Annotated in this window: 41 protein-coding genes and 1 tRNA gene; 26 read left to right on the forward strand and 16 right to left on the reverse strand. The window is 30.0% G+C overall.

Annotated elements, in window-relative coordinates; translation table 11 throughout:
- Positions 1 to 337 precede the first annotated feature (337 nt).
- The 5 genes from QM495_RS00005 to QM495_RS00025 all read left to right on the forward strand — a co-directional run bounded on the left by QM495_RS00005 (position 338) and on the right by QM495_RS00025 (position 7,775).
- On the forward strand, positions 338 to 892 hold the full coding sequence (locus tag QM495_RS00005; RefSeq protein WP_408670089.1) for a DUF3575 domain-containing protein: 555 nt from the start codon (positions 338 to 340) through the stop codon (positions 890 to 892).
- A 222-nt stretch (positions 893 to 1,114) separates the two neighbouring features.
- A complete protein-coding gene (locus QM495_RS00010) occupies positions 1,115 to 2,239 on the forward strand; it encodes a DegT/DnrJ/EryC1/StrS family aminotransferase (RefSeq protein ID WP_408670049.1) in 1,125 nt (374 codons plus the stop codon).
- 278 nt (positions 2,240 to 2,517) lie between these two features.
- Positions 2,518 to 4,491, forward strand: a complete 1,974-nt coding sequence (locus QM495_RS00015; protein WP_408670050.1) for a polysaccharide biosynthesis protein — start codon at positions 2,518 to 2,520, stop codon at positions 4,489 to 4,491.
- A gap of 226 nt (positions 4,492 to 4,717) precedes the next feature.
- Positions 4,718 to 5,395 (forward strand): polysaccharide biosynthesis/export family protein, encoded by a 678-nt coding sequence (locus tag QM495_RS00020; protein ID WP_408670051.1) that lies wholly within the window; start codon positions 4,718 to 4,720, stop codon positions 5,393 to 5,395.
- Between the two features lie 10 nt (positions 5,396 to 5,405).
- Positions 5,406 to 7,775, forward strand: coding sequence for a GumC family protein (locus QM495_RS00025; protein WP_408670052.1), 2,370 nt, complete (start codon positions 5,406 to 5,408; stop codon positions 7,773 to 7,775).
- A 71-nt stretch (positions 7,776 to 7,846) separates the two neighbouring features.
- Here the strand turns inward: QM495_RS00025 and QM495_RS00030 are convergent, their stop codons facing one another.
- Complete coding sequence (locus QM495_RS00030) at positions 7,847 to 8,599, reverse strand: tyrosine-protein phosphatase (protein ID WP_408670053.1); 753 nt, start codon at positions 8,597 to 8,599, stop codon at positions 7,847 to 7,849.
- Positions 8,600 to 9,091: 492 nt separating this feature from the next.
- Between QM495_RS00030 and QM495_RS00035 the strand changes: the two genes are divergently transcribed.
- From QM495_RS00035 to QM495_RS00050, 4 genes are read left to right on the forward strand one after another with little or no spacing between them, the layout of a single operon-like run.
- A complete protein-coding gene (locus QM495_RS00035) occupies positions 9,092 to 9,910 on the forward strand; it encodes a prephenate dehydratase (protein ID WP_408670054.1) in 819 nt (272 codons plus the stop codon).
- Complete coding sequence (locus QM495_RS00040; RefSeq protein WP_408670055.1) at positions 9,910 to 11,067, forward strand: pyridoxal phosphate-dependent aminotransferase; 1,158 nt, start codon at positions 9,910 to 9,912, stop codon at positions 11,065 to 11,067. The genes QM495_RS00035 and QM495_RS00040 overlap by 1 nt, the downstream gene beginning before the upstream one ends.
- Before the next feature lie 3 nt (positions 11,068 to 11,070).
- On the forward strand, positions 11,071 to 11,919 hold the full coding sequence (locus QM495_RS00045) for a prephenate dehydrogenase (RefSeq protein ID WP_408670056.1): 849 nt from the start codon (positions 11,071 to 11,073) through the stop codon (positions 11,917 to 11,919).
- Positions 11,920 to 11,941: 22 nt separating this feature from the next.
- Positions 11,942 to 13,018 (forward strand): bifunctional 3-deoxy-7-phosphoheptulonate synthase/chorismate mutase type II, encoded by a 1,077-nt coding sequence (locus QM495_RS00050; RefSeq protein WP_408670057.1) that lies wholly within the window; start codon positions 11,942 to 11,944, stop codon positions 13,016 to 13,018.
- Positions 13,019 to 13,151: 133 nt separating this feature from the next.
- Here QM495_RS00050 and QM495_RS00055 read toward each other — a convergent pair whose 3' ends face one another.
- The gene (locus tag QM495_RS00055; protein WP_408670058.1) at positions 13,152 to 13,607 is read right to left on the reverse strand and encodes a hypothetical protein; all 456 of its coding nucleotides are present in this window, start codon (positions 13,605 to 13,607) and stop codon (positions 13,152 to 13,154) included.
- 111 nt (positions 13,608 to 13,718) lie between these two features.
- Between QM495_RS00055 and rsgA the strand changes: the two genes are divergently transcribed.
- The 5 genes from rsgA (at position 13,719) to QM495_RS00080 (ending at position 19,852) form a co-directional block, all read left to right on the forward strand.
- Positions 13,719 to 14,657 (forward strand): ribosome small subunit-dependent GTPase A, encoded by a 939-nt coding sequence (gene rsgA, locus QM495_RS00060; RefSeq protein WP_408670059.1) that lies wholly within the window; start codon positions 13,719 to 13,721, stop codon positions 14,655 to 14,657.
- Positions 14,658 to 14,765: 108 nt separating this feature from the next.
- Entirely contained in the window at positions 14,766 to 15,218 is a 453-nt protein-coding gene (gene dtd, locus QM495_RS00065; protein ID WP_408670060.1) for a D-aminoacyl-tRNA deacylase, read from the forward strand.
- Positions 15,219 to 15,258: 40 nt separating this feature from the next.
- Positions 15,259 to 17,163: a DUF3857 domain-containing protein gene (locus tag QM495_RS00070; protein WP_408670061.1), complete on the forward strand. Its 1,905-nt coding sequence runs from the start codon at positions 15,259 to 15,261 to the stop codon at positions 17,161 to 17,163.
- A 3-nt stretch (positions 17,164 to 17,166) separates the two neighbouring features.
- Complete coding sequence (locus tag QM495_RS00075; RefSeq protein ID WP_408670062.1) at positions 17,167 to 19,176, forward strand: DUF3857 domain-containing protein; 2,010 nt, start codon at positions 17,167 to 17,169, stop codon at positions 19,174 to 19,176.
- A 94-nt stretch (positions 19,177 to 19,270) separates the two neighbouring features.
- Positions 19,271 to 19,852 carry a YceI family protein gene (locus QM495_RS00080; RefSeq protein ID WP_408670063.1) on the forward strand — a complete coding sequence of 194 codons (582 nt, stop codon included), beginning with the start codon at positions 19,271 to 19,273 and terminating at the stop codon, positions 19,850 to 19,852.
- Positions 19,853 to 19,865: 13 nt separating this feature from the next.
- On the opposite strand, the gene QM495_RS00085 is transcribed toward QM495_RS00080, so the two are convergent.
- Complete coding sequence (locus tag QM495_RS00085; RefSeq protein WP_408670064.1) at positions 19,866 to 20,330, reverse strand: Lrp/AsnC family transcriptional regulator; 465 nt, start codon at positions 20,328 to 20,330, stop codon at positions 19,866 to 19,868.
- A 156-nt stretch (positions 20,331 to 20,486) separates the two neighbouring features.
- Here QM495_RS00085 and QM495_RS00090 point away from each other — a divergent pair, with 156 nt between their 5' ends.
- Both QM495_RS00090 and QM495_RS00095 read left to right on the forward strand, forming a co-directional pair.
- Positions 20,487 to 21,686, forward strand: coding sequence for an aminotransferase class I/II-fold pyridoxal phosphate-dependent enzyme (locus QM495_RS00090; protein ID WP_408670065.1), 1,200 nt, complete (start codon positions 20,487 to 20,489; stop codon positions 21,684 to 21,686).
- Positions 21,687 to 21,794: 108 nt separating this feature from the next.
- Positions 21,795 to 23,522 carry a Na+/H+ antiporter NhaC family protein gene (locus QM495_RS00095; protein ID WP_408670066.1) on the forward strand — a complete coding sequence of 576 codons (1,728 nt, stop codon included), beginning with the start codon at positions 21,795 to 21,797 and terminating at the stop codon, positions 23,520 to 23,522.
- 11 nt (positions 23,523 to 23,533) lie between these two features.
- Here the strand turns inward: QM495_RS00095 and QM495_RS00100 are convergent, their stop codons facing one another.
- Entirely contained in the window at positions 23,534 to 25,924 is a 2,391-nt protein-coding gene (locus QM495_RS00100; protein ID WP_408670067.1) for a putative porin, read from the reverse strand.
- Between the two features lie 175 nt (positions 25,925 to 26,099).
- On the opposite strand from QM495_RS00100, the gene QM495_RS00105 reads away from it, so the two are divergent.
- Together QM495_RS00105 and QM495_RS00110 are read left to right on the forward strand one after the other, a co-directional pair.
- The gene (locus QM495_RS00105; protein WP_408670068.1) at positions 26,100 to 26,702 is read left to right on the forward strand and encodes a ribonuclease HII; all 603 of its coding nucleotides are present in this window, start codon (positions 26,100 to 26,102) and stop codon (positions 26,700 to 26,702) included.
- A gap of 55 nt (positions 26,703 to 26,757) precedes the next feature.
- Positions 26,758 to 27,810: a nucleoid-associated protein gene (locus QM495_RS00110; RefSeq protein ID WP_408670069.1), complete on the forward strand. Its 1,053-nt coding sequence runs from the start codon at positions 26,758 to 26,760 to the stop codon at positions 27,808 to 27,810.
- Between the two features lie 121 nt (positions 27,811 to 27,931).
- Here the strand turns inward: QM495_RS00110 and lipB are convergent, their stop codons facing one another.
- A complete protein-coding gene (gene lipB, locus QM495_RS00115) occupies positions 27,932 to 28,639 on the reverse strand; it encodes a lipoyl(octanoyl) transferase LipB (RefSeq protein WP_408670070.1) in 708 nt (235 codons plus the stop codon).
- Positions 28,639 to 28,797, reverse strand: coding sequence for a YqaE/Pmp3 family membrane protein (locus QM495_RS00120; RefSeq protein WP_408670071.1), 159 nt, complete (start codon positions 28,795 to 28,797; stop codon positions 28,639 to 28,641). The genes lipB and QM495_RS00120 overlap by 1 nt, the downstream gene beginning before the upstream one ends.
- A 90-nt stretch (positions 28,798 to 28,887) precedes the next feature.
- Here QM495_RS00120 and gldA point away from each other — a divergent pair, with 90 nt between their 5' ends.
- Positions 28,888 to 29,781: a gliding motility-associated ABC transporter ATP-binding subunit GldA gene (gldA, locus tag QM495_RS00125; protein ID WP_408670072.1), complete on the forward strand. Its 894-nt coding sequence runs from the start codon at positions 28,888 to 28,890 to the stop codon at positions 29,779 to 29,781.
- Positions 29,782 to 29,979: 198 nt separating this feature from the next.
- On the opposite strand, the gene dnaE is transcribed toward gldA, so the two are convergent.
- Positions 29,980 to 34,449 carry a DNA polymerase III subunit alpha gene (gene dnaE, locus QM495_RS00130; RefSeq protein WP_408670073.1) on the reverse strand — a complete coding sequence of 1,490 codons (4,470 nt, stop codon included), beginning with the start codon at positions 34,447 to 34,449 and terminating at the stop codon, positions 29,980 to 29,982.
- A gap of 277 nt (positions 34,450 to 34,726) precedes the next feature.
- On the opposite strand from dnaE, the gene QM495_RS00135 reads away from it, so the two are divergent.
- The 4 genes from QM495_RS00135 (at position 34,727) to QM495_RS00150 (ending at position 36,548) form a co-directional block, all read left to right on the forward strand.
- Positions 34,727 to 35,311: a 30S ribosomal protein S16 gene (locus tag QM495_RS00135; RefSeq protein ID WP_408670074.1), complete on the forward strand. Its 585-nt coding sequence runs from the start codon at positions 34,727 to 34,729 to the stop codon at positions 35,309 to 35,311.
- Between the two features lie 15 nt (positions 35,312 to 35,326).
- Entirely contained in the window at positions 35,327 to 35,857 is a 531-nt protein-coding gene (rimM, locus tag QM495_RS00140) for a ribosome maturation factor RimM (RefSeq protein ID WP_408670075.1), read from the forward strand.
- Positions 35,858 to 35,867: 10 nt separating this feature from the next.
- Positions 35,868 to 35,952, forward strand: a tRNA-Ser gene (locus tag QM495_RS00145).
- A 122-nt stretch (positions 35,953 to 36,074) separates the two neighbouring features.
- Positions 36,075 to 36,548 carry a hypothetical protein gene (locus tag QM495_RS00150; protein ID WP_408670076.1) on the forward strand — a complete coding sequence of 158 codons (474 nt, stop codon included), beginning with the start codon at positions 36,075 to 36,077 and terminating at the stop codon, positions 36,546 to 36,548.
- Here the strand turns inward: QM495_RS00150 and obgE are convergent, their stop codons facing one another.
- The 3 genes from obgE to secDF all read right to left on the reverse strand — a co-directional run bounded on the left by obgE (position 36,549) and on the right by secDF (position 41,789).
- Positions 36,549 to 37,541: a GTPase ObgE gene (gene obgE, locus QM495_RS00155; protein WP_408670077.1), complete on the reverse strand. Its 993-nt coding sequence runs from the start codon at positions 37,539 to 37,541 to the stop codon at positions 36,549 to 36,551.
- Between the two features lie 3 nt (positions 37,542 to 37,544).
- A complete protein-coding gene (locus tag QM495_RS00160; protein ID WP_408670078.1) occupies positions 37,545 to 38,660 on the reverse strand; it encodes an adenylate kinase in 1,116 nt (371 codons plus the stop codon).
- Positions 38,661 to 38,792: 132 nt separating this feature from the next.
- Positions 38,793 to 41,789: a protein translocase subunit SecDF gene (secDF, locus tag QM495_RS00165; protein ID WP_408670079.1), complete on the reverse strand. Its 2,997-nt coding sequence runs from the start codon at positions 41,787 to 41,789 to the stop codon at positions 38,793 to 38,795.
- Positions 41,790 to 41,958: 169 nt separating this feature from the next.
- Here secDF and QM495_RS00170 point away from each other — a divergent pair, with 169 nt between their 5' ends.
- Complete coding sequence (locus QM495_RS00170; protein WP_408670080.1) at positions 41,959 to 43,635, forward strand: formate--tetrahydrofolate ligase; 1,677 nt, start codon at positions 41,959 to 41,961, stop codon at positions 43,633 to 43,635.
- A gap of 71 nt (positions 43,636 to 43,706) precedes the next feature.
- Here QM495_RS00170 and QM495_RS00175 read toward each other — a convergent pair whose 3' ends face one another.
- From QM495_RS00175 to gyrB, 4 genes are all read right to left on the reverse strand, one after another.
- Entirely contained in the window at positions 43,707 to 44,726 is a 1,020-nt protein-coding gene (locus QM495_RS00175) for an alkane 1-monooxygenase (protein WP_408670081.1), read from the reverse strand.
- Positions 44,727 to 44,923: 197 nt separating this feature from the next.
- A complete protein-coding gene (locus tag QM495_RS00180) occupies positions 44,924 to 45,847 on the reverse strand; it encodes a malate dehydrogenase (protein WP_408670082.1) in 924 nt (307 codons plus the stop codon).
- A gap of 133 nt (positions 45,848 to 45,980) precedes the next feature.
- Positions 45,981 to 46,997, reverse strand: a complete 1,017-nt coding sequence (locus tag QM495_RS00185) for a DUF6588 family protein (RefSeq protein WP_408670083.1) — start codon at positions 46,995 to 46,997, stop codon at positions 45,981 to 45,983.
- Positions 46,998 to 47,216: 219 nt separating this feature from the next.
- A complete protein-coding gene (gene gyrB, locus QM495_RS00190; RefSeq protein WP_408670084.1) occupies positions 47,217 to 49,157 on the reverse strand; it encodes a DNA topoisomerase (ATP-hydrolyzing) subunit B in 1,941 nt (646 codons plus the stop codon).
- Positions 49,158 to 49,546: 389 nt separating this feature from the next.
- Between gyrB and guaA the strand changes: the two genes are divergently transcribed.
- Both guaA and QM495_RS00200 read left to right on the forward strand, forming a co-directional pair.
- A complete protein-coding gene (guaA, locus tag QM495_RS00195; protein ID WP_408670085.1) occupies positions 49,547 to 51,079 on the forward strand; it encodes a glutamine-hydrolyzing GMP synthase in 1,533 nt (510 codons plus the stop codon).
- A gap of 29 nt (positions 51,080 to 51,108) precedes the next feature.
- Complete coding sequence (locus QM495_RS00200; protein WP_408670086.1) at positions 51,109 to 52,803, forward strand: LysM peptidoglycan-binding domain-containing protein; 1,695 nt, start codon at positions 51,109 to 51,111, stop codon at positions 52,801 to 52,803.
- A gap of 62 nt (positions 52,804 to 52,865) precedes the next feature.
- Here QM495_RS00200 and QM495_RS00205 read toward each other — a convergent pair whose 3' ends face one another.
- Both QM495_RS00205 and QM495_RS00210 read right to left on the reverse strand, forming a co-directional pair.
- Positions 52,866 to 53,381: a DUF2892 domain-containing protein gene (locus tag QM495_RS00205; RefSeq protein ID WP_408670087.1), complete on the reverse strand. Its 516-nt coding sequence runs from the start codon at positions 53,379 to 53,381 to the stop codon at positions 52,866 to 52,868.
- A 54-nt stretch (positions 53,382 to 53,435) separates the two neighbouring features.
- Positions 53,436 to 54,101, reverse strand: a 666-nt coding sequence (locus QM495_RS00210) for a cytochrome c biogenesis protein (RefSeq protein ID WP_408670088.1), incomplete at its 5' end; no start/stop codon positions are given.

The following is a 54,101-nucleotide window of genomic DNA, read 5'->3' on the forward strand; positions in this document are numbered from 1 at the left end:
ATGACGTTTCTTTTGATGAGATTGCCACAGTCGTACCTCCTTCGCAATGACGTTTCTTTTGATGAGATTGCCACAGTCGTACCTCCTTCGCAATGACGTGGTAATCTCATGAATTAAAGCCGTATTTTTCTAAAAATCTTAGTGCAAAACGAGTTACAGATTGCTTCATTCCACTGCGTTACATTCGCAATGACGTCATTACGAGGAGCGATAGTGACGTGGTAATCTGTAACTTTGGTAGTTCCAATTATGAGATTGCTTCGTTATACTCGCAATGACGAAAAAAAGAAATACTATCTTTATAAACCTTTTAGATAAAAAAATGATTAAAAGAACTATGAAACAATGCTGTTTCCTATTCTTACTACTATTATTTTCAGTAAATATGAATAGTCAAACCTATGTAAAGGTAAATGCATTAACAACCTTGCTCACTATTCCAAATATTGGCATAGAAACAAGTATTGGGGAAAAAGCAACGTTTCAGTTTGATATTACAGCTTCTTTTTGGCAATCATTTGGTGGAAAACCTATGGAGTTTTATATATTTATTCCGGAATACCGATATCATTTTAAAGAGAAATTTAATAGCTTTTATGTTGGAGCACATATTGGATTTACGCTTTTTAATTTTCAAAAATGGAATTACTTAAATACCAATTTGTATGAGAAAGGATTGGGATATGTGATGGGTGTAACTTTAGGATATCAAAAAAAAATAGCAAATCGTATATTGCTTGATATCTTTTTAGGGGGTGGTCATAGTCAGGGATTTTATAAAGGCTATTATATTGGAACAAATAAGCGCTATGATAATGCCAAAAATTATAACAAAAGTGGAGAGTGGTTACCCTATAGGGGCGGAGTGATGGTTTCTTTTCAATTAAATTAATAGGAATGGAGTTTTCTGTATAGATTTTATAATGTCTAAAGAACTCTAGCACTTCATCGTATTCACATTGTCATGCTGAGCTGAGCCTGTCCTGAGCTTTTGCCGAAGGGTCGAAGCACTTCATCCAATTCCACATTGATTTTTATTTTTTTCGTCTTCATCTTCAATTTCTTAAAAAACAAAAAAAACACTAAATTTGGACAATACTAAAAACACCTCTCAATGAAAAAGAAAATTTGGTTGTCTTCACCACATCTGGGAGGAACTGAGCAAAAATATGTACAAGAGGCTTTTGATACGAATTGGATTGCACCTATAGGACCTAATGTGAATGAATTTGAAAATTCATTACAAACCTATGTAGGTGAGCAAAAACACATTGCAGCTTTAAGTTCTGGTACAGCGGCTTTGCACTTGGCATTATTATTAGCAGGAGTAGGCAAAGGAGATGAAGTGTTATGCCAAAGTTTTACGTTCTCAGCTTCAGCAAACCCCATTGTATATCAAGGTGCTACACCTATTTTTATTGATAGTGAACAGGAAACATGGAATATGTGTCCTACGTTGTTAGAAAAAGCTATTAAAGACAGGATTGCGAAAGGAAAAAAACCAAAAGCCATCCTTGCAGTACATTTATATGGAATGCCGTACAATGTTAAAAAAATTCATGAAATAAGTGAAACGTATGGGATTCCTGTAATTGAAGATAGTGCAGAAGCGTTAGGAAGTAACGTACAAGGACAAAAATGTGGCACATTTGGAAGCTTTGGAATACTTTCATTTAATGGAAATAAAATAATTACCACCTCAGGAGGTGGAGCATTGATATGTACTACAACAGATGAAAAAGCGCACGCTATTTTTTTGGCAACACAGGCTTGTGATAATGCGCCCCATTATCAGCATTCGCAAATAGGGTACAATTATAGAATGAGCAATGTACTGGCGGGTATTGGACGCGGGCAACTGGAAGTATTAGAAGAAAGAGTACTTGCAAGAAAGGCGAATTTTGAATTCTATAAAAAAGAACTTGCTGAACTTTCGGAGCTTCAATTTTTAGATGCACCTATGGGCTATAATTCTAATAGATGGTTGACATGCATCATTACCAAATCGTATGAAATTCGTGAAAAAATAAGGAGACATTTAGCACATGAATTTATTGAAACACGCCCATTGTGGAAACCCATGCACCAACAACCAATATTTAAACAGTACCCAGCCTATGTGAATGGAGTATCAGATGATTTATTTGAGCGTGGCTTGTGTTTACCTAGCGGTTCTAATTTAACACCATTAGAATTACTACGTGTTGTTACCGCTATAAAAACAGCAATACTACATTGATAGTTTAAAAGTGGACTATTGATTTTTTTATTTTTGTGTTAGCGGTAGATTCAGAGGAAAAGTGAAACGATAAGAAATTTTATTTAAATATAAATAAATGCCGTACATTTGCTAAAAAATAACCATTGTCCTATTTAAACCCCAATAATTAATGGTTGCCAAAGCTATGAAAATAATTATCAATGAGGATTACTTATAAAAGGAAGCTTCTTTTTGTATGATAGCTCTAACATTGCTGAGAATTATATAGAATTATAGGGGTTCTAAAAGTTTACGGGATGTTACACAAAATATTAAAACTTGTTCGACTATATAATGCACCTAGATGGGTTATATTTGCTATTGATATCTATATCATAACAAATACATTTATTCTTGCCTACCTTATTCGTTTTAATTTTCAGTTAAATTTTAATATAACTCAGTTAAAGGTACAATTACCTATTGTAATTTTAGTTGCGTGTTTAAGTTTTATATTGGTTGGCTCTTATAAAGGAATTATTAGACATACGGGCCTTAAAGATGCTGTTAATATTACCTTGGCAAATGCAATTATAGCAGCACTTCTTGTAAGTGTAGTACTCTTGAACCGTAGTATTAATATAACTTCAAGTTTTACAATTCCAATATCAATTATAGTCATTCATTTTTTATTAAATATAGTTACTTTAATTGTAAGTAGATACTTGTTCAAAGCACTCTATAACTTTTTAATTTTAGAGCGTAAGGAAACGAAAAGGGTATTGATTTACGGAGCTGGAAAATCAGGCTTAATAACCTATGCGGTGTTAAGAGATGATAGCGCTTTTAATATTCAAATAATAGGATTTATAGATGATAACAAGTCAAAAATAGGTAAAACAATAAATGGGCTAAAGGTATATGGATTTAAGGAACTTAATAAAAAATTTATAGCGATTAAAAAAGTAGATGAGGTTATAATTTCTATTCAAAAACTAAGCCAAAAACGTTTAATTGAGGTTACAACGTATTTAAGTAAGCTATCTATAACTGTAAAAATTGTACCGCCTCTAAAATATTGGATTGATAAAGAGCTAAAGCCATATCAAATTAAGCCAATGAATGTAGAGGATTTATTAAGGAGAGCACCCATTCAACTGCATAATTTAGCCTTAAAAGAAGATCTTGAAGGTTGTGTTGTTTTAATAACTGGGGCTGCAGGATCTATAGGGAGTGAAATTGCACGACAAACTGCAAATTATAAGTGCAAGCAACTAATTTTAATTGATCAGGCAGAATCTGAATTGTACAATTTACAACAGTTTTTTAAGAATAATAAGTATAGTAATATTATTTTTATTGTAGCAGATGTTAGGAATTACAAGCGAATGGATTTAATTTTTAAGCAATACCAACCAACAATAGTGTATCATGCGGCAGCCTATAAACATGTGCCTTTTATGGAAGAAAATCCATACGAGTCGGTAAGTGTGAATATATCGGGAACTAAAAATATAGCCGATTTAGCATTGAAACATCAAGCGAGGAAATTTGTAATGATTTCAACGGATAAAGCAGTAAACCCTACAAATGTAATGGGGGCAACTAAGCGAATAGCTGAAATGTATATGAGCTGTTTAAATAAAAAAGGTCATACAAAATTTATTACTACACGTTTTGGAAATGTATTAGGTTCTAATGGTTCTGTAATTCCACTATTTAAAGAGCAGATTAAAAAAGGAGGACCACTTACAGTTACCCATAAAGAAATTACAAGATATTTTATGACCATTCCTGAAGCTTGCCAATTAGTATTAGAAGCGGGGACGATGGGTAAAGGAGGTGAAATTTTTATATTTGACATGGGCGAGTCTATCAAAATTTACGATTTGGCATTGAATATGATTCACTTATCAGGGTTAAAATATCCCGATGATATTGGGATTCAAATAACGGGGTTACGCCCTGGAGAAAAAATTTATGAAGAGTTGTTAGGAGATCGTGAAAAAACCTTACCAACGCATCATCAAAAAATTATGATTTCTAAAATTGGCAAAAGAGAAGGAGAAAAAGAAGTATGCGATAAAATTAAAGAATTATGCACGTTAAATGAAGAGTTAGATTTTGAAAATACGGTGTTAAAAATAAAAGAAATTGTACCTGAATTTATTTCTAACAATTCAAAATTTGAAGTGTTAGATAAGTTCTTACAAAAAAGAAATACTTATATAAAAAAGAACGAACGCATAAGTGCTGAAATGAAGGGGGTTATAAGAACAGTATTGGATTAAGAATTACTAATTTTTATAGCTTGAAATTTTAAAAGAAATGGCATGAAAATTAAATGGATTAAAGTAGTAAATGCACAAAATTTTGTAAATTAGACATCAAATTTGAGTAAAGTAATAAAGAAAAACACCCCAAAAATTAAAAGAACTGATGAAAAATAATAGATTTAACTATTTGGTTGTAGTTAGTTTAGCAATACTACTGGTATCGTGCGTTTCTAAACAAAAAATGGTTTATTTTCAAACTATTGAAGGGCAAGAGCTTCAAGAAAGCATTGTAAATTATGAGCCAAAATTCCAGATAGGAGATTTGTTAACAATTAATGTGTCTGCTATAGATGCTGAAGCAGTAATTCCTTTTAATTTATTTGAAAGTACAAGTGTTGGTACTCCAAAACCCATAGCATACTTGGTTGATGCAGATGGAGATATTAACTTTCCAGTAATTGGTAAAATTAAAATTGAAGGCTTAACTTCAAAAGAACTTACTAAAAAACTAAGCACATTAATTGCTGTTTATGTAAAACAACCAATTATAAATAGTAGACTAATAAATTTTAAAGTAACTGTTTTAGGAGAGGTAAAAGTACCAGGGAGCTACGCAGTTCCAAATGAAAGAATATCAATTATTGAGGCCATTGGATTAGCAGGTGATTTAACCATACAAGGAGAAAGAAGCACGGTATTATTGGTGCGTGAACAAGAAGGGAAAAGGACGTTTATCGACTTAGATTTAACCAATAAAAAATTGTTTAATTCGCCCTATTTTTATTTAGCGCAAAATGATGTTATTTATATAGCGCCTAACAAAACAAAAATTAATTCATCAGGAGTAGGAACAAACACAAGTATTTTAATTTCATCCATTTCAGCATTAATTTCGTTGATAGCAATACTTACACGATAAATAACGTTTTATGCAAGAAGAAAATTCTTTAAAATCAATACATTTTGATAACGAAACAATCAATATACGTGAAGAGATTGAAAAATATATATACCATTGGAAATGGTTTGTACTAGGGGTTGTTATCGCATTAACTACTGCTTTTTTATATTTGCGCTATGCACCAAACCAATATGAAGTTGCGACAACCATTTTAATTGATGATAAAGATAATGGAGGTTTGGCATCAGAGTTATCGGCATTTGAAGATTTAGGGCTGCTTGGGAATACAAAAACATCATTAGACAACGAAATTGAATTGTTAAAATCTCGTAGCTTAATAGAACGGGTTGTAAAAGATTTAAGAATAAACGTAACCTATTTTAAACAAGGTAGAGTAATACAGTCTGAAATGTTTAAAAATGGGGTTCCAGTAAAAATTAACTTCCTTGCAAGTGACTCTATTTTTTACACGATTGATACTACATTTAAAATTAAAATAATAACTCTTACAAAGTTTGTAATGTTAGATGTGGATGACCATGAAAAAGGAACTCATGTTTTTGGAGAAAATATCAGATCAGATTTTGGGAATTTAATAGTGACACCTTCATCAATAAACACCAAAAATATAGGTGAAGAAATTATTGTAAAAGTAACACCCTTAAAAAAGGTTGTTGAAAGATATAGAAGTAACATACAAATTCAGCCTGTAAATAAAAATTCGAGTGTTATTAAATTAAGTTTAAAAGATCAGGTTAAAACAAAGGCGCAAACCATATTAAATAATTTAGTAAAACAGTACAATGAAGATGCCGTTGAAGATAAAAGTATAATAGCTAAAAACACCAATAAATTTATCAATCAGCGATTGACTATTATTACAAAAGATTTATCGGATGTTGATAGAGGCGTAGAGGAGTTTAAAGCAAAAAATAAATTAACTGATATTGCAGCAGAAGCAAGTTTAATTCTACAAACCAATACCGAATTAAATAAAAAAATTATTGATTTAACCACCCAATTAAAGTTGGTTGATTATGTGAATGATTATATTTTATTGAATAAAGAAAAGTTAATTCCTGCAAATTTGGGGGTGGCAGATGTTTCTGTAAATGAAAGTACCCTAAAATATAATGAGCTTATTTTAGAACGCAATCGTATTTTAAAAAGTTCTAGTAAGCTAAATCCAGTAATTATAAATTTAGAAGAGCAATTAGTAGGTTTAAGAAACAGCGTTGTACAAAGTATTGTAAATTTAAAATCAACCTTAACTATTTCTTTAAATGAGAGTAAGCAGCAAGAACGACGCTTGTCTTCAAAAATAGCATTGGTTCCAGGGCAAGAGAGAGAGTTTACAGACATTCAGCGCCAACGAACAATAGTGGAATCTATTTATTTGTATTTATTACAAAAAAGAGAAGAAAACGCCATCACTTTAGCCGTAACACTGCCCAATGCAAAAATAATTGACAAAGCTTATGGAAGTGATATACCAGTTGCTCCAAAGCGAAAAATAGTGTATTTAGCAGCCCTTTTATTAGGTGGAATTGTACCGTTTAGTATTATTTATTTAGTGCTTTTATTTGATAACAAGGTACATACACGAAAAGACATAGAACAGGTTGTAAAAGCACCAATACTTGGTGATATTCCTACTGCAAAATCAGAAAAGAAAGTAGTGGTTTCTGATTCAGATAGAAGTGGTACAGCAGAATCATTTAGGTTGTTAAGAACCAATGTGAATTTTATGCTTACTGGAGCAAAAGGAAAAGCAAAAACTATTTTTGTTACTTCAACGTTGGCTAGTGAAGGGAAAACATTTATTGCTATTAATTTAGCAGCTGTTTTGGCTTTAACAACTAAAAAAGTATTGTTAATAGGAGCTGATATTAGAAAACCAAAAATTGCCGCTTATTTAGATATTCAACAGCCTAAGAAAGGGTTGTCACATTTTTTAATGGATACTAATTTGAAAGTTACAGATGTAATAGAACATGTTTCATCTACTAATTTTGACATATTAGAATCTGGAATTATAGCGCCAAACCCTTCAGAATTATTAATGAATGGTCGTTTTGATGAGGTTTTAGCCTATGGGAAGGAAAATTACGACTATGTGATTGTTGATACTGCACCTGTAAATATAGTTACGGACACCTTATTATTAGGGCACCATGCCGATTTATTTATTTATGTAGTAAGAGCAAATTATTTAGATAAACGTATGTTAGACATTCCTCGATTATTGTATGCTGAAAAACGTTTGCCAAATATGGCAATATTAGTAAATGACACCGATTTTGAAAAAGGGTATGGCTACGGTTATGGTTACGGATATGGATATGGTTATGCGGAGTCAGAAACTAAAAAACCTTGGTGGAAAAAAGTACTTTCGTAAAGTACTGCGTAGAAAATAGACTGAAGTTTTTTAGTTTAAGTGCGCTGTTCTTTTTAGAGGACTATTATTTCTTATATTTTTGATGATATAAATTGAGTGTTATTTTCTAAAATAGGAAGTAACAACTTAAGAATTTTAGGTTCGTTAATCGTCTCTAAATAATCGAGATGTTTATTGTGATGAACATCTGTACCTACAAAATCAATAAAGTTGTTTTTTAAAAGGTAGTGCGCTGTTTTTTGCACCGCTTTTCCATAATAATTAGAAAGGGATAAGAGATTTAATTGAAATAGACAACCAGCATCTTTTAATTTTTGAAATTCTGTATAATTTTGATGTAAATAGGCATACCTCTCAGGATGTGCTAATATAGGTTTATAACCTTTAACTTGAATTTTAAATAAGATTTCATAGATATGAATAGGAGCATTAAAATAGGACATTTCAACTAAAATTTTAGTATCTTTTAGAGTCAATAGATCTTTAGTGTCTAGTAGCTTTTCAAAATTATTGTCGAGCAAGTATTCTGCAGCAGCAGTTATAGTAATATCATGAATTCCAATAGAATTCATAGAGTTATTTAATTCATGAAGTTTTTGTTTTATAATTTTTGGAGTGTTTTCCCAAACACCTTCCATAATGTGAGGTGTACAAATAAAATTTTTAATACCATACTCATGCATTCTTTTAATCAAAGTAATAGATTCATCTAAACTTTTAGCACCGTCATCAATACCAGGTAGCAAATGAGAATGAATGTCAATAAAATTTAGAGGAAACTGTTTTGTAAGTGCTATTTTTTTATTTTTAAATAGGTTGAGCATAGTTTTCTATAACAAAAGTGCAGAATTTAAGCAAAGTTAGTTAAAATTTAAATAGTTGTCACTTCGAATAATTTTATAGTGCAAAGCGAATTAAAATGGTATCGAGAAGTAGTAAGCAATGAGTTCTCGATACCGTTTTTGTTTCATTGCATTTCATAAAAAATAATTAATGCATTTCTAATTCTAAGGAAATTTAATTTAAGTATTATTAATTATATTTAAATAGCGGTATTGATAAATTATAAAAAGGTACTATTTTTTAAAATTTTGATAATGACTATTTATTTTATACAATAAATCTTGTTTTTTTAAAATTAATGTATAGATTTGTCATCTAATTATAGATTATGAACACGAACACAACTTGGAATAGCTTTTATTTTTACTTTTATTTTAGCAATAAAAGACGAGGCTAGTAGGTGTTTTTGAATAAAAAATAAATTATAAAGTCTCGAAATATTTCGAGATTTTTTTTTGGAATAAAAGTAAATAATGAAAGTAGCAATACAAGGAATAAAAGGATCATTTCATCATATAGTAGCAGAGCATTATTTTGGTAAAAATATTGAGCTAGTAGAGTGCTTGTCGTTTACAGAAATGCCAAAATTATTGCATACAAAACAGGCAGAGGTTGTAATTATGGCTATAGAAAATTCTATTGCAGGTGCAATTTTACCAAATTATGCCTTAATTGATGAGCAAGAATTAACAATATGTGGTGAATATCATTTGCCAATACACCATAATTTAATGGGGTTAAAAGGACAAAATATGGCAGATATTACTGAAGTATATTCACATCCAATGGCATTATTGCAATGTCATAAATTTTTTAAAACGTATCCGCATATTAAATTAATTGAAGATAAAGATACTGCCGTTGTTGCTAAAAGAATAAGAGATCAGAAGCTAAAAGGTGTTGGAGCAATTGCTAGTGAATTAGCAGCAAAATCTTATAATTTAGAAATTTTAGCACCAGAAATTCAGACGATAAAAGAAAATGCAACACGTTTTTTTATTTTGACAAATTCAGCAATTAAAAGCAGTGTTTCATCAAATAAAGCATCTATTAAATTTATTACAAGTCATGAATCTGGAAGTTTAGCTAAAATTCTAACCACATTGGCAAAACATCACTTAAATCTTTCTAAAATACAATCAATGCCAGTGATAGAAACTCCATGGAAATATGCATTTTTTGCTGATTTCACTTTTGATAGCTATGCCGATTATTACAATGCTATAAATGAAATTAAAGGGAAAGTAGAAACATTAAAAATATTGGGAGAATACAATAAAGGAAAAAGATAATGATACAAAAAGCGGATAGATTGAATGATGTACAAGAATACTATTTCTCAAAAAAACTAAGAGAAGTAGCAGGATTGATTCATGATGGGAAACCTGTGATAAATATGGCTATTGGAAGTCCTGATTTACAGCCGCCACCAACAGTTGTTGAAGCGTTAAAGGAAACGATGCAATTAGAGAATGCGCATAAGTATCAAAGTTATCAAGGAATTCCAGCCCTAAGAGATGGAATTTGTAATTTTTATAAAGAGAACTACAACGTAGTTATAAATTCAGCTACTGAAATTTTACCTTTAATGGGGTCTAAGGAGGGAATTATGCATATTTCATTGGCATTTTTAAACAAAGGTGATCAAGTATTAATTCCGAATCCAGGATATCCAACGTATGCTTCAGTAACAAAATTAATTGAAGCACAACCTGTACTTTATAATTTAACGGAAGAGAGTAATTGGTTACCTAATTTTTTAGAAATTGAAAAACAAGACCTATCGAAAGTAAAAATTATGTGGGTAAATTATCCACATATGCCAACGGGAGCAGTTGCTTCAAAGGAAGATTTTCAACAGCTAGTTTCATTTGCTAAAAAGCATCAAATTTTAATTGTAAATGACAATCCGTATAGCTTTGTGTTAAATAATAATCCACAAAGTATTTTGGCTATTGAAGGAGCAAAAGAAGTAGCAATTGAATTAAATTCGCTAAGTAAAAGCTTTAATATGGCAGGTTGGAGAGTAGGAATGGTAGTGGGTGCTGCTGAAACTATTAAAATAATATTACAAGTAAAAAGCAATATGGATTCTGGAATGTTTTTAGGAATTCAAAAGGGAGCTGTAGCAGCGTTAAAATTATCCTCTTCTTGGTTTGAAAAACAAGATGCTATTTATAAAAAAAGAAGAGCAATAGTTTGGCGTATTTTTGAGGCTTTGAATTGTACGTATGATACCTCTATTAGTGGATTATTTGTGTGGGCAAAATTACCAAAAGGTGAAACTTCAGAAAAATTTACAGACGAATTATTATATAAAAAAGACGTATTTATTTCACCAGGAACAGTTTTTGGTTCGAATGGAGAAGGTTATATTAGAGCATCGTTATGTGTTTCTGAAGTGGCTTTAAACAAAGTATTAAGCAGATTAACAACCAGTAAAAAGTAAGATATGGAAAAATTAGTGGTCATTGGTTTAGGTTTAATAGGTGGTTCTTTAGCATTGGATTTAAAAAAACGTACGGGTTATAAAGTGTATGGAATTGATAAAAATAAAGAACATATTAAAAAGGCATTAACACTTGGTATAATTGATGAAGAGTCCGATTTTTCTCAAATATGTGATGCTTCAGTAGTAATTATTGCAGTTCCTGTTCATATAATTCCTGAAGTGACAAAAAGAGTATTAGATACTATTTCAAGTGAAACTTTAGTTTTTGATGTTGGTTCAGTAAAAAATGAAATTTGTAAAGCTGTTGCTTCACATCCTAATAGAAAAAATTATGTGGCAGCTCATCCATTAGCAGGTACTGAATTTTCAGGACCAGATGCAGCCATCTTAAATTTATTTGATGAAAAAGTAAATATATTGTGTGAAGTAGATAAAACAGATTGGAAAATTTTAGACAAAGCATTAAGTGTTTTTAAAAATCTAAATATGCGTATTAAAATGATGAGTCCGGAAGAGCATGACCGACATATTGCGTACGTTTCGCATTTATCCCACGTAAGTTCATTTATGTTGGGGAAAACGGTATTAGGAATTGAAAAAAATGAACAACATATTTTTGATATGGCAAGTACAGGATTTGCTTCAACAGTACGTTTAGCAAAAAGTTCTGCAACTACTTGGGCACCTATTTTTCTTCAAAATAAGAAGAATATTTTAAGGTCGTTGGATGAATATATTAAAAATTTGAATGAATTTAAGCAAATGATGGAAGATGATAATGATGAGGCTTTACAAGAAACAATGAATAATACAAATTATATAAAAATAGTTTTAAAAGGAATAAAATAGGATAACTAAAAAATAGTATACAATGGAAATTAAGAAAGAAAACAGACAGTGGTTAGATGCTATGAATTTAGCGCATCCAATAGTAATTGCAGGACCGTGTAGCGCGGAAACTGAAGAACAAGTATTAAAAACAGCTCATGAACTTAAAAATACAGATACCAATGTGTTTAGAGCTGGTATTTGGAAACCAAGAACGCGTCCGGGTGGTTTTGAAGGTGTTGGGGCTATAGGATTACCTTGGTTACAAAAAGTAAAAGAGGAAACCGGAATGTTGGTAACTACTGAAGTTGGTAATGCAAACCACGTAGAATTAGCGTTAAAACATGGTATAGATATCTTATGGATTGGCGCAAGAACTACCGTAAATCCTTTTGTAGTACAAGAAATTGCAGATGCTTTAAAAGGGGTAGATATTCCTGTGTTAGTTAAAAACCCAGTGAATCCAGATTTACCTTTGTGGTTGGGAGCTGTAGAACGCTTTCAAACAGCAGGAATTTCTCAATTAGGAGTGATTCATAGAGGGTTTTCTACGTATAACTCAATGTTTTATCGTAACAAACCAAAATGGCATTTGGCAATTGAATTGAAAAAAGAATTTCCAGACTTGCCATTAATTTTAGATCCTTCACACATTTGTGGGCGTAGAGATATAATTTTAGATGTTTCACAAACAGCTTTAGATTTAAATTATGATGGATTTATGATTGAAACTCATATTGATCCTGATAAAGCTTGGAGTGATGCAAAACAGCAAGTAACACCAGCAGATCTTCAGAAAATTACGGAAAATTTAAAAATTCGTCAAAAAAGTAGTAGTAAAGAGGAATTCCAATTAAAATTAGCGATGCACAGAAAAGAATTGGATTTAATTGATAGTACTATTATTGATGTTTTAGGAGATAGAATGGGAATTGCCAAAGAAATAGGAAAGTTAAAACATAAAGAAAATGTAGCTATTTTACAAAGTGGAAGATGGTCTGATATTATTGCAAAAATGGTGGAGGATGGAAAAGAAAAAGGGCTGAGTAAGGATTTTGTAGAAGAAATATTTAGAGCAATTCATGTGGAATCAATTCATGTTCAGCATCAAAATAAATAATTTTAATAGGTTGTTTAATAAGTTTTAAATTCGTCATCCCGAACTTGATTTGGAATTTCAAAATAAAGAAACTAAATCAAGTTCAGTTTGATGTAAATAGACTTTTTAAACAACCTCTTTTTTACAAGATGTGTTATTGCCTTAAACGTTTAAAAATATAGCGAGTTATATAAATTCCTTTTCCATCACCTTTTCCAGAATCACTTTCAACGCCACTGGTAACAAAAGCTAAATCCCAGCCTTCAGTAACCATGGCATTTATTTTTGAACTCATAAGAGCATCGTTCGAAGCAATATTTTTAAAATTAATACCAGCAATACTATAAAAATTAACCAATTTAGTTTCTTCAAACTGATTAATTTTAGCAGCAGATCTCTTTGTTTTGTTTTGCTTTTTGTTTTGAGCAGTTCTTAATGTTGTAAATTCTTTGTAATCTCTTTCTTCATCAGAAGAAATAATTCTAGATCTACCCAATCCCATAGGTACAATAGATTCAACGGTTGTGATAATTTTGTATTCATAACTTTGAGCATTGACTTCAATAATTGATGCGATACAAATAACAGCTGTAAGTAAAAATTTTTTCATATTTTTTTAATTTAATTGAGAGTAATAGCTACCCAAATATAGTCTATTTTTTTAACCTATATTTGTTGGATTATTTAGATAAAAGCATACCGAAGTAATTAATTTAATGGCGTGAAGGGAATTGTAACAAAATCTACTGGAAGTTGGTATACTGTTTATAAAGAAAATGGTACTAGAGTTGATTGTAGATTGAAAGGGAAGTTTAGAATTCAAGGTATAAAAAGTACCAATCCAGTTGCTGTTGGTGACCATGTGATATTTGAATATGAGAAAGGTAAAGAGACGGGAGTAATTCATAAAATTGAGGATCGGAAAAATTATATCATCCGTAAGTCGGTAAATCTTTCAAAGCAAACACACATTATTGCGGCAAATATAGATGTTGCTTTTTTAGTAGTTACTATTGATAATCCACCCACATTTCCAGGGTTTATAGATCGTTTTTTGGCCACTGCTGAAGCTTATAATATAAAATCGATACTTCTTTTTAATAAATTAGATTCCTATACAGATAGTCAGTTAGATAAACTTGCGGAATTAGATGCCGTTTATACCGATATTGGTTATAAATGCATTCCGATTTCTGCTACAAAAAACATTAATATTGATAAGGTAAAAGCCTTGATGAAAGATAAAACCACTATGTTTTCTGGTCATTCAGGAGTTGGAAAATCTACGTTGATAAATGCTATAGAACCTTCATTAAATTTAAAAACTTCCGAGATTTCAAAACAACATAAACAAGGATTACACACTACAACATTTGCTGAAATGTTTAAATTGAGTTTTGGCGGATTTATTATAGATACACCTGGAATTAAAGGATTTGGTGTTGTTGATTTTAAACCTGAACAAATAACCGATTATTTTCCGGAGTTTTTTAAATTAAAATCGAAGTGTAAATTTAACAACTGTATGCATATTAATGAGCCAAAATGTGCAATTAAACAAGCTGTTGAGGAAGGAGAAATTGCTTATTCAAGGTACAATAGTTATTTGCAAATGGTTGAAGGAGATGAAGAACATTATAGAACAGATATTTATAGTTAAGTGATGAGGAGAAGGATTTGATACGTCATCCTGAACTTATTTCAGGATCTCATATTTTGTAAATTCAACTTCCTAAATGAAAATTTAAAATAAATAATAATTTTTAAAATGAAAGCTGTAATACAAAGAGTTTCAGAAGCATCAGTAACTATTGAAAATGTAGTTGTTAGTAAAATTAATAACGGGTTGTTAATTTTAGTTGGAATTGAAGCAGAAGATAACCAGCAAGACATTGAATGGTTAACCAAAAAGATTGTAAACCTCCGTATTTTTGATGATGAAAATGGAGTGATGAATACTTCTTTATTACATGAAAATGGTGATGCCATTATTGTAAGTCAGTTTACGCTACAAGCAAGTACCAAAAAAGGAAATCGCCCATCTTATATAAAAGCTGCTAAACCTGAAATTGCGATTCCATTATATGAGGATTTTATTTCAGATTTTGAAAAGCATTTACAAAAAAAAGTTGGAACAGGTGAGTTTGGTGCAGATATGAAAGTATCACTTGTAAATGATGGGCCTGTTACCATACTAATTGATACAAAAAATAGAGTTTAACTTAATTTATTTTTTTACTTTTATAGAAATTTAAATTTCTATGAAAAAAATAAACCTTCTAGGTATATTCATCCTATTTTTCATCTCCATTACTTACTCACAAAAATATAACTTCAATAGTTCTAAAATTCCTGAAAATCTTAGGGAAAATGCTAATTCTGTAATTAGATTTGAGAATACCTTTATTGAAATTAAGTCTCAGCGTGAGATGTTGATAAATAGAGAGGGTGCAATAACTATTTACAATAAATTAGCAGATGATATTGCAGATATTACCATTTATTACGATAAGAGAAGAACAATACAAAAAGTTAACGGGTATATTTATGATGCATTTGGTAATGAAGTTAAAAAAATAAAGAAAAAAGAGTTTAAAGATTATAGCGCAACAGGAAGTGATTTGTATGGAGATAGTAGAGTGTTATATTATGATTATACTCCAATTTCTTATCCCTACACCATTTATTATAAATATCAAGTTAAAACATCAAATACAGCTTTTATACCTGGTTGGATACTTAATGGTAGTTATTATCAAAGTGTGCAAAAAGCTAAATTTACATTTAAATACCCATTAGATTTTAAGTTATTTAAATCAGAAAATAACTTTAAAGGATATGCTATTAAAACTACTGAAAATCCAGGAATACTGTCTTATGAAACTGAAGATATTGAAGCAATTAAAGAGGAGCCTTTTACACCATCTTTAACTAATTTTTTGCCATACACAAAGTTAGGAATTAATAAATTTAACTTAGAAGGTGTTGATGGAGAAGCTACAAACTGGAAAGAATTCGGGAAATGGTTTTATGATAATTTAATTGTTGGTACGCTTAGTTTGAAAGAAAGTACAAAGCAAAACATACAACGATTAACAGCTAAAACCTCAAATCCAATTGAAAAAGCTAAAATAGTATATGAGTTTGTCCAAAATAAAGTGAGATATATAAGTATCCAAATTGGTATTGGCGGCTATAAACCAATGCAAGCAAATGATGTTGATAATTTAGGATATGGAGATTGCAAGGCATTAACTAATTATACTTCGGCACTTCTTAGTGCAGTTGGAATAAAATCGTATCACACACTTATTTATGCAAATGAAAAAAGAAATTTAGATCCAAACGTAGCATCTCCACAAGGCAATCATATGATTTTATATGTTCCAATAGAAAATCAAGATTTTTGGTTAGAATGTACAAGCCAAGAACATCCATTTGCTGAAATTGGAAGTTTTACAGATGATAGAAATGCCCTTGTTTTGACTCCTGAAGGAGGTGAAATTAAACACACTAAAATTTATAATTCGATTGATAATAAACAAAAAACATTTGGTGGTTATTCTATTGATAGTTTAGGTTCCATTAACGCAAATGTAAGTATTGAAACAACAGGTTCGAGATATGATGTTCATTTAGGAAAATATCATGGGAAAAACAAAAAAGAGTTAGATTTGGAGTTTAAAAATTACTTCTTCAATATTAATAATATTAATTTTTCTAAAATTAGTACAACTAATAACAAAGGAGAAGCTAAGTATGAGGAAAATTTAGAATTTACGGCTTCCAATTACTCAACATTTAGTGGTGAACAGATGTTACTTACTATAAATGCTTTTAATAAAAATTCTTATGTTCCAAAACGCGTAAGAAATAGAAAGTTACCGTTTGAAATTTCAAGAGGATTTTTGGATATTGATGAGGTTGAGATACAATTACCCAACTCATTTGATGTTGAGTATATACCTGAAAGTATAGCGTTAAAAACACAATTTGGAACGTACGCTATGGAAATTACTAAAAAAGATGAATACACCTATTTTTATAAAAGAACGTTACAAATAGATGGGGGTAAGTTTGAGAAAGAATCCTATGAAGCGTATCGAAAATTCAGAAAGCAAATACGGAAATATGACAATTCAAAAATAATTTTAAACAAAAAATAATCTATGAAAAAGATAGTATTCACATTAGTTATACTTATGGTAAATCAATTATTTTCTCAAAACTATAAATTTGGAAAAGTTTCAAAAGAAGAGTTAAAAGAGGAATATTACCCATTAGATTCTTCTGCAAATGCTGCAGTTTTGTATAAAAAGAGGAAAACCTTCTTTAATTATGTACAAGGAGAAGGGTTTATGATAGTAACTGAAATTCATGAACGTATTAAAATTTATAATAGTGAAGGGTATGAATGGGCTACCAAACAAATAAAATATTATACTCCAAAAGGATCTAAACCTGAAAAAGTAAATAAAATAGAGGCAAAAACATACGTTTTTGAAAATGGTAAAATTGAATCGTATAAACTAAAAAAGAATGATATTTATAAGGAGATATTAAGTAAATATTGGTCTGAAAAAAAGTTTTCAATGCCGAATATAGATGAGGGATGTATTGTTGAATGGAAATATACAGTTACATCACCTTATAAAGGTATAGACAAAGTTAAAATGCAATATAACATACCTATTAAAAAATTTCAATGTAAAGTAGAAATACCTGAGTATTATAAATACAATGTTAAACAAACGGGTTATTTATCTATGAATTTGAGTTCAACGGTTGAAAATAAAAAAATTGTACTAAGAGATAAAACTAGAAGTGATGGTTTTAGGGCTCCTGCAGCAACGAGTTTTAGGTCACAAGATATTAATTTCACTACTAATGTTACAACTATTGAAAAGGATAATATGCCGGCTTTATTTGAGGAATCCTATGTTAATAATATAAATAATTACAGTGCCGGAGTTCAATATGAGCTTTCATCAATAAAAATGCCTAATGATATTATAAAATATTATTCTCAATCATGGGAAGATGTTGCCAAAACAATCTATAAGGCAGAAGAGTTTGGGAGGGAGTTAAATAAATCTAATTACTTTAAAGATGATTTAGAGCTCATTCTTAAAAAATATAGTGGACAAGAGCAAGTAGTATTAGCAATTTTTAATTTTGTAAAGCAAAAGGTAAAGTGGAATAACTATAAAGGAATATTTACAGATAAGGGAGTTAAAAAAGCCTATAAATCGGGATCTGGAAATACGGCAGATATTAATTTGATGTTAATTTCGATGCTTAGAGAAGCTAAAATCAATGCGCACCCAATTATTTTAAGTACCCGTGACCAAGGTATTCCAATTTTTCCAACAATAGATGGTTTTAATTATGTGATAGCTGCTGTTGAAATGGAAAAAGGCATTGTATTATTAGATGCAACTGAACAAAGCAGTACTCCAAATGTATTGCCATTAAGGGATTTGAATTGGAGAGGAAGAATCATAAAAGATGACAATACTTCAGATTGGGTAAATTTAATACCTGCTAAACCTTCTTTAGAAAACACAACTATCAATATTACTATTGATGAAGAAGGTTATATTGAAGGAATGCAACGTACAAGTTATACTGATTTGTTTGCTCTTAATTATAGAAATAAGTATTCAAAATTAAATAAAGAAACTAGCATTGAAAGAGTTGAAGAGAAAAATGAAGCTATTGAAATTATAGATTTTAGATTAACGAATAAGGATAAAATTGAGAAACCAGCTATTGAAATTTTTAAGTTCTCTTCGGAAGATTTGATTGATGTTATTGATAATAAAATGTATTTTAAACCTTTGTTGTTTAAGTCAATAATTGAAAATCCTTTTAAACTTGAAAAAAGAGAGTACCCCATTGATTTTGGAACACCTTTTAAAGAAAATACATCAATTAATTATACAATACCTGAAGGATATACTATTGAATCAATTCCAGAAAGTATAGCTATTGGATTAAGTGATAATTTAGGGGTTTTTAGATTTATGATTAAAGTTGCTAACAATAAAATTAATGTTCGATCTATATTAGAAATAAATACTGCGATTTTCCCAGCATTAAATTATCAAGAAATAAAAGAGTTTTATAAAGTAATGGTTAATAAAAATCTTGAAAAAATAGTTCTTAAAAAATTATAACGTTTAAGTTAAAAAAATATTAAAAATGAGAAGCTTATTATAAATAGTTACAATTTTGTACTACTATTGCAATTACTACTAACAAAATAAAAAAATGAAAACAACTAAAATTTTTACAATTGCTTTAGTTTTAATTACAATTTCTTTAACAACATTAAGTGCACAAGAAAAAAATAGTTTTAAGGTTGATATTACGAACTCAACAATTAATTGGAAAGGGTATAAACCAATGGGTTCTCATCATGGTACCATTGAACTTAAATGGGGAAACTTAACTATTGAAGGTGAGTATATAACAGGTTCTTTTGTGGCTGATATGTCAACAATTAAAGACGCCGATGGAAGTAAAAAACTAGAAGGTCATTTAAAATCAAAAGACTTTTTCGAAATAGAAGTATTTGCAACCTCTAAGTTTGAAATTTTAAAAACTGAAATGAAAGATGGAAAGTTACACGTTACAGGGAATTTAACAATTAAAGATGTGACTAAAGAAATTACGTTTCCTGTAATAATTACCAAAGGAGATGAAATGGTTACTTTAACCAGTGAAACTTTTCAAATTAACAGAGCGGATTACAAGATTCAATATAAGTCAAAAAGCTTTTTCAATAACTTAAAAGAAAAATTTATTAATGATAAATTTGACTTGCAAGTAAGCATTGTTGCAAAGAAATAAACACATAGTTTTTTTATGTCAAAGGTAAAATACTAGTATTTTTAGTAGATGACATTACAAACGTACTTTGTACATTTCTAACAGAAGCTAAAACAGATAATTTATTTTTCAAGAAATTTTGATAATTTTTCATGTCTTTTACAATAATTTTTAATAGGTAATCGTAGTTTCCTGCAACATGAAAACATTCTATAACCTCCTCCATTTTATTAATAGCAGCTTCAAACTTGTTAATTAACTCTTTGGAATGTACCAATAAAGTGACTTGACAAAAAACTTCAACATTGTATCCTATTTTTTCCTTATTTAAAACAGCAGTATAATTTTGTATAATGCCACTTTTTTCTAATCTTTTTATACGTTCATAAATAGGTGTTTGTGTTAGTTGTGTTTTTAAGGCCAATTCCTTGATGTTAATTTTTGAATTTTCTTGTAGAAGTGTTAGAATTTTTTTATCGATTTTATCTAAAGAGGTCATAATCAGTAATTTTTGCTAAAAATAGATATAAATTACTAAATTAAAAGAAAATAAAACTATTATTTAATGATGTATTAGTTTTTTTATCTAAAATATTAAATTTATTCAGTTTATTAACTTGTGTATTTGTAATTTTATAAGATAAATAAATTAATTATGAGCAATAAACCAGCAAACAACATTCAAGATTTACAATATTTTGGAGAGTTTGGAGGTGTAAATCCTTCAATTTCAGATTCAGCAACCTATACATTTATACATGCAAAAACAATGCTTGACACTTTTGAAGGTCACGCAGAAGGATGTTATTTATACTCACGTCATACAAGTCCAAGTAACTTATATTTAAGTGAAGCTTTGGCCGCGATGGAATTTACAGAAACAGCAAATGTAGCAGCTTCAGGAATGGGAGCAATTACTTCTGTTTTGTTACAAGTTTGTGGTGCAGGTGACCATATTGTATCTAGTAGAACAATTTATGGAGGTTCGTATGCATTTTTAAAGAACTTTGCACCAAAACTAAATATTTCTACATCATTTGTTGATATTACTTCTTTAGAAAAAATTGAAGCGGCAATAAATGACAATACAAAAATGATTTATTGTGAGTTAATTAGTAATCCGTTATTGGAAATTGCAAATATTGTTGAGCTATCTAAAATTGCTAAAAAGCATAATGTATTGTTAGTGGTTGATAACACATTCTCCCCATTAATTTTTTCTCCTCAAAAATTAGGAGCTGATATTACAATTCATAGTTTAACAAAATTTATTAATGGAACTAATGATACTGTAGGAGGTGTTGTTTGTGGTTCACAAGCATTTATTGATAGTTTAAGAAGTGTGAATGATGGAGCAGCGATGTTATTAGGCCCTGTTATGGATAGTTTTCGTTCGGCAAGTATTTTAAAAAACGTAAGAACACTTCATATTAGAATGAAAAAACATAGTGAAAATGCACAATTTTTAGCAGAACATTTTGAGAATGATGGTTTAAAAGTAGTGTATCCAGGATTAAAAAGTCATAAAGACCATGAACTTTTTAAAACAATGTATAATGAAGAATATGGCTTTGGTGGTATTATGACAATTGATGCAGGGACTATAGATAAAGCAAATGAATTAATGGAATTAATGCAGCATAATAACTTAGGTTATTTAGCCGTAAGTTTAGGTTTTTATAAAACATTATTTAGTGCACCAGGTACAAGTACGTCGTCTGAAATTCCAGAAGAGGAACAAGTAAAAATGGGGCTTTCAGAAGGGATTGTTCGTTTTTCAATAGGTTTAGATAATGATATTGAAAGAACCTATAGAGCAATGCATCAATGTATGACTCAAGTTGGAATTTTATAGTTTAATTTTCTTTTTTCAAAACAAAAAAACCTTCTCAATTTTTGAGAAGGTTTTTTTGTTGCAAAAAGCATCAAATTTGTGTATTATTACATTCCTAAACAACATAGAATGTCAGAAAATAAAAACATTTCAGAATTTAAAGCAGGTGATATTACAATTATTGAAAACACAGAGCTACATATTTGGAAAGCTGTTTTACCTATTGTTGTTTTAGTTGGATTACTGGCTTTTAATGTTTTTGTGTATGGAGATAATGCTTTGAGTGGAAGCAATCAGTTTATTTTGTTAATGGGAGCTGCTGTTGCTGCTATTGTTGGGTTTACAAATAAAGTTTCTTATAAAATAATGATTGATGAAGTTGCTGAAAATGTTAAATCTACTACAAGTGCTATTTTAATTTTATTAATGGTAGGTGCTTTAGCAGGTACTTGGTTAATTAGTGGAATTATTCCTTCTATGATTTATTTTGGCTTGCAAATTTTAAATCCTACGATATTTCTAGCTGCCTCTTTAATAATTTGTGTAATCGTATCAACAGCAACTGGAAGTAGTTGGACAACCTCTGCAACTATGGGGATTGCTTTAATGGGTATTGGTAGTGCCTTGGGCGTACCTAGTGGTATGACTGCTGGAGCTGTTTTATCAGGAGCTTATTTTGGTGATAAAATGTCACCACTTTCCGATACCACTAATTTAGCTCCTGCTATGGCGGGAGGAGAATTGTTTGACCACATAAAATACATGACTTTAACTACGGTTCCTACTATTTTAATTACGTTATTAGTTTTCATTATTCTAGGATTTAATATTCATCCTGAAGGTGTTGCAAATACATCAGAAATGATGATGGGAATAAAATCTTCTTTTCATGTAACGCCTTGGCTTTTTCTAGTGCCATTGGTTGTAATTGTTTTAATCATAAAAAAAACATCTCCATTAATAGCTTTAATTATTGGTACATTATTAGGTGGCCTATTTGCTATTATTTTTCAAACTGCAATTATTTGGAATCAAGGTTTGAGATATCATATATCAAAAGTTCCTGAAAATTTAACTCATTTAGTTTCTTGGGAAGGTATGTCGGCAAATAATTATCAAGATCCAGGAACTTATAAATTGGTTGCAAATTCAGAGAATATTTCAATTCAGAATCCTATAATTTTAAATTTACCTCAATCTAATAAAAAGGTAACTGCTATTTTTAAACAACAATCTAATATTTTAAAAAATGGACAAGTAATTGGGACTATTGAAGTGAATGCAACACCAACTTCGTTTTTTAAAACTGCTTATTTTGCGGTGATGAATGCCATGACGATTGAAACGTCTATTCATACGGATAGCGAAAAATTAAACGATTTATTTTCTGCAAATGGAATGGGAGGAATGCTTGGAACTATTTGGTTAATATTATGTGCAATGACGTTTGGAGGTGTTATGGATGCCATAGGTGCTTTGGCTAAAATTAGTAATGCAATTTTAAATTTGTTCAATTCTATTTTTGGATTATTTGCAAGTACTGTTTTTAGTTGTATTACTTTAAATGCTACTGCCTCAGATCAATATTTAGCAATTGTAGTACCGGGTAAAATGTATGCAAAAGCCTTTAAAGATAGAGGACTAGCTCCTGAAAATTTAAGTAGAACTTTGGAAGATGCTGGGACGGTAACGTCAGCATTAGTTCCTTGGAATACTGGAGGAGCATACCAATCAGGAGTTTTAGGAGTGGGCGTTCAGGAGTATTTTGTATATGCCATCTTTAACTGGTTAAGTCCAATTATGACGTTGATATTTGCTGCATTTCGAATTAAAATAAAAAAATTAGTTACTAAATAGTTTCGTTTATCTTAAATAAACCAATTCCAAACTATTCCAAAACGAACGGTTAAATCTCTGTAAGGATAATTAGGTGCAGAATAGTAAGTTCTACCCGTAAAACTTGCATTTAAGTTTTCTACTTTTAAAAATATACGAGTTCTTCTTATTTGTGCATTTGCAAAGAAATCAATAACTGGAAAATTCCCTATTTCAGTGTTGTTTTGAATTGTAAATTCACTTAATAACGGATTGTATGCATTTGCTTTAAATGAAGTAAAATATTTAAAAGTTACACCCGTTTGTAAATACATTGGTTTCCCTTTAAAAACATAACTAGAATAATAGAAAGTATTTCTTGTAACTACTTCAGGAACTCTAAAAAATGCTTCACCTTTAGAAACATTTTGATACATTACTGTATTGTCTAATGTAAATTTTTTATAAGTAAAAGCTTTGCTAGCTTTTACTTTTATATAGTTTAAAGTTTCAGTTGCTTGTGTAGGTTTAGAATTTTCATTGAAATAAGTATAATTGTCAATTAAATGATAACTAGCCTTTAAATTCCCCCATTTAGTGGCTGTAAATTCTACACCAATAGTCGAAATTTCTTCATTGGTAAAATTTGTTTGCCAATTGTAATTTAAATAATCACTTTGGTATAACAATTTATTAAAATCGGGAGTTTTAGACGTAAATTCGGCAAATCCTTTAAAACTATAGACGCTATCTTTTTTAATCATTGCAGAAGCTTTTAAGGAGCTTCCTGTAATATCACCAATAATTATTGAAGAGGCATCAGCATTTAAAGATACGTTACCAAACTGTGTTTTCCATTCTCCACCAACAGCAATGGCATTTCCTTTTATTTTATCAGCAATGGTTTGAGAATCATAAAATAAAATACTGTTGTAATGGTAATTATAGTTGTAATAATTAACTGTAGCTTTCAAACTGCCAGTATATGGAGAGTTTAATTGTACATAAAACTGGTTATCTAATTTTTGATAAGAGGTATGATCAACAATACTCGATTCAAAAGCATCTCCAAAAATATCGTTCGCACTTGCTTGTTTAAATCTATAATGTTTGGTCTCATACATGAAATGATGTCCAAATTTTGCATTGAAATAAGAACTTTTATGAAGAGTAATTAATTGAGAAGAATCGGTTTTAATTTTAGTAGCAATAACTTCTAAAGAATCTATTTTTTTTAATCTTTCAATTGCGGCAGAATCAAGTTTAACAATAGAATCATTATTTTTCAAAATCTTTTTTAGAGTTAAAGAATCAGTTTCTTGTGTATTTTTTTGAGAAATTGAATCGTTTTTAACAATAACGTTCTTAATGCTTGAAATTGTTTTCATTGTTAATGAATCAACTTCAATAAGTTGATTAACTGAAACTTTGTTCGTTTTATTAATATTATTTATTTCTTTAATGGGTGATTTTTTTGTTAAATGAGCACCTTTAATTAAAGATTTTCCTTTTTGATTTCTGGAATTAGAACTACCCCTGTTTTTTAAGGCATCAATTTGTTTTTGTACAGCGTTATATTTTTTCAGCTTAGTTGAGATAGTTAAGTTATGCTCCTCAATTTTATTTTTTTTGGAAAATAAAGTTATTTCCTGTTCAAAATAATAACGCTTTCCTTCTAATAAATTTTCTGCATCCGTAAAATTCACATCCAACCTTGCTCTATCGGTATAATTGGGGTCATTAATTTCAAAATATGCAATAGATTCGGGAGTTAAACCACCATTTTCATTATTTAGTAAATCAAATGATGAAAAATGACCTCTGGCAAAGTATTTTTTATTTTTTGAATGATAATTAAAAGTAGCTCTAAAATTTCCGTGACTTGCCAACGAATATCTATATTTTCCAAGAGATCGTAATCCTTTATAAGCAATAGAAAAATTGAATTGTCGTGAAGTATTCATAGTTAAAAAAGCATCTAAAACCTGTCCTTGTTCTAAACCCGTTTTATACATAATTTCAGAAGTTGGTGTTGGAACTTCATAATATGAGATGTCTTCAGTTTTGAAATAATTAAACTGTTTTGCGTTTGCACCTATGGTTGGTAACAATGAATTATGTTCAAAATCATAACCTAATTTATTATAAGTCTGCCCTTGATTATGAAATGGTAATAACTCAAAATTATCTTTTCTTAAATAATTAAATTTAAAGTCCTTTTGTAAAGTTAAAGTAGTATCAACTACTGTAGTATCGTTATGGATTGATATTATTTTATAGTCCGTATATTTTGTGAGTCCATCAAGCTTAATTTCAACTTGTTCGTTAAATGAAGTGGTATCATTTTGAAAAAGTTGTTTTTTTGATCTCACTAATTGCTCTCTTTGTGCAGATGCATCAAAAATAAAAATTGTTAAGAATACTACAAATAATAGTTGTTTCATAAAAAATATTAAGTTGCAAAGGTAAAATATTTGAACGAATTGAAATAGACTTTATTTTATGCTCGAATAAAAAATTTACGAAAGAATAAATTATATCAAAAAGAGTACAGTAAAAAAGAGAAGCGGGAATTTTAAAATTAATAATATTTAATAATTTACATTAAATTTGTGCATTATGGGACTTAAAAAACAATTTTTAAAAAACAGTATTGAAGCGGGTACAGATGAAGCGGGGAGAGGCTGTTTGTCTGGTCCTGTAGTTGCTGCAGCTGTTATTTTACCTGCTAATTTTAAGCACCCTTTATTAAACGATTCAAAACAGTTATCTGAAAAACAACGTGAAGAATTACGACCATTTATTGAGAAATATGCGTTGGCATTTGGTGTTTCGTATATTTTTGAAGCTAAAATTGATAAAATAAATATATTGCAGGCATCTATTTTAGCCATGCATAAAGCTATTGAAAAACTTAAAATTACACCTGAGCATATTATTGTTGATGGTAATAAATTTAATCCATACCCAAATATTCCACACACAACTATTGTTAAAGGCGATGCTAAATTTATGAGTATTGCAGCCGCTTCAGTATTGGCAAAAACACATAGAGATGATTTTATGTTGAAATTAGATGCAGAGTTTCCTCAGTATTTTTGGAAAAAAAATAAAGGATATCCAACCAAACAACACAGAGATGCAATTAGAGCTTTTGGTGCAACTAAATACCATAGGAAATCTTTTAGATTATTGCCAGAGCAGTTAAAATTAGCGTTGTAATTTTTGAAAAAATCATCGTAAAAATGATACATTTGCGTTCGTAAAAATGTAACTGATGATAAAAAGAAACCGAGCAACCATTTCAAAGTTTATAATTCATAAAGTAGGAAACAAGTTTAACAGTGCTACTAATATTTTTTCTGAAAACACCATTACTTTTGATGAAGAAAGTTACGAATTGATGAAACCTTTTTTACTAAAACCTTTTGGAAATGTAAGTGAAAGTTTTCGTTTTAATCATCATGCAAATATTGAGTTAAACGAACTTAATAATTATTCTTCTGAAATTTTTAAAGATGAATCTACTTTTGTAGAAATTTCTAAACACATTGTAAATCATTTATTTGAACAATCAAATTCGGCGCAAATTAAAATTGGAGATGTTATAATTGCCTTGTTTGAAGATATTGAATATAAAGAAGTTATGACCCAAGCTATTGGGATTTTTAAAATTGAAAATAAAATTAATTTCTTTCAAACATTTATGGAAAAAGACAGTTTAGATGTGTTTGTTCAAAAGGGGATTAGTACCAAAAAATTGGATAAAGGTTGTTTAATTATTAATTCAACAGATGCTGAAGGTAAAGTAGTTTTAAGTGTAGATACTAATAATTATGATGCGCAATATTGGTTAAATAATTTTTTAAATGTAAAATATGCCGATGATAACAATCAGCATACTCAAAATTACATTGAAATGTGCAAAGACTTTTCCGAAGAAGTAATTAAAGAAGACTTTGGAATTCACGAAAAAAGCAAATTTTTAGCTAAAACAGTTGACTTCTTTAAAGAAAATGAATCAATTAACATCAACGATTTTAAGGAAGATATTTTTGAAGATAATGAAGAGCGTAAAACCTTATTTGACGATTATAAAAAAAAATTTGAAGCGGTAAACGATGTATTGGTTAGAAACCAATTTGCAGTATCTGATATTGTGTTGAAAAAGCAAAAGCAAAAAATAAAAACAGAAATAAAACTAGATACCAATATTCAAATTAAATTAGATATTGATGCTCCAGATGCTGCGAGCGAATACTTAGAAAAAGGGTATGATGAAGAGAAAAAAATGAAATTTTATAAAGTCTATTTTAACGAAGAAAATTAGTTTACACTAAAGTTAAAGTTGTTGTTAATTTTGTTTTGTCATTCATGCAAAAGAAGAATTGAACACTTTCATAGATTTTCACCTTCACTGGAATAATATTCTAAGTATAAAACAATAGACATTAACCAATTTTTTCATCAACAAATACAACTTCAAAAAGTATTGAGAAATTTTTTAAAATTTTATCTTTTACATCATCTAAAGGAACTTTCCTTCCCAATTCAACTTCTAAGGAAGTAACGGCTTTACCTTTAATTCCACATGGAATAATATGATCAAAATAGCCTAAATTGGTATTTACATTTAATGCAAACCCGTGCATGGTTACCCATCTACTAGCTCTAACACCCAACGCACAAATTTTACGAGCAAAAGGAGTTCCTACATCTAGCCAAACTCCTGTTTCACCTTCACTACGTTCAGATTTGATGCCATAATCACCCAATGTTTTAATAATAACTTCTTCTAAAAATCGTAAGTATTTGTGAATATCTGTAAAAAAATTACCTAAATCTAAAATTGGGTAACCCACAATTTGACCAGGACCGTGATATGTAATATCACCACCTCTATTAATTTTATAAAATGTAGCTCCTTTGGCTTTTAATTGAGCTTCATTAAGTAATAAATTACTTAAATCACCATTTTTCCCTAAAGTATATACGTGTGGATGTTCTACAAATAGAAAATAATTTGGAGTAGGAGTCGTTAAATTATTTTTTCGATTGTTAATTTTTATATCAACTACACTTTTAAAAAGTTTTTCTTGATATTCCCAAGTTTCGTTATAATCTTTTAAGCCTAACTCTTCTAGTTTAACTTTTTGCATTAGTTTTTAGGGTTGTTATTAATAATTAAAGCTGCAATTACACCAGGAATCCAGCCTAGGCAAGTTAAAATAAATACAATTACTATAGATCCACAGCCTTTGTCAATAACAGCTAAAGGAGGGAAAATAACACATAAAATAACTCTAAAACAACCCATTTAAAAATTTCATCAAAGGTCTAAAAAATATATTTAGGATACAACGTTATTTATGAAAGGTAAATTGTAATTAAAATGTATTTTTGTTAAATGTCTATTGAAGTTAAAAATATTTCCAAAGTGTTTGGAGAACAAAAAGTATTAAATGCTATTAGTTTTTCTATAAAAAAAGGTGAAATTGTTGGATTTTTAGGCCCTAATGGTGCTGGAAAATCTACCCTAATGAAAATACTTACAGGGTACATAAAACCTACTGTAGGTATTGCTTTGATTAATAATTTTGATATAAGTACTCATACAATTGAAGCGCAAAAAGGTATTGGTTATTTGCCAGAAAACAATCCGTTGTATTTAGAGATGTATGTAAAGGAATATTTATTGTTTAATGCAGCTATTCATAAAATCTCTAAAACAAAAGTTGCTGAAATTATAACTAAAGTAGGTTTAACTCCTGAAGCACATAAAAAAATTAACCAACTCTCAAAAGGGTATAAACAGCGTGTGGGTTTGGCTTCGGCTTTATTGCACAATCCTGAAGTATTAATTTTAGATGAGCCAACTACGGGTTTAGATCCAAATCAATTGGTTGAAATTAGAAATTTAATAAAAGAAGTAGGGAAAGATAAAACGGTGCTATTCTCCACTCATATTATGCAAGAGGTAGAGGCAATTTGTGATCGTGTAATTTTAATAAATAAAGGAGAATTAATTGCTGATAAAAAATTGAATGAACTTAAAACGGGTCAAGAACAACTAATTGAAGTAGAGTTTGATCTTCAAGTTGAAAAACAATTTATTTCTGCGATTGAACATTTAAAATTTGCTGATAATATCCATGACACTACGTGGGATTTAACTTTTAATACTAAAAAAGATATGCGCTCTGTAGTTTTTGATTTTGCTCAAGAAAACGGACTCAAAATTTTAAGTTTAACTACGAAAAACAAAAATTTAGAAAGTTTATTTAGAGAGCTTACGAGTTAAAATTAGTTTATTTAACCCGTTGTGCATTATTATAAATTTCGTCAATTCGAGTGAATTTTAGCCCTGATAGGGGTTGAAATTAGTATCGAGAATAGAAATTTTATGATAAAGAGTACTTCTCGATACAATTTTTTATCAAAAATCACTCAATCTGACGTTGAGTTCAAAATAATAATTTATAATGCACAACGGGTTTATTTAATTCAGCTTAAATTTAATTTCTTGGTTTTCTAATATTTTTAGAAAATCATTATTAATTTTTACTTTTACCGATCTGCTATGCATGTTTAATTTCATTTTTTCGGTTAAATCATACACCAAAAGATTTAATGGTACATTCCCTTCATTTTCTTTTAAAAGTTTGTCTAAATTTTCAATACTAGCTTTATTTATTTTTTTAATATCTAATTGAAGTGTAATTTTTTTAGATTGCTTTTCAAGTACATCTTGTAAAATTTGAATATCCGTAAAATTAATACGAGGTTCTCCTATTTTTCCATCTTTATTTCTCCACCCAGCAGAAATATTTACTTTAAATTGACGAAATTCATTGTCAATTAAAAAAGGTTTAAATTTTAAATAAGTGTCTTTAAAAATTCGAAATTCGTGACTATCATTATAATCTACAATAAAAAATGAAGCCCATTTATTTCCGTTTTGCGATGTTCTGTGTTGTACATCAGATAAAATTCCTGCAAAAGAAAAGTTTGTACCGGTGTACTTATTTAAATCTTCTTTAAATACAGAAACATTCGTATTGCTAAAATATTTTATTTCATTTTTAAAATCATCTAAAGGGTGACCGGAAATATAAATTCCAACTAACTCTTTTTCTTTCGATAATTCTTCCATCATTCCCCACTTTTCAGCAGATGGTATTTCAGGTTCAGGAAATTGAATTTCAGAAGTTTCTCCAAACATAGAAATTTGTGCAGAGTTCTTATTTTCTTGAAATTTATTTCCGTAACGAATTGCTTTTTCAATAAATGTAGCACCTTTCTCATCTAATTGATAATATTGTGCTCGGTGTACATTTTTAAAAGAATCTAATCCTCCAGCCATTACTAAGCCATCAAAAGCTCTTTTATTGCATGCGCGTAAATCTACCCGTTTAGTAATGTCGAAAATTGAAGTATAGTTTCCATTTTCTTTTCGTTCTTTTACAATTGCATCTACTGCTGCACCACCAACACCTTTAATTGCTCCCATTCCAAAACGAATAGCACCTTCTTTATTTACAGCAAACTTCAAATAAGATTCATTAATGTCAGGCCCTAATACAGGAATTTCTGCACGTTTACATTCTTCCATAAAGAAAGAAACTTGCTTAATGTCGTTCATATTATTAGACAAAACAGATGCCATATATTCTGCTGGATAATGCGCTTTTAAATAGGCAGTTTGATAGGCAATATAAGCGTAGCAAGTAGAGTGAGATTTGTTAAATGCATAAGCGGCAAAAGCTTCCCAATCTTTCCAAATTTTCTCTAAAATTTCTTCGGGATGATTATTTGCTTTTCCACCTTCAATAAACTTTGGTTTTAGCTCCACCAACATCGAGAAAATTTTCTTTCCCATGGCTTTACGTAGTTTATCGGCTTCACCTTTTGTAAAACCTGCTATTTTTTGAGAAAGTAACATTACCTGCTCTTGATAAACTGTAACGCCGTAGGTTTCTTTTAAATACTCTTCCATTTCTGGTAAATCGTATTCAATTTCTTCTTCCCCATGTTTACGCATAATAAACAAAGGAATATATTCCATTGGACCTGGACGATACAAGGCGTTCATAGCAATTAAATCGGCAAACTCAGTTGGTTTTAAAGCTTTCATATGCTTTTGCATACCAGGAGATTCATATTGAAAGACTCCCACTGTTTCTCCCTTTTGAAAAAGTTCGTAAGTTTTTGGGTCGTCTAAAGGAAAATCATCAGGAATTAATTCAATGCCATACTTTGCTTTAATAATTTTTACGGCATCTTTAATTAGGGTTAACGTTTTTAATCCTAAAAAATCCATTTTTAGTAACCCAGCACTTTCAACAACATTATTGTCGAATTGCGTAACATACATGTCGCTATCTTTTGCAGTAGCAACAGGAACTAAATTGGTGATTTTTTCAGGAGTAATTATCACTCCACAAGCGTGAGTTCCTGTATTCCTTACAGAGCCTTCTAAAGCAAGTGCCTGTTTAATTGTGATTGCTTCTAAATCGTCCCCTTCAGCAATAGTTCTTAATTCACTAATATTATCAAATTCTTCAGCTCTTAAGGCTTTTACTTTACTTTTGCTCTTATCATCATCACCAAAAATATGTTGTAGCTTAATTAGGGGGATAAGTTTGGCTATTCTATCGGCATCAGGTAAAGGTAAATCTAATGCGCGTGCAGTATCTCTAATAGAAGATTTTGCGGCCATTGTACCGTACGTAATAATTTGAGCAACCTGACTTGCACCGTATTTTTCAATTACAAAATTGATTACTTTTTGGCGCCCTTCATCATCAAAATCAATATCAATATCGGGTAAGGAAACACGGTCTGGATTTAAGAAACGTTCAAAAAGTAAGTCGTATTTAATAGGATCAATATTGGTAATCCATAAACAATAAGCAACTGCTGATCCTGCTGCTGAACCACGTCCTGGCCCAACGGAAACTCCCATTTTTCGAGCTTCTAAGATAAAATCCCAAACAATTAAAAAATAACCTGGATAACCAGTCATTTTAATAATAGATAATTCAAAATCTAATCGTTCTTTAGTGTCCTTATCCAATACATCACCATACCTTTTTTTTGCTCCTTCAAAAGTTAAATATTTTAGGTAGTCATTTTCACCTCTTACACCTCCATCTATTTCATCTTGTGGATTAATAAATTGTTGAGGAATATCAAATTTGGGTAATAATACATCTCTTTTTAAGGTGTAAATTTCTACTTTATCAACTATTTCCTGAATATTTGAAATGGCATTTGGTAAATTAGCGAACAAACTTTTCATTTGTTCTTGCGACTTAAAATAATACTCGTTATTTGGTAAGCCGTATCTAAAACCTCTTCCTCTTCCTTTGGGTGTTGCTATTTTTTCACCGTCTTTTACACATAATAAAATATCATGTGCTTCTGCTTCATCTTTGGAAGTGTAAAAAGTATTATTGGTGGCAACAAGTTTTACATGATGTTTTTTAGAAAATTGAATAAGAACATCATTTACATGATTTTCATTTTCTTGCTGATGACGCATAACCTCCAAATAAAAATCTTCTCCAAATTGCTCTTTCCACCATAGCAAAGCTTCTTCGGCTTGTTTTTCTCCAATATTTAGTATTTTACTAGGTATTTCTCCGTATAAATTTCCAGATAAGACAATTAAATCTTCTTTGTATTGTTCAATAACACTTCTATCAATTCTTGGAACGTAATAAAATCCGTCAGTATGTGATAGTGATGACATTTTGGCCAAATTATGATAGCCATTTTTATTTTTAGCTAGAATAACTATTTGGTAACCATTGTCTTTATGTGTGCGGTCGGTATGATCTTCACAAACATTAAATTCGCTCCCTAAAATTGGTTTAAAATAGATTCTTGTTTGTCTATTTGTTAAAAATTGAGTTAAATCAAGCTCTTGTGAGTTGTCTTTATCAATAACACCTTCTTCAATTTTTTGTATTCTAATTTTTTCAATTTCTGGTTTTTCAATCTCATCATATTTTTTATCGATAGAATCGTTGTATGAGATGGCTTCCTGTACAAAATAATAAGCACCCATCATATTTCCAGTATCAGTTAATGCAACGGCAGGCATTTTATTTTTGATAGCTGAATTGATAAGATTCTTGATGCTTGAAGTAGATTGTAATACCGAAAATTGGGAATGACAATGTAAGTGTGAAAATTGAACTTCTTGGAGTTCTTCAATTATTTCTGAAGAGGAAGTTGGTATTTCAACTTTTGTAGCTAGTATTTCTTTTAATTTTTCACTTTCTTTTTTAAGATTTAAATGTTTTAAACCAATAACATGAATAGTTGTTGGATTTTTAGCATCGAAATTTTGAAAATAATCAGTTGGAGCATCGAGTTGCTCTATTGTATAATTTCTACGGCGAATTAATTCTAAAAAACAACGTGTAGTAGCTTCAACATCGGCGGTAGCATTGTGAGCTTCACCAAAAGGAGTATTAAATAAATATTGATGTAATTCTGTTAAAGTTGGTAATTTAAATTTTCCATATCTACCACCAGAAATTTGACATAAACTCGCAGTGTTTTCAGTACACGTATCTAAAACTGGTAATTGATTTAAAGTAGAATTAACACTTTTTCGGTAAAATTCACAACCCATAATATTAAGGTCGAAATTCACATTTTGCCCAACTACAAATTTAGATTTTGAAAGAACTTCATTAAAAAGCACTAATACTTCTCCTAGTTTTTTTCCTTTTTCTTCAGCTAATTGTGTAGAAATTCCATGTATTTGTTCAGCATCATAAGGAATGTTAAATCCGTCAGGTTTAATTAAATAATCTTGTTGCTCAATTAATTCGCCATACATATCGTGTAGCTGCCAAGCAATTTGAACACATCTAGGCCAATTATCAGTATCTGTAATTGGAGCAGTCCATTTTTTTGGTAAACCAGTGGTTTCAGTGTCAAATATTAAAAACATGTATTAGAATATTTTGTGAAAGTATGAGAATTTAAAAGTATGAATTTAATAGATTTTACAATTCCTAAGCTGTACTTTTTTATTAACAAATTATACAAAGTTTTAAAGAACTTTATATTTGATGTGAATTATTTGATTATCAGGACATGACAATTACTTTCTTTATATTTCATCTTCAATAAAATATACTAAAATACTATATGTTATATGGAAATAACTCACTATATTTGCGCACTTAATTAATAACCAAGGTTTCGTACCTTAAAATTTAAAACAAATGTCAGTAAAAATTAGACTACAAAGACACGGTAAAAAAGGAAAACCATTCTATTGGATAGTAGCTGCAGATGCTCGCTCTAAGAGAGATGGTAAGTATTTAGAAAAAATTGGGACTTATAATCCTAATACTAATCCAGCTTCTATTGATTTAGATGTTGATGGTGCCGTAAAATGGTTGCAAAATGGAGCACAACCAACAGACACTGCAAAAGCAATTTTATCTTATAAAGGAGCTATGCTAAAAAATCATTTAGTAGGAGGTGTTGCTAAAGGTGCTTTAACTGAAGAGCAAGCTGAAGAAAAATTTCAAGCTTGGGTAGCAGAAAAAGACGCAAAAATAGCAGCCCAAAAAGATGGTTTAACAAAATCTAAGGAGGATGCTAAAGCGGAGGTATTAGCTGCTGAAGTTAAAATTAATGAAGAGCGTTTAGCTGCTGTTCAAGAAGCAGAGAATGAAGCAATAAAAGTTGCTGCAGATGCAAAGGCTGCTGCTGAAGCTGCAGAAAATGTAGTTGAAGAAGTTGCTCCTGAATCTATTGATGATGCACAAGCTGCTGCAACAGAAGAAGGAAAAACAGAGTAATTTATTGTTACGAAAATGCGTAAAGAAGATTGTTTTTATTTAGGCAAAATCGTAAGAAAACATAGTTTTAGAGGTGAGGTAGTAATCAAATTAGATACTGACGAACCTGAATTATATCAAAATTTGGAATCAGTATTTGTTGCTTTAGGTAACAATCTGGTTCCTTTTTTTATTGAAACTATTTCACTTCAAAAAGGAAATCAACTTCGTATTCGTTTTGAAGATGTTGAAAATGAAGCTGATGCTGATGCAATTTTAGGTATTGAGGTTTATTTACCATTGAAATTTCTTCCGAAGTTAACAGGGAATAAATTTTACTTTCACGAAATAATAGACTTTGATATTGAAGATGTTAATTATGGTTATCTGGGTGTAATTACTGGCGTTAATGATTCATCAGCTCAACCGCTATTTGAAGTAAATTCAAATGGTACAGAAATTTTTATTCCAATGATTGACCATTTCATTAAAAAAGTTGATAGAGAAAATACTAAGATTATTGTTGAAACCCCAGAAGGTTTAATAGATTTATATTTAAATCAATAAATAATAATTTAGAGAGGTGGCCGAGTGGTCGAAGGCGCACGCCTGGAAAGTGTGTATACGGCAACGTATCGAGGGTTCGAATCCCTTCCTCTCTGCGATAACACAACCAAAAAAAAACAAAAGCCTATAAATACTATGTTTATAGGCTTTTAATTTTTTAACCAAAATTTCAACCTGATTATAAAATGTTGTATTTTCACTTGTGGAATTAAAATTTATGTTTAAAAAATTATTTATAGTGTTATTTTATTCGTTACTAGTTGTATCGTGTACTTATTTCGAAAATAAATGGGAAAGAGAATCAATACAAGTAATTGATACAGTTGTTGATTTTAATACAGTTGATGCATTTCCATTATTTCCAAATTGTAAAGACATTCCATCAAGAGAAAAACAGAAAATTTGCTTCCAAATTGAGATTGCACAACATATTTACGCATCTTTAAAAGAATATCAATTAAATGCTACAGAAATAGTAAATGATACTATTTTAGTGAAGTTAAAAGTTAATGTTTTGGGTAGAACAAGTTTATCTGAAATTTTAATTTCAGATAAAACAAAAGAGCAACTACCTGAATTTGATAGTATTTTAAAAGTAAGTTTACAAAATTTACCAACATTGAAACCCGCTATAAAGAGGGACATGCCTGTAACAACAGAGTTTACATTACCAATAATTTTAAAAAATTAATTAGTCATTAAGCATTTGCCATAAAGTATCTTTTAATTTTACTAACCCTTGTTGGGCAACCGACGAAATAAAAAGTATTTTTATATTTTTAGGTAGTTCTTTTTTAATTTCTTCTTTTAACTCATCATCTAACATATCCGATTTAGAAATAGCTAAGAGTCTATTTTTATCTAATAATTCTGGATTATGCTGTTTTAATTCGTTTAATAAGATATCATATTCTTTTTCAATATTATCTGAATCTGCAGGAATTAAAAATAATAACGTTGAATTTCGTTCTATATGTCTTAAAAATCTATGGCCAAGACCTTTACCCTCTGCTGCTCCTTCAATAATACCAGGGATATCAGCCATTACAAAAGTTTGAAAATCTCTGTATTGTACAATTCCTAAATTTGGTTTAAGAGTTGTAAAAGCATAGTCTGCAATTTTTGGTTTAGCAGCTGTAAGCACGGATAATAATGTAGATTTTCCAGCATTTGGAAAACCAACTAGACCAACGTCAGCTAATAATTTAAGTTCTAATTGAAACCAAGATTCTTTTCCATCTATACCAGGTTGTGCATACCGTGGCGTTTGATTTGTAGATGACCTAAAGTTCCAATTTCCAAGACCACCCATTCCACCTTCTAACAAAATTTGTTCAGTATTTTCTGTAGTTATTTCGAAAAGTATTTCCTGAGTCTCTATATCTCTAACAATTGTACCAAGTGGCACACTTATATAAACATCTTCACCATCTTTTCCGGAACTTCTTGATTTACTTCCATGACCACCGTGTTCTGCTCTAAAGTGTTTATTGAATTTTAAATGAAAAAGCGTCCATAAATTTGGATCAGCTTTTAAGATTATATGACCTCCACGACCACCATCACCACCATCTGGACCTCCTTTGGTAATGTATTTTTCCCTGTGCAAATGCACAGATCCACCGCCACCTTTTCCAGAACTAGCATATACTTTAGTATAATCTACAAAATTTCCTTCAGTCATTATTTATAGTTTGTTAAAAACGTCACTTAAACGCTTCGTAATTTCACTAATTTCGCCAACACCATCTATACCAAAATATTTATTTTGGGTTTGGTAATATTCTTTTAAAATTTCGGTTTTTGTATAGTATTCGTTGAATCTATTTAAAATTTTATTTTCATCTTGATCATCAGATCTACCACTTGTTTTACCGCGTTCTAATAACCGAGCAATCAATAAACTTGTTGGCACTTCAATTGTAAGCATTCCTCCAATAGTTTCTCCTTTTTCTTCTAATAGTTCGTCTAGGGCTATGGCTTGTGCTTTAGTTCTTGGAAATCCATCAAAAATAATTCCGTTAGAAGCTGGTAATTTATTTACAACAGTTTTTAGCATTTTTATGGTAACATCGTCTGGCACTAAGTTGCCTTTATCTATATATGATTTAGCTAATATTCCAAGTTTAGTTTCTCGTTTCATATGAGATCTAAAAACATCCCCTGTAGAAACATGTGTTAGGTTGTATTTTGCCTTCAGTAAATCTGCCTGAGTTCCTTTTCCAACACCTGGAGGACCAAATAAAAGTATATTTTTGATTGTTGGTTTTGGAGTTATTTGATAGATACTTGAAAGATTTCTCCCTAAGCCATCATAATCAAGTCCATAACCTACAATAAATTTATCAGGAATAGCTATACCAATATAATCTATAGGTAATTCTTTTTTAAATACATCTGGTTTAAAAAATAAAGTTGCAATTTTTAATTGTTTTACTTTTTTATCTTTGAATATTTCATAAATTTCTTGAAGCGTATTCCCAGTATCAATAATATCTTCTAAAATAACTACGGTTCTACCTTCTAAATTTTCATTAATACCAACAAGTTGTTTTATTTTTCCTGAGGAGTTTGTTCCTTGGTAAGAAGCTAATTTAACAAATGAAACTTCACAATTGTAGTTGTATTCACGAATAAAATCGGCTACAAACATAAACGATCCATTTAAAATACCTATAAAAAGTGGAGTTTCGTCTTTACAATCTCCAGAAACTTGTTTTACTAATTGTTTTATTGCTTTTGCAATTTTTTTTTCGGAAATGTATGTTTTAAAATACTTGTCGTGTAGTTTTATAATACTCATTGTTTGCTTTTCTACAAATTTAATAATCAAAATACAAATTTAGTTTTTATTTTGACTTTATTTTTTATTTTGAAATACAAAAACCGTTTTGACAACTCAAAACGGTTTTTGGTGTATTAAGTTTAACTTAAATTATTTTTTCTTCTTTTCTAATTTCTTAACGGTATCATACATTAAAGGTGATGCAATAAATAGCGATGAGTAGGTACCTACAACAACTCCAATAATTAATGCAAACATAAAGCCTTTAATAGAATCTCCACCAAATAAGAAGATTGCAAATAATACGACTAAAGTAGTTAAAGAAGTATTAATAGTTCTTCCTAAAGTAGAACTTAAAGCTTTATCAACTACATTATTAAATTTCCAAGAAGTATGAATACCAGTAAATTCTCTAATTCTATCAAAAATCACTACGGTATCATTCAATGAATACCCAACTACCGTTAGAATTGCTGCAATAAATGACTGTCCAATTTCCATGTCAAATGGTAAAATTTTATATAATAATGAGAATAAAGCTAATACAATTAACACATCATGAAATACTGCAACAACAGCTCCTAAACTGTATTGCCATTTTCTAAATCTTAATAAAATGTATAAGAATACAACTAGTAGAGACCCTAATATTGCCCAACCTGCTGCTGTTTTAATATCATCGGCAATAGTTGGCTCAACTTTAATAGAACTCATTACACCTACTTTATTTTCACCTTCATATCCAGGTTTAAACTCATCTAAAGTTAAAGTTTCTGGTAGATATTTTTTTAATAAACCGTTGTACAATAATTCTTGAACTTCATCATCAACATGATTTCCTTCTTCTTCAATTTTATATTTTGTAGTTATTTTTAACTGACTTGCATTACCATACGTTTTTACTTCTGGAGCACTTCCAAAAACATCTTTTAAAGTACTAGCAACATCAGAGGCATTTGTAGGCTGTTCAAATTTTACGATATAAGATCTTCCTCCAACAAAGTCAACACCATAATTTAAATTATTTGTAAATAAAGAACCTAATCCAATAAGTATAATAGTAGCTGAAATTACATACGCAATTTTTCTATTTTTCAAGAATTCAATACCTTCATTTTTGAACCAATTTTTAGTAATATTAGTATTGAAAGTAAATACTTTTCCTTTTGCTGCGTACCAATCTATTAATAAACGAGTAATAAATACAGCAGTAAATAGAGACGTTACAATACCTACCATTAAAGTGTAAGCAAATCCTTTTACGGGTCCTGTACCAAAAACATATAATATTACTCCAGTTAGCATTGTTGTAATATTGGCATCAATAATTGCAGATAAAGCTCCTTTAAAACTAAAACCGTGGTTAATAGAAGCTTTTAGCCCTTTTCCTTTGTCTAATTCTTCTTTAATTCTTTCAAAAATAATTACGTTCGCATCAACAGACATACCTATTGTTAAAATAATACCTGCAATACCTGGCAAAGTTAATACGGCACCAAAGGCAGTTAAAATTCCAAAAATAAATAATAGGTTAACTGCTAGTGCAACATCAGCAAATATACCAGCTTTTCCATAATAGAAAATCATCCATAATAAAACTAGCAGTAATGCCAATGCAAAAGAACTTAAACTGCTATCAATAGCTTTTTGTCCTAAGGATGGTCCAACAACTTCAGATTGTATGATATGTGCCGCAGCAGGTAATTTACCGGCTTTTAATACGTTTGCAATATCCTGTGCTTCTTCAACGGTCATACTTCCACCTGAAATAGAAGTTCTACCTGTTGTAATTGCAGTATTTACTGAAGGAGCGGTATACACATAATCATCTAATACAACTGCTACAAATTTCCCTACATTTTCAGTAGTCATTTTACCCCATTGTCTAGATCCTGTAGCATTCATTGTCATACTCACTTCAGGTTTCCCTGTTTGTCCATATTCCTGACTAGCATCATCAATTACATCACCTTCAATTGGAGCAACATCTTCACGGTTAGATTTTATTCCGTATAAATAAATTAATTGAACGTTTTCTCCAGTTGCAGCTACTTTTGAACTAAAAGGTTTTGCATCCCAAAGAAATTTAGCATATTTCATATCGTTAGATAATACAGCTCGAACATCTTTTCTTGCTAAATATGAATTTACTTTAGAAGTATCAGCAACTTTCGCAGTTGCAATAATAGAAGATACTTGATTTTCAGATTGAGGGACACTTGGAGTTAATACTGTAAATAAATTAGCAACTTTTTTAGTTGCTAAAGAATCAGAAACTTCTCCTAAAAGATCATCTAATTCATCTTTTACAATAGTAGTAGTATCAACTTTTGTTTCTTCTTTTAAGAAATTTTCAACAACAGCATTTGCTGCGAAAAAGAAATTTGCTGTTTCTTGATTTGAATAAACTTCCCAAAATTGTAATTCGGCAGTACTTTGTAATAATTTTTTAACACGATCAATATCTTTTGCTCCAGGGAGTTCAATTAAAATACGACCTGAATTTCCAATTCTTTGAATATTTGGTTGTGTAACTCCAAATTTATCAATACGACTACGTAATACTTCAAAAGCGGTATTTACAGAACCTGTAACTTCAGCTTCAATAATTGGCATTACTTCTTCATCTGTTAATTTAAAGTTTATTTTTTCACGTAAAGATTTGTTTCCAAAAATACTTGGATCACTTAGTTTTACTGTTCCGTCACTTACTTTTTCGAAGTTATCATAAAACAATGTTAAAAATGTTTTATCACTATTTTTTTGAGCTACAGTTGCTTTTGCAAGAGCTTCATTAAAAATAGGGTTTTTAGAATCGTTAGATAAACCAATTAAAATATCTTTTACAGAAACTTGTAAAATAGCATTAATACCTCCTTTAAGGTCTAATCCTAAATTTAGTTCTTTATCTTTAATATCATTGTAACTAAATTTAGAAAAACCTAAATCAATAACAGGTTTGTTTGCAATAGAGTCTAAATAAACTCGTTCTAATTTAGCAATCTCTTTTCCATTGTTGGATCTTAATTCAGCATATTCTTTTGCATTATTTTCAACGCCATTTGTAAACCATGTGAATGATAATTGATATAAACTTACTAATCCAAATAGAATAGCGAATAATTTTATAAGCCCTTTGTTCTGCATCTTAATTTTTTTTATATAAAATTCATTTGTAATAAACGTGCAAATATATAATTTCAAATAGGAACAAACAATACTTTTTTAGCTTTTTATACCTATAAGTTAGCATGAATTAAATTATTCAAAATTTGAAATCTGAATTTCTTATATTTGCATCTTAAATTTTTGAAGAATGAAGCATTTATCTGATATAGAAATTGCACAAGAAAAAGAACTTATTCATATAAAAAATATTGCAGCTAAATTAGGCATTAAAGAAGATGATTTAGAAATGTATGGCAAATACAAAGCTAAACTTCCTTTAGAGTTGATTGATGAAGAAAAAATTAAACAAAATAATTTAGTTTTAGTCACAGCAATTACCCCTACGCCTGCAGGAGAGGGAAAAACAACAGTTTCAATTGGTTTGACTGAAGGATTAAATAAAATAGGTAAGCAAGCTACGGTAGTTTTACGTGAACCTTCTTTAGGGCCCGTATTTGGTATAAAAGGCGGTGCTGCTGGTGGAGGATATTCTCAAGTTGTACCTATGGAAGATATAAATCTTCATTTTACAGGAGATTTTAATGCTATTGAAAAAGCTAATAATTTGTTGTCTGCATTAATTGATAATAATTTGCAAAGTAAATGTTGTAGTTTTAACCTAGACCCAAGAACTATATTGTGGAAACGTGTTATTGATATGAACGACCGTTCATTGCGTAATATAATAATAGGATTAGGAGGAACCGCAAATGGAATTCCTAGGGAAGATGGTTTTAATATTACCCCAGCTTCTGAAGTAATGGCAATTTTATGTATGGCTACTGACTTTGCAGACTTAAAAAGGCGATTAAGTGACATTTTTATAGGATTTACTTTTGATAAAAAACCAATTTTCGCTCGTGATTTAAAAGCACAAGATGCTATGGCAATTTTATTAAAAGATGCTATAAAACCCAACTTAGTACAGACTTTAGAAGAAAACCCTGCAATAATACATGGTGGTCCATTCGCAAATATAGCGCAAGGTACAAATTCAATTATAGCTACAAAAATGGGATTAACATTATCTAATTATGTGGTTACGGAAGCTGGTTTTGGTGCAGATTTAGGTGCTGAAAAATTTCTAAATATTAAATGTGTTGCAGCAGATTTAAATCCTAAGGCAGTAGTTTTAGTCGCAACCATTAGAGCTTTACGTCACCATGGAGGCGCAACAAAAGAAGCATATAATACTCCAAATATTCAGTTTGTAAAAGATGGCTTTTGTAATTTGGAAAAACATATAGAGAATGTTAGAAAATTTAATATTGAACCAGTAGTTGCAATAAATACCTTTATAAATGATACTTATGAAGAAATAAATTACATTATTGATACATGTAAAGAATTAGGAGTACAGGCAGTAGTTTCAGATGGATGGGCAAAAGGAGGAAAAGGAACTATAAAATTGGCAGAAGCTGTTGTAGCAATTGTTGAATCTCATAAAACACATTTTACTCCTATTTATAATTGGAATGAACCAGTTAAAACTAAAATTGAAAAAATAGCAAAAGAAATTTATGGGGCTGCAGGAGTGGATTATGATAAAAAAGCAAAATTAAACTTAAAACGTATTGAAAGGTTAGGTTTTAATGATTTTGCGGTTTGCATGGCAAAAACCCAAAAATCTTTTTCAGATAATGAAACTTTAGTAGGAAGACCAAAAGATTTTATTGTTACTGTTCGTGAAATTGAAATAGCGGCTGGAGCAGAATTTATAATTCCTATATTAGGTAGAATGATGCGTATGCCTGGTTTACCTGGTAAACCAGCTTCTGAAAAAATGGAAATAGATGATGATGGTGTTATTTCTGGATTATCATAAATAATTTTAATAATATTTAAAAAAGAGTCTTATCAATTAGGGCTCTTTTTTTATGAAATAGTATTAAATCCCTAGAGTTGTTTATGCATTATTTTAAACCATAAAGGAGGAACTAATGCTAATAACATCATGCCGGGATAACCTGTAATCATTTGAGGGCTATTTGGTAGCGAGTCTAATAATTGATATTGTTTATTTGCTTTAAAATGATGGTCAGAATGACGAGATAATTCAAATAAAATACTTCTACCAACAATATGATTTGAATTCCAAGAATGAGATGGTTGCACTCTTTCATAATTCCCATTTTCTTTTAATTTCCGGAGTAAACCATAGTGTTCAATGTAATTTACAGTTTCAAGCATTAATATTCCAAAAATTGAAGCTGCTAAAAAAGCAAGTACAACTTCAATATTAAAAATGAAATAAATTGTAAATAACAATATTATTTGTGCAATAGAGTATATGAGCATGCTGTTTGAAAATGATAAAAAATATTTTCCTTTCTTTTTTAATTTGTTAGTTTCAATTTTCCAAGCTTGAAAATAACTTCCAATTTGTGATCGAAACCAAAAAGTAAAAACAAGCTCACCTTTTCTTGCAGTTGCTGGGTCTTTTGGTGTTGCAACATTGTAATGATGGCCACTATTATGGTAAGGTAAAAAGTGTGTTTCTAATGAAGTAAGTAAAAGAATTTCACCTAAAAATTGCTGAAATCTATTTGTTCTGTGTCCTAATTCGTGTCCAACATTAATTCCTAAAATACCACATAAAATTCCTAAAGAACTTATTCTTCCAATTATTTCATAAGGTTTTAATTCCTCTTGAATTGCAAATAGAAAGAAAATTACAAACCCAATTTGTATAGGAACTGTAGTAAAAAGAACAATATTAAAGTACCTATCTTTTTTAAGCTCTTTTTTTGCATCTAAGCTAGAGTTTTTATTATTTGGCTTAAAAAATAATTCTAAAATAGGTATAAGTACAAATGAAAAAATAATAGGGGAATAGGTCCAAATACCATAATTAGTAAAAGAAATGTATGCGGTAAAAGCAAGTATAAATACGCTTAAATATTTTAATTTGTTCATAACAATGTACATTTTAAAGTAGATAAATATACATTAAAAATGAAGAGGCTGTCTAAAAAGTAGAATTTACGTCAACCTGAACCTGATTCAGGTTCTCATAATGATTGGTAACCAGTATGATAAGATTCTGAAATAAATTCAGAATGACGAATTTCATGACTTTCTATACAGCCTCTTAAAATATTATTTAAAAGTTGTTAGTCTAACAATGTATTTGTTTTTTTAACACCTTCAGCACTTGTGTGTAATTTAGTCATTTCAGCTTCAGAAAGTTCTATTTCAACAATCTTTTCAATACCGTTTTTACCAATAATACATGGAACACCAATTGAAAGGTCATTTAAGCCATATTCCCCTTCTAATAAAGCTGAACAAGGGAACATTTTATGTTGATCGCAAGCAATTGCCTGTACCATTGAAGAAACTGCTGCACCTGGAGCGTACCAAGCACTTGTTCCTAACAATTTAGTTAATGTTGCACCACCAACTTTTGTGTCTTCAACAACTTGTTGCATTCGTTCTTTAGTTAAGAATTCTGAAACAGCAACACTATTACGTGCAGCTTTACCAATTAAAGGAACCATACCTGTATCACTATGTCCTCCAATTACCATTCCATCAACATCAGATGTAGGGCAACCTAAAGCTTCAGATAAGCGGAATTTAAAACGTGCGCTATCTAGAGCTCCACCCATACCAATAATTCTGTTTTTAGCAATTCCTAATGCTTTGTGTGCTAAGTAAGCCATGGTATCCATTGGATTACTAACTACAATAATAATAACGTTTGGTGAATGTTCTATTAAACTTGTTGTTACGGTTTTTACAATACCTGCATTAATTCCAATTAACTCTTCACGTGTCATTCCTGGTTTTCTAGGAATTCCACTTGTGATAACAGCAATATCACTACCGGCTGTTTTTGAGTAATCGTTTGTTGTTCCTGTAATTTTAGTGTCGAACTTCATTAATGAAGCTGTTTGCATTAAATCCATTGCTTTACCTTCTGCAAAACCTTCTTTAATGTCAATTAATGTTACTTCTGATGCGAAGTTTTTAATAGCGATGTATTCAGCGCAACTTGCACCTACAGCACCTGCTCCTACTACTGTTACTTTCATATTATTGTGTTGTTTATAAGTGTTAAAAAAATGAACATTAAAAGTACAATTTTTTAAACTAAATTGATGTAATATTTATAACAAAAAAAGGATTGTTAATTAACAATCCTTTTAATTTAAGAGTTTGAAAGTGCTATCTAAAACTAAATGCCACTCCGGCAGATGCCGTATTGTATTCTTTAAAGGTGTAATCTCCATAAATTTTAAAGAAACCTAAGCCAATTCTTAGCCCTAATGTTCCTCTTGCCCCGTTTGCATTAAATTTAGAATTTATAGGATCTGTTACGGTTTCATTTACTGTATTATTGCTACCTTCGAGAGTATATTCAAGGTCATAAGTTCCATTTAATTTTAAGGTTGAAGTACCTTTATCATAACCAATTGCACCATAAATTGTAACAAAAGGAAAATCCAATGAAGCAATTGTTTGTATTGTGAAAGTGTTAAATTTAAGGGTTGCTTCCTGATTGTTACCATCTAAACCGTTAATACTTGCTAAATCATAAGTAATATTCATCGTTGTAAAACCACCAAAAACAGATACATTTAGAGGTAATCTATCTAAAGGTCCAAAATATTGCATTAAATTGTGCTTAACTCCAAAACCAATTAAATTCCCTTTAACATCATCAGTATTAACTTCAGGCAAAAAGCGAATACTAATATCTGTGTCGAAAGGAATTCCTAAGCTAGCTTGAATCATGGGTGAAGGAACTGCATTAAGAGGCAAATCACCACCAATACCATCGGGCATATCAAACTCTGCAACTTTATAATCATTTGCTTCAGGAATTCTAACACCAATTGTACTATTGTTATTGCCGCCCATTACTGCCTGAATTTTACGATCTCCACTTTCTAAAGTTAAGTATTGATAATCACTTTCATTAAATTGAAATGTTCTTGATGATTTTGGAACTATAGCCGCATTTGTATTTATAGTAATGTCAAAACCCAATTTTTTATGGGTTTTTGCGGTATGATACCAACCGTCATTTAAACTATATGCCATTCCTTCCATTACAGGAGTCATATAATTTTTTATTAAAAGGGATGCATCATCTTTAGCTAATAATAGCATTTCTAATTCTTGAGATTTTGCAGAAAAATTAAAAATAAATAATAATAAAAGTAGAATTGTTTTTTTCATGATAGGGGTTTTTTTAAGTAATGTAAAGGTATAAATAAAGATTTTAACATAAAAAAAGACTTTCTGAAAAAGTAAAATTTATTTGACCTGAATATGTCATCCTATGTTTGTAGAAGTATGATTCAGGTTATCATCATTAATAAGCTCTTTTAGAGTTGTAATAATATAAAAAAAGACCGCTTTTTTTAAGCAGTCTTTTAAAATGATTAGAGATATTAATTAAGCATCAATATTTGCATATTTTGCATTTTTTTCAATAAATGCTCTACGAGGAGGAACTTCATCACCCATAAGCATAGAGAAAACTCTATCTGCTTCAGCTAAATTATCAATGACAACTTGTCTTAATGTTCTAAATTCAGGGTTCATAGTGGTATCCCAAAGTTGTGTTGCGTTCATTTCTCCAAGACCTTTGTAACGTTGTATATTTACATTTCCACCTAAATTATGAGCAATTAAATCACGTTGATCATCATTCCAAGCATATTCTTTTTTCTGTCCTTTTTTCACTAAATATAGTGGTGGAGTTGCAATAAATATATGTCCATTTTCAATTAATTCTTTCATATATCTAAAGAAGAATGTAAGAATTAATGTAGCAATGTGACTACCATCAACATCGGCATCACACATAATAACCACTTTGTTATAACGTAATTTACTTAAATTTAAAGCTCTAGGATCTTCTTCTGTTCCAATTGAAACTCCTAATGCTGTAAACATATTTTTAATTTCTTCGTTTTCAAAAACTTTATGTTGCATAGCTTTTTCAACGTTTAAAATTTTACCTCTTAATGGCAAAATTGCTTGAAAAGCTCTATCACGTCCTTGTTTTGCTGTACCACCTGCTGAATCACCCTCAACTAAGAAAATTTCACATTTTTCAGGATCTGTTTCAGAACAGTCACTTAATTTACCAGGTAAACCTCCGATTGACATCACCGTTTTACGTTGTACCATTTCACGTGCTTTACGAGCTGCGTGGCGAGCAGTTGCGGCTAAAATTACTTTTTGTACAATTATTTTAGCATCATTTGGGTTTTCTTCTAAATAATCTTGCAGCATTTCAGAAACTGATTGACTTACTGCTGAAGATACTTCACGATTTCCTAATTTGGTTTTGGTTTGTCCTTCGAATTGAGGTTCTTGAACTTTTACAGATACAATAGCTGTTAATCCTTCGCGGAAATCATCTCCGGCAATATCAAACTTTAATTTGTCTAACATTCCAGAAGCTTCAGCGTATTTTTTAAGTGTGTTTGTTAATCCACGTCTAAAACCAGAAAGATGAGTACCACCTTCATGAGTATTAATGTTATTTACGTATGAGTGTAAATTTTCTGTGTATGAAGTATTGTACACCATAGCAACTTCAACAGGAACCCCGTTTTTTTCACCTTCCATTGAAATCACTTTAGCCGTAAGGCGCTCTCTAGTAGCATCTAAATATTCAATAAATTCAGGTAAACCAATTTCACTAAAAAACTTTTCAAAAGTAAAGTTTCCTTCTTCATCTTTAGTTCTTTTATCAGTTAAAGTTATAGTAAGCCCTTTATTTAAATACGAAAGCTCACGCATACGTGTTGCCAATGTTTCGTAACTAAATTCAATAGTTTGTGTAAAAATTGAGGTGTCTGGTAAAAAAGTAACCATAGTACCTTTATCGTCACTGTTACCAATAGTTTTTGTAGGGTACAATGCTTTACCTCTCTCATATTCCTGTTCCCAAATTTTACCATCTAAATAAACAGTTGCTCTCAAATGCTCAGAAAGTGCATTTACTACAGAAACACCAACACCGTGTAAACCACCGGAAACTTTATATGAATCTTTATCAAATTTACCTCCGGCACCAATTTTAGTCATTACAACTTCTAGTGCAGAAATACCTTCTTTTTTGTGTATTCCAACAGGAATACCACGACCATTATCTTTTACAGATACTGAATTATTTTCATTAATAATTACGTTAATGGTATCACAATGACCAGCCATTGCTTCATCAATAGAGTTATCAACTACTTCATACACTAAGTGGTGTAATCCTCTTACACTAATATCTCCAATATACATGGAAGGGCGCTTACGCACATGTTCCATTCCTTCTAAAGCCTGAATACTATCGGCTGAATAATCGTTTTTTTTAACTTCTTCGCTCATCGTTTAAAAATTAATTTAATATATATACTATAACTTCAAATATAATTATTGAATCAATTATTACATAGTTTATAAATTTGTTAAAGCTATAAGTTATTAACAATTGTGAATTAGTTGAAAGTCTTTTAAAATAGCTTAAAACAGCTTTAATAATTGTTTTATAACTTTTTAAAAATGTGTTATGGTAGAAAAAATTGAAGTGTCTTATTTGGCTTTATTTAAAGCCTGAAAATTCAAAATTCAAAAATTTTATACTTAATAGTTTAATAAAAAAAGCAGGTTTTGAATTACTTCAGAAAAAAATGATTGTTTTTTTGTTTAAAATTATAATGTTAAGAAAAAACATGTAGAAAGTAGATGCTATATTTATAATAATATTATTTTTGCAGATGCAACATAAGGTACTTATTTTAGATTTCGGGTCGCAATACACACAATTAATTGCACGGAGAGTTAGAGAACTTAATATTTTTTGTGAGATTTTTCCTTACAATAGTAAAAACTTTATTTTAGATAATTACAAAGCTGTTATACTTTCAGGTAGTCCTTTTTCAGTGAGAGCCAAAGATGCTCCACATCCAAATTTATCAAATATTAAAGGGAAGTTACCTTTGTTAGGTGTTTGTTTTGGGGCGCAATTTATAGCGCACAATTTTGGTGGAAAAGTTACTGCTTCAAATACTCGTGAATATGGAAGAGCTAACTTATCTTTTGTAAAAGAAAATGAATTGTTTTTTGAAGGTGTGAGTGAAAGTAGCCAAGTTTGGATGAGCCATAGTGATACCATAGTTAATTTACCTGAAAATTGTGAGTTAATTGCAAGTACAAACGATGTTGAAAATGCTGCTTTTAAAATTAAAAATGAAACTACTTTTGGAATTCAATTTCATCCAGAAGTTTATCACTCAAAAGATGGTTTGAAAATTCTAGAAAATTTTTTGGTAAAAATTAGTAGAGTTGCACAAACTTGGACACCTGATTCTTTTGTGGAATCAACAGTAGAAAAACTTAAGAATAAGCTTGGGAATGATAAAGTTATTTTAGGATTATCAGGAGGTGTAGATTCAACAGTAGCGGCAGTATTATTGAGCAAAGCTATCGGAAAAAATTTGTATTGCATATTTGTGAATAATGGTTTGTTACGTAAAAATGAGTTTAAAAATGTATTAGATCAATACAAAGGAATGGGTTTAAATGTGAAAGGTGTTGATGCTTCGGCACGTTTCTTGAATGAGCTTGTAGGAGAAGAAGATCCTGAAGGAAAACGAAAAATAATTGGTCGTGTTTTTATTGAAGTGTTTGATAATGAAGCACATTTATTAAAAGATGTAAAATGGTTAGCCCAAGGTACTATTTATCCTGATGTTATTGAATCGGTTTCAGTAAGTGGAGGGCCTTCAGCAACAATTAAATCGCATCACAATGTGGGTGGTTTACCAGATTTTATGAAGTTGAAAGTTGTAGAACCTTTAAAAATGTTGTTTAAAGATGAGGTTAGAAGAGTTGGAAAATCATTAGGGATTGATGCAGAATTATTGGGGAGGCATCCTTTTCCAGGACCTGGTTTTGGAATTAGAATTTTAGGAAATATCACTGAAGAAAAAGTTAAAATTTTGCAAGAAGTTGATGCTATTTTCATTAATGGATTAAAAGAAGCAGGCTTATATAATAAAATTTGGCAAGCAGGTGCAATTTTATTGCCTGTAAATTCTGTAGGTGTTATGGGCGATGAACGTACTTATGAAAAAGTAGTGGCTTTAAGAGCAGTAGAATCCACAGATGGAATGACTGCTGATTGGGTAAATTTACCGTATGAATTTTTACAAAAAATATCAAACAAAATAATAAATGGTGTAAAAGGCGTTAATAGAGTAGTGTATGACATTAGTTCTAAACCACCAGCAACAATTGAATGGGAATAAAAACTTCAATTAAAAATTAAATTTCGTTTATGAATAAAATAAAACTGTTAGTACTATTTCTTTTTTTAAGTTGTGCTATTTCATTTGCGCAAGAAAAAAAATATGTTTCATATACCACAAAAAAGGGTGAAACAATTAAGAGTATTGCGAAAGAATATAAAATGTCTAAAAAGGATTTGCGACGATTAAATCCTGGTGTAGGAAAAAAGCCAAAAGCCAATACCGTAATTATAGTTCCAAATAAAAATTTTGGTAAAGTTATAACTGAAATTAAAGCGATAGATGATAATCGTTATACTGTGCAATCTAAAGAAACGCTTTTTGGAATTTCAAAAAAGTTTGGAATTACTATAGAGGAACTTAAAAGTGCAAATCCCAATTTAGTAATTGGGCTTCAAATTGGAATGAAATTAGTTATTCCAAAACAAACGGAAGCACAAGTAAAAGATTCTGTAAATTATGTGCTACATACCGTTATTATAGATGATACAATTTACAATTTAACAAAACGATATGAAGTAACTGAGGACGATTTATTTAATTTAAATCCGTCTTTAAAAGAAGGTTTAAAACTGGGAATGTTGTTAAAAGTGAAGCCTATTGAAATTCATGAAGAAGAAATTAATTTTTTTGTTGAAAATATTGATATTGAAAAGGAGTTAAATGTAGTTTTTATGCTGCCGTATCAGTTAAATAAATTAAACGATTCAATTAGAACTGGAAGTTTTGAAAAAAGTAATTCTTTATTAAATATCACCACCGATTTTCATTTAGGAGCTACTATGGCAATAGATTCATTACGTCAAAAAGGGTTGAGAATTAACGTAACTTTTTTAGATACTGAAAATTCAAATTATAAATTACAGTATTTGCTAAATAAAAATGATTTTAGTGATACAGATGTTGTAATTGGACCATTATTTTTTGATAAAGCACTCTGGGTTTCAAAACATATTAAAACACCAGTAATTGCTCCGTTATATTCTAAAAAACAAGATTCGCTATCAGCAGGAAACTTAGTAAAATCTTCTCCAAATTATAAAGTGTATGAAAATAAGTTGTTAGCTTACATGGAAAAGTCATATAATGGTGAAAACGTGGTTGTTATAAATGATGATAAACCTAAAAATCAATCAAAACTTTGGAGGGTAGTTAACAAACTAAAAGCTTTTGATTCAATTCAGAATATTGAAGTTATTAAGCCTGAAAACGGCTTAATTAATAAAAAAGTTTTTATGGAAAAGTTAGATACTTTGGGTAAAAATTGGGTGCTTCTAATTAGCAATGAGATTGTTACTACATCTGCTACAGTTAATAATTTAAAAACCTACGCAGAAGATGTCGATATTAGTTTATTTGCAATTACAAAAGGGAGAAATTTTGAAACTATTAATAACAGTTTTTTAGGCAAGCTAAATTTTGTATATCCAACTTCAGATTTTATGAATATGGACGACATTAAAACTCAAAGATTTTATAAGAAATACAAATCTAAAAATTATGCATTACCTTCAAAATTTGTAATTAGAGGTTTTGATGTGACTTATGATGCTTTAATTAGAATTGCAAGTGCAAATAATTTTGAAGAAGGACTAAAATTAGGGATATCCTCAAGACTGTCTTGCATTTTTGATTACAATAAAAAATTATTTGGAAGTTTTGAGAATGAAGGTGTATTTTTAATTAAGTACACAAAAGATTTAGATACAATTATTTTAGAATAAATAAATTAAGATATAAAAAAACCTCAACGTTAACGTTGAGGTTTTTTTATATAATTTAATTGTTACATTTTCTTCATTTGATTTTTTAGCATTTTAATTTGCTCTGCTAAAACTTTTTGAGTATCTAATTTTTTTGCTTCGTTAATTAGCATTGTGGCTTCGCGTTTTCTTCTTTTAGACATTGCAATACCAGCTAATTGTAACTTTGCCATTGCAATATCATGTTTCATACTTAAACCTAAACTTAATGCTTTTTTAAAAAATTTTTCAGCTTGTGTAAGATTGGTTTGAGACACCATAATTCCTTGTAAAAAATTATAATACCCTTGTTGTTTTTGAACTAAAGCACTGCTTGGATTTTTAATATAAGTTAACCATTTACTAGCGCCTGCAAAATTTTGTTTTCTTAGTTGCCAAAAGGCTAATAATATAAATTCATTTTTAAAGTAAAATAATACGAAAATACCAGCTAGTAAAACCAATGAAATACCGTTCATGATGTTACTATCAATAAATTGAAAAACCGACCAAACTAAAATTGCAGTTGCAATTACTAATTTTATATACTTATTAAACATTGATTATCTATTTTTTTTGTGGATTGCAAAGTTACATTTTTGTAATGATTTTAATTATTTTTTATAATATTTTTTAAATTTAAAATAAGCCGCAGCAGCAATGAGAATAAAAGCCAACATAGTGTAATATACGAATGTTGGTGTTATTACTTTATCTCCACTTGCATAGGAATGTAATCCAGATAAATAAAAATTAACTCCAAAATAAGTAAATAATATGGATGCAAATGCTGCAACTGAAAAGAAATTAAACGTAAATCGACTTCTTAAACCAGGTACTAATCTTAAATGTAATATAAAAGCATATACCATAATACTAATAAGAGCCCAAGTTTCTTTAGGATCCCAACCCCAGTAACGACCCCAACTTTCATTTGCCCACATACCTCCTAAAAAGTTTCCTACTGTAATCATCACCAAACCAACGGTTAATGACATTTCATTAATAATGGTTAATTCTTTAATTTTTGGAGCTAATTGGGCTTTATTTTTTTTAGTTGTAAGAATTATTAATAGTAAAGAGATTAATCCTAAAATCATTCCTAAACCAAACGGACCGTAACTTGCTACAATAATGGCAACGTGAATCATTAACCAATATGAATTTAGTACAGGTTGAAGATTTGCAATTTCAGGATCCATCCAATTCCAATGGGCAATCATTAAAATAAATGCTGTTAAAAATGCAGTTGCAGCTATAGTCATCGATGATTTTCTTCC

The organism is Lutibacter sp. (genome assembly GCF_046055765.1).
Classification (GTDB): domain Bacteria; phylum Bacteroidota; class Bacteroidia; order Flavobacteriales; family Flavobacteriaceae; genus Lutibacter.

What these genes read in the sequence shown, in the direction of transcription:
- QM495_RS00005 (WP_408670089.1), top strand. Translation starts at nt 338, where the DNA reads ATGAAACAATGCTGTTTCCTATTCTTACTACTATTATTTTCAGTAAAT.
- QM495_RS00010 (WP_408670049.1), top strand. Translation starts at nt 1,115, where the DNA reads ATGAAAAAGAAAATTTGGTTGTCTTCACCACATCTGGGAGGAACTGAG.
- QM495_RS00015 (WP_408670050.1), top strand. Translation starts at nt 2,518, where the DNA reads ATGTTACACAAAATATTAAAACTTGTTCGACTATATAATGCACCTAGA.
- QM495_RS00020 (WP_408670051.1), top strand. Translation starts at nt 4,718, where the DNA reads ATGGTTTATTTTCAAACTATTGAAGGGCAAGAGCTTCAAGAAAGCATT.
- QM495_RS00025 (WP_408670052.1), top strand. Translation starts at nt 5,406, where the DNA reads ATGCAAGAAGAAAATTCTTTAAAATCAATACATTTTGATAACGAAACA.
- QM495_RS00030 (WP_408670053.1), bottom strand. Translation starts at nt 8,599, where the DNA reads ATGCTCAACCTATTTAAAAATAAAAAAATAGCACTTACAAAACAGTTT.
- QM495_RS00035 (WP_408670054.1), top strand. Translation starts at nt 9,092, where the DNA reads ATGAAAGTAGCAATACAAGGAATAAAAGGATCATTTCATCATATAGTA.
- QM495_RS00040 (WP_408670055.1), top strand. Translation starts at nt 9,910, where the DNA reads ATGATACAAAAAGCGGATAGATTGAATGATGTACAAGAATACTATTTC.
- QM495_RS00045 (WP_408670056.1), top strand. Translation starts at nt 11,071, where the DNA reads ATGGAAAAATTAGTGGTCATTGGTTTAGGTTTAATAGGTGGTTCTTTA.
- QM495_RS00050 (WP_408670057.1), top strand. Translation starts at nt 11,942, where the DNA reads ATGGAAATTAAGAAAGAAAACAGACAGTGGTTAGATGCTATGAATTTA.
- QM495_RS00055 (WP_408670058.1), bottom strand. Translation starts at nt 13,607, where the DNA reads ATGAAAAAATTTTTACTTACAGCTGTTATTTGTATCGCATCAATTATT.
- dtd (WP_408670060.1), top strand. Translation starts at nt 14,766, where the DNA reads ATGAAAGCTGTAATACAAAGAGTTTCAGAAGCATCAGTAACTATTGAA.
- QM495_RS00070 (WP_408670061.1), top strand. Translation starts at nt 15,259, where the DNA reads ATGAAAAAAATAAACCTTCTAGGTATATTCATCCTATTTTTCATCTCC.
- QM495_RS00075 (WP_408670062.1), top strand. Translation starts at nt 17,167, where the DNA reads ATGAAAAAGATAGTATTCACATTAGTTATACTTATGGTAAATCAATTA.
- QM495_RS00080 (WP_408670063.1), top strand. Translation starts at nt 19,271, where the DNA reads ATGAAAACAACTAAAATTTTTACAATTGCTTTAGTTTTAATTACAATT.
- QM495_RS00085 (WP_408670064.1), bottom strand. Translation starts at nt 20,330, where the DNA reads ATGACCTCTTTAGATAAAATCGATAAAAAAATTCTAACACTTCTACAA.
- QM495_RS00090 (WP_408670065.1), top strand. Translation starts at nt 20,487, where the DNA reads ATGAGCAATAAACCAGCAAACAACATTCAAGATTTACAATATTTTGGA.
- QM495_RS00095 (WP_408670066.1), top strand. Translation starts at nt 21,795, where the DNA reads ATGTCAGAAAATAAAAACATTTCAGAATTTAAAGCAGGTGATATTACA.
- QM495_RS00100 (WP_408670067.1), bottom strand. Translation starts at nt 25,924, where the DNA reads ATGAAACAACTATTATTTGTAGTATTCTTAACAATTTTTATTTTTGAT.
- QM495_RS00105 (WP_408670068.1), top strand. Translation starts at nt 26,100, where the DNA reads ATGGGACTTAAAAAACAATTTTTAAAAAACAGTATTGAAGCGGGTACA.
- QM495_RS00110 (WP_408670069.1), top strand. Translation starts at nt 26,758, where the DNA reads ATGATAAAAAGAAACCGAGCAACCATTTCAAAGTTTATAATTCATAAA.
- lipB (WP_408670070.1), bottom strand. Translation starts at nt 28,639, where the DNA reads ATGCAAAAAGTTAAACTAGAAGAGTTAGGCTTAAAAGATTATAACGAA.
- QM495_RS00120 (WP_408670071.1), bottom strand. Translation starts at nt 28,797, where the DNA reads ATGGGTTGTTTTAGAGTTATTTTATGTGTTATTTTCCCTCCTTTAGCT.
- gldA (WP_408670072.1), top strand. Translation starts at nt 28,888, where the DNA reads ATGTCTATTGAAGTTAAAAATATTTCCAAAGTGTTTGGAGAACAAAAA.
- dnaE (WP_408670073.1), bottom strand. Translation starts at nt 34,449, where the DNA reads ATGTTTTTAATATTTGACACTGAAACCACTGGTTTACCAAAAAAATGG.
- QM495_RS00135 (WP_408670074.1), top strand. Translation starts at nt 34,727, where the DNA reads ATGTCAGTAAAAATTAGACTACAAAGACACGGTAAAAAAGGAAAACCA.
- rimM (WP_408670075.1), top strand. Translation starts at nt 35,327, where the DNA reads ATGCGTAAAGAAGATTGTTTTTATTTAGGCAAAATCGTAAGAAAACAT.
- QM495_RS00150 (WP_408670076.1), top strand. Translation starts at nt 36,075, where the DNA reads ATGTTTAAAAAATTATTTATAGTGTTATTTTATTCGTTACTAGTTGTA.
- obgE (WP_408670077.1), bottom strand. Translation starts at nt 37,541, where the DNA reads ATGACTGAAGGAAATTTTGTAGATTATACTAAAGTATATGCTAGTTCT.
- QM495_RS00160 (WP_408670078.1), bottom strand. Translation starts at nt 38,660, where the DNA reads ATGAGTATTATAAAACTACACGACAAGTATTTTAAAACATACATTTCC.
- secDF (WP_408670079.1), bottom strand. Translation starts at nt 41,789, where the DNA reads ATGCAGAACAAAGGGCTTATAAAATTATTCGCTATTCTATTTGGATTA.
- QM495_RS00170 (WP_408670080.1), top strand. Translation starts at nt 41,959, where the DNA reads ATGAAGCATTTATCTGATATAGAAATTGCACAAGAAAAAGAACTTATT.
- QM495_RS00175 (WP_408670081.1), bottom strand. Translation starts at nt 44,726, where the DNA reads ATGAACAAATTAAAATATTTAAGCGTATTTATACTTGCTTTTACCGCA.
- QM495_RS00180 (WP_408670082.1), bottom strand. Translation starts at nt 45,847, where the DNA reads ATGAAAGTAACAGTAGTAGGAGCAGGTGCTGTAGGTGCAAGTTGCGCT.
- QM495_RS00185 (WP_408670083.1), bottom strand. Translation starts at nt 46,997, where the DNA reads ATGAAAAAAACAATTCTACTTTTATTATTATTTATTTTTAATTTTTCT.
- gyrB (WP_408670084.1), bottom strand. Translation starts at nt 49,157, where the DNA reads ATGAGCGAAGAAGTTAAAAAAAACGATTATTCAGCCGATAGTATTCAG.
- guaA (WP_408670085.1), top strand. Translation starts at nt 49,547, where the DNA reads ATGCAACATAAGGTACTTATTTTAGATTTCGGGTCGCAATACACACAA.
- QM495_RS00200 (WP_408670086.1), top strand. Translation starts at nt 51,109, where the DNA reads ATGAATAAAATAAAACTGTTAGTACTATTTCTTTTTTTAAGTTGTGCT.
- QM495_RS00205 (WP_408670087.1), bottom strand. Translation starts at nt 53,381, where the DNA reads ATGTTTAATAAGTATATAAAATTAGTAATTGCAACTGCAATTTTAGTT.